General features: G+C 65.9%; 39 protein-coding genes and 2 tRNA genes (2 of these 41 running past the window's edge). 23 read left to right on the top strand and 18 right to left on the bottom strand.

The features are described from left to right. From ppnN to CSC65_RS08615, 7 genes are all read left to right on the top strand, one after another. Positions 1–853, top strand: partial view of a nucleotide 5'-monophosphate nucleosidase PpnN gene (ppnN, locus tag CSC65_RS08645; protein WP_162410157.1) — the 3' portion only. It extends 536 nt beyond the left edge of the window; the window shows 853 of its 1,389 coding nt (coding positions 537–1,389); its start codon lies off the left edge, out of view; its stop codon occupies positions 851–853. 211 nt (positions 854–1,064) lie between these two features. Then, on the top strand, positions 1,065–1,571 hold the full coding sequence (locus CSC65_RS08640) for a GspH/FimT family pseudopilin (RefSeq protein ID WP_162410156.1): 507 nt from the start codon (positions 1,065–1,067) through the stop codon (positions 1,569–1,571). Next, positions 1,568–2,065, top strand: coding sequence for a type IV pilus modification protein PilV (gene pilV, locus CSC65_RS08635; protein ID WP_238390327.1), 498 nt, complete (start codon positions 1,568–1,570; stop codon positions 2,063–2,065). The genes CSC65_RS08640 and pilV overlap by 4 nt, the downstream gene beginning before the upstream one ends. Beyond that, on the top strand, positions 2,062–3,117 hold the full coding sequence (locus CSC65_RS08630; protein ID WP_425501330.1) for a PilW family protein: 1,056 nt from the start codon (positions 2,062–2,064) through the stop codon (positions 3,115–3,117). The genes pilV and CSC65_RS08630 overlap by 4 nt, the downstream gene beginning before the upstream one ends. 5 nt (positions 3,118–3,122) lie before the next feature. Continuing rightward, on the top strand, positions 3,123–3,650 hold the full coding sequence (locus CSC65_RS08625) for a pilus assembly PilX family protein (protein ID WP_238390326.1): 528 nt from the start codon (positions 3,123–3,125) through the stop codon (positions 3,648–3,650). 10 nt (positions 3,651–3,660) lie between these two features. Continuing rightward, positions 3,661–7,353: a pilus assembly protein gene (locus CSC65_RS08620; RefSeq protein ID WP_162410155.1), complete on the top strand. Its 3,693-nt coding sequence runs from the start codon at positions 3,661–3,663 to the stop codon at positions 7,351–7,353. Positions 7,354–7,388: 35 nt separating this feature from the next. Next, entirely contained in the window at positions 7,389–7,805 is a 417-nt protein-coding gene (locus tag CSC65_RS08615; RefSeq protein WP_202922860.1) for a type IV pilin protein, read from the top strand. 116 nt (positions 7,806–7,921) lie between these two features. On the opposite strand, the gene CSC65_RS08610 is transcribed toward CSC65_RS08615, so the two are convergent. Both CSC65_RS08610 and CSC65_RS08605 read right to left on the bottom strand, forming a co-directional pair. After that, a tRNA-Asn gene (locus tag CSC65_RS08610) sits at positions 7,922–7,998 on the bottom strand. Positions 7,999–8,081: 83 nt separating this feature from the next. Next, a complete protein-coding gene (locus tag CSC65_RS08605) occupies positions 8,082–8,618 on the bottom strand; it encodes a GspH/FimT family pseudopilin (RefSeq protein ID WP_162410153.1) in 537 nt (178 codons plus the stop codon). Between the two features lie 303 nt (positions 8,619–8,921). On the opposite strand from CSC65_RS08605, the gene uvrB reads away from it, so the two are divergent. Further along, positions 8,922–10,946, top strand: coding sequence for an excinuclease ABC subunit UvrB (gene uvrB / locus CSC65_RS08600; protein WP_162410152.1), 2,025 nt, complete (start codon positions 8,922–8,924; stop codon positions 10,944–10,946). Positions 10,947–11,115: 169 nt separating this feature from the next. Then, a tRNA-Val gene (locus CSC65_RS08595) sits at positions 11,116–11,190 on the top strand. A 773-nt stretch (positions 11,191–11,963) separates the two neighbouring features. Here CSC65_RS08595 and CSC65_RS08590 read toward each other — a convergent pair. From CSC65_RS08590 to CSC65_RS08580, 3 genes are read right to left on the bottom strand one after another with little or no spacing between them, the layout of a single operon-like run. Continuing rightward, complete coding sequence (locus tag CSC65_RS08590; protein ID WP_162410151.1) at positions 11,964–14,306, bottom strand: phage/plasmid primase, P4 family; 2,343 nt, start codon at positions 14,304–14,306, stop codon at positions 11,964–11,966. A gap of 2 nt (positions 14,307–14,308) precedes the next feature. After that, positions 14,309–14,953 carry a hypothetical protein gene (locus CSC65_RS08585; RefSeq protein WP_162410150.1) on the bottom strand — a complete coding sequence of 215 codons (645 nt, stop codon included), beginning with the start codon at positions 14,951–14,953 and terminating at the stop codon, positions 14,309–14,311. Then, positions 14,950–15,153 (bottom strand): hypothetical protein, encoded by a 204-nt coding sequence (locus CSC65_RS08580; RefSeq protein ID WP_162410149.1) that lies wholly within the window; start codon positions 15,151–15,153, stop codon positions 14,950–14,952. The genes CSC65_RS08585 and CSC65_RS08580 overlap by 4 nt, the downstream gene beginning before the upstream one ends. Before the next feature lie 626 nt (positions 15,154–15,779). Between CSC65_RS08580 and CSC65_RS08575 the strand changes: the two genes are divergently transcribed. Together CSC65_RS08575 and CSC65_RS08570 are read left to right on the top strand one after the other, a co-directional pair. After that, positions 15,780–22,049, top strand: coding sequence for a hypothetical protein (locus tag CSC65_RS08575; protein WP_162410148.1), 6,270 nt, complete (start codon positions 15,780–15,782; stop codon positions 22,047–22,049). After that, positions 21,931–22,686: a hypothetical protein gene (locus CSC65_RS08570; protein WP_162410147.1), complete on the top strand. Its 756-nt coding sequence runs from the start codon at positions 21,931–21,933 to the stop codon at positions 22,684–22,686. Before CSC65_RS08575 ends, CSC65_RS08570 begins: the two co-directional genes overlap by 119 nt. Positions 22,687–22,806: 120 nt before the next feature. Here CSC65_RS08570 and CSC65_RS08565 read toward each other — a convergent pair whose 3' ends face one another. The 9 genes from CSC65_RS08565 to CSC65_RS08525 all read right to left on the bottom strand — a co-directional run bounded on the left by CSC65_RS08565 (position 22,807) and on the right by CSC65_RS08525 (position 33,414). Then, a complete protein-coding gene (locus CSC65_RS08565) occupies positions 22,807–23,895 on the bottom strand; it encodes an AAA family ATPase (protein WP_162410146.1) in 1,089 nt (362 codons plus the stop codon). Then, entirely contained in the window at positions 23,892–24,431 is a 540-nt protein-coding gene (pnuC, locus tag CSC65_RS08560; RefSeq protein ID WP_238390333.1) for a nicotinamide riboside transporter PnuC, read from the bottom strand. The genes CSC65_RS08565 and pnuC overlap by 4 nt, the downstream gene beginning before the upstream one ends. A 26-nt stretch (positions 24,432–24,457) precedes the next feature. After that, positions 24,458–25,807 (bottom strand): AMP-binding protein, encoded by a 1,350-nt coding sequence (locus CSC65_RS08555; protein ID WP_202922856.1) that lies wholly within the window; start codon positions 25,805–25,807, stop codon positions 24,458–24,460. Next, complete coding sequence (locus CSC65_RS08550) at positions 25,804–26,391, bottom strand: hypothetical protein (RefSeq protein WP_162410144.1); 588 nt, start codon at positions 26,389–26,391, stop codon at positions 25,804–25,806. Before CSC65_RS08550 ends, CSC65_RS08555 begins: the two co-directional genes overlap by 4 nt. Then, the gene (locus CSC65_RS08545; protein ID WP_162410143.1) at positions 26,388–27,353 is read right to left on the bottom strand and encodes a radical SAM protein; all 966 of its coding nucleotides are present in this window, start codon (positions 27,351–27,353) and stop codon (positions 26,388–26,390) included. Before CSC65_RS08545 ends, CSC65_RS08550 begins: the two co-directional genes overlap by 4 nt. Further along, positions 27,350–29,047 carry a hypothetical protein gene (locus CSC65_RS08540; protein ID WP_202922855.1) on the bottom strand — a complete coding sequence of 566 codons (1,698 nt, stop codon included), beginning with the start codon at positions 29,045–29,047 and terminating at the stop codon, positions 27,350–27,352. Before CSC65_RS08540 ends, CSC65_RS08545 begins: the two co-directional genes overlap by 4 nt. A 110-nt stretch (positions 29,048–29,157) precedes the next feature. Continuing rightward, on the bottom strand, positions 29,158–30,135 hold the full coding sequence (locus tag CSC65_RS08535) for a hypothetical protein (protein ID WP_162410141.1): 978 nt from the start codon (positions 30,133–30,135) through the stop codon (positions 29,158–29,160). Between the two features lie 16 nt (positions 30,136–30,151). Then, the gene (locus CSC65_RS08530) at positions 30,152–31,732 is read right to left on the bottom strand and encodes an AAA family ATPase (protein ID WP_162410140.1); all 1,581 of its coding nucleotides are present in this window, start codon (positions 31,730–31,732) and stop codon (positions 30,152–30,154) included. Positions 31,733–32,226: 494 nt separating this feature from the next. Continuing rightward, the gene (locus CSC65_RS08525) at positions 32,227–33,414 is read right to left on the bottom strand and encodes a tyrosine-type recombinase/integrase (protein WP_202922854.1); all 1,188 of its coding nucleotides are present in this window, start codon (positions 33,412–33,414) and stop codon (positions 32,227–32,229) included. Positions 33,415–33,951: 537 nt separating this feature from the next. Between CSC65_RS08525 and CSC65_RS08520 the strand changes: the two genes are divergently transcribed. Further along, positions 33,952–35,502, top strand: coding sequence for an alpha-N-arabinofuranosidase (locus tag CSC65_RS08520; RefSeq protein ID WP_162410139.1), 1,551 nt, complete (start codon positions 33,952–33,954; stop codon positions 35,500–35,502). 86 nt (positions 35,503–35,588) lie between these two features. On the opposite strand, the gene CSC65_RS08515 is transcribed toward CSC65_RS08520, so the two are convergent. Both CSC65_RS08515 and CSC65_RS08510 read right to left on the bottom strand, forming a co-directional pair. Beyond that, positions 35,589–38,033 carry a glycoside hydrolase family 127 protein gene (locus CSC65_RS08515; protein WP_162410138.1) on the bottom strand — a complete coding sequence of 815 codons (2,445 nt, stop codon included), beginning with the start codon at positions 38,031–38,033 and terminating at the stop codon, positions 35,589–35,591. 102 nt (positions 38,034–38,135) lie between these two features. Next, the gene (locus CSC65_RS08510) at positions 38,136–39,860 is read right to left on the bottom strand and encodes an IlvD/Edd family dehydratase (RefSeq protein WP_162410137.1); all 1,725 of its coding nucleotides are present in this window, start codon (positions 39,858–39,860) and stop codon (positions 38,136–38,138) included. Between the two features lie 379 nt (positions 39,861–40,239). On the opposite strand from CSC65_RS08510, the gene CSC65_RS08505 reads away from it, so the two are divergent. Together CSC65_RS08505 and CSC65_RS08500 are read left to right on the top strand one after the other, a co-directional pair. Further along, positions 40,240–41,298 (top strand): aldose epimerase family protein, encoded by a 1,059-nt coding sequence (locus CSC65_RS08505; protein ID WP_162410136.1) that lies wholly within the window; start codon positions 40,240–40,242, stop codon positions 41,296–41,298. 94 nt (positions 41,299–41,392) lie between these two features. Beyond that, complete coding sequence (locus CSC65_RS08500; protein ID WP_162410135.1) at positions 41,393–42,319, top strand: Gfo/Idh/MocA family protein; 927 nt, start codon at positions 41,393–41,395, stop codon at positions 42,317–42,319. 103 nt (positions 42,320–42,422) lie between these two features. Here the strand turns inward: CSC65_RS08500 and CSC65_RS08495 are convergent, their stop codons facing one another. Continuing rightward, on the bottom strand, positions 42,423–43,373 hold the full coding sequence (locus tag CSC65_RS08495; protein ID WP_162410134.1) for a LysR family transcriptional regulator: 951 nt from the start codon (positions 43,371–43,373) through the stop codon (positions 42,423–42,425). Positions 43,374–43,522: 149 nt separating this feature from the next. Here CSC65_RS08495 and araD1 point away from each other — a divergent pair, with 149 nt between their 5' ends. The 9 genes from araD1 (at position 43,523) to CSC65_RS08450 (ending at position 56,406) form a co-directional block, all read left to right on the top strand. Then, positions 43,523–44,530 (top strand): AraD1 family protein, encoded by a 1,008-nt coding sequence (araD1, locus tag CSC65_RS08490; RefSeq protein WP_162410133.1) that lies wholly within the window; start codon positions 43,523–43,525, stop codon positions 44,528–44,530. 49 nt (positions 44,531–44,579) lie between these two features. Beyond that, positions 44,580–46,019 carry an aldehyde dehydrogenase family protein gene (locus tag CSC65_RS08485; RefSeq protein ID WP_162410132.1) on the top strand — a complete coding sequence of 480 codons (1,440 nt, stop codon included), beginning with the start codon at positions 44,580–44,582 and terminating at the stop codon, positions 46,017–46,019. A 100-nt stretch (positions 46,020–46,119) separates the two neighbouring features. Next, a complete protein-coding gene (locus CSC65_RS08480) occupies positions 46,120–47,112 on the top strand; it encodes an ABC transporter substrate-binding protein (RefSeq protein WP_238390325.1) in 993 nt (330 codons plus the stop codon). Positions 47,113–47,182: 70 nt separating this feature from the next. After that, positions 47,183–48,712 carry a sugar ABC transporter ATP-binding protein gene (locus CSC65_RS08475; RefSeq protein WP_162410131.1) on the top strand — a complete coding sequence of 510 codons (1,530 nt, stop codon included), beginning with the start codon at positions 47,183–47,185 and terminating at the stop codon, positions 48,710–48,712. Further along, a complete protein-coding gene (locus CSC65_RS08470; protein WP_162410130.1) occupies positions 48,709–49,770 on the top strand; it encodes an ABC transporter permease in 1,062 nt (353 codons plus the stop codon). The genes CSC65_RS08475 and CSC65_RS08470 overlap by 4 nt, the downstream gene beginning before the upstream one ends. Positions 49,771–49,787: 17 nt before the next feature. Then, entirely contained in the window at positions 49,788–50,798 is a 1,011-nt protein-coding gene (gene yjfF / locus CSC65_RS08465; RefSeq protein ID WP_162410245.1) for a galactofuranose ABC transporter, permease protein YjfF, read from the top strand. Then, positions 50,795–52,918, top strand: coding sequence for a glycoside hydrolase family 43 protein (locus CSC65_RS08460; RefSeq protein WP_162410129.1), 2,124 nt, complete (start codon positions 50,795–50,797; stop codon positions 52,916–52,918). Before yjfF ends, CSC65_RS08460 begins: the two co-directional genes overlap by 4 nt. A 111-nt stretch (positions 52,919–53,029) precedes the next feature. Beyond that, positions 53,030–53,590 carry an ECF-type sigma factor gene (locus CSC65_RS08455; RefSeq protein WP_162410244.1) on the top strand — a complete coding sequence of 187 codons (561 nt, stop codon included), beginning with the start codon at positions 53,030–53,032 and terminating at the stop codon, positions 53,588–53,590. 23 nt (positions 53,591–53,613) lie between these two features. After that, the gene (locus CSC65_RS08450) at positions 53,614–56,406 is read left to right on the top strand and encodes a tetratricopeptide repeat protein (RefSeq protein ID WP_162410128.1); all 2,793 of its coding nucleotides are present in this window, start codon (positions 53,614–53,616) and stop codon (positions 56,404–56,406) included. Between the two features lie 75 nt (positions 56,407–56,481). On the opposite strand, the gene parE is transcribed toward CSC65_RS08450, so the two are convergent. Next, positions 56,482–57,671, bottom strand: the 3' portion of a protein-coding gene (gene parE / locus CSC65_RS08445) for a DNA topoisomerase IV subunit B (RefSeq protein ID WP_162410127.1). 700 nt of this gene lie beyond the right edge of the window; only the last 1,190 of its 1,890 coding nucleotides appear in the window; the start codon falls outside the window, past its right edge; its stop codon occupies positions 56,482–56,484.

Raw genomic sequence — 57,671 nt, 5'->3', positions numbered from 1 at the left:
CGGCTACGAGCTCGGCCTGCGCGGGCTCGACATCTGCACCGGCTGCGGCCCGGGCGCGATGAAGGGGCCGATGAAGGGCGCGACCATCGCCCATGCCAAGCAGCGGCGGGCCCGCACCCGCTACATCGGGATCACCGAGCCGGGCATCATCGCCGCCGAATCGCCGAACCCGATCGTCAACCACCTGGTGATCATGCCGGACATCGAGAAGCGCCTGGAGGCGTTCGTGCGCCTGGGCCACGGCATCCTGGTGTTTCCCGGCGGCGTCGGCACGGCGGAGGAAATCCTGTACCTGCTGGGCATCCTCTTGCGCGAGGAGAACGCGGACCTGCCGTTCCCGCTGATCCTCACCGGTCCCACCATCGCCGCGCCGTACTTCGAGCAGATCGACCGGTTCCTGCGCCTGACCCTCGGCGAAGCGGCGACCTCGCGGTACGAGATCGTGGTCGGCGATCCGGCCGCGGTATCGAAGAAGATGGCCGCGGGCATCCGCAAGGTGCGCGAGGCCCGCATCGCGCACAAGGACTCGTTCTACTTCAACTGGGGCATCGACATCCCGCTGGAGTTCCAGCGCCCGTTCGTGCCGACCCACGAGGCGATGGCCGCGCTGGACCTGCACCACGGCCGCCCGCCCTCCGCGCTGGCCGCCGACCTGCGCCGGGCGTTCTCCGGCATCGTGGCCGGCAACGTCAAGGAGGACGGCCTGCGCCGGATCGAGGAGCACGGGCCCTTCGAGATCCACGGCGCCCCGGACATGATGGCGGCGCTGGACGGCCTGCTGCGCGCGTTCGTCGAACAGCGGCGGATGAAGATCGCGGGGGAATACCGGCCCTGTTACCGGGTGGTGGCCTGAGCGAGGGCTGCCGGATCGGCGCCTGTGTTGGCGGCACTGGCCGCCTTGAGGGGGCGTGACGCGACCCCGATCACGGAACGCCCGGCGCCTTTTTTCCGATTCGCCGTCTGGGTTTCCCGCCTCTCCGGCCAGACCGACCGTTCGTCCCGGCGCCGCTTGCGTCCGTTTCCCGTCGGGCTAGTCTGCCCGGGTCACGTTGGGGAACGTCCGCATGCCGTCCAACCGCCAAACCGGCTTCACCTTGGTCGAACTGATGATCGCCGTCGCTGTGCTGGCGATCCTGCTGGGACTGGCCTTGCCCAGCTTCCAGGCCAGCATGCGCTCCAACCGGGTCGCGACGACCAGCAACGAGCTGCTCGGCTCTCTTTCACTGGCACGTACCGAGGCGATTCGCGGCCTGGGACCGGCGGGTGTGTGTGCCAGCGCTGACGGAGCCGCCTGCACGGCGACTACCGACTGGGCCAACGGCTGGATCGTCTGGCGCGAAGACCGGGCCGCGGGCGGCGTGACGACGCGTACGGTGGTCCGTTACATCCAGCCCAAGCAACGGATGGCGATCGTCGGCCCGAACGACGGCATGCAGTTCACGACCCAGGGACGCGCGCAGGGCGGCGCTGACCGTTTCGGCGTGGCGCCGGCAGACGCCGTCGCGCCTGCCCGCTGTCTCATGATCAACGCCACGGGTCAGGCGCGGATCAGCCAGGGAGCCTGCGTATGAACCGGATAGCAAGGCGTCAGCGGGTGATCGGTGCAGGCCGCATGGCCGGTTTCAGCCTGATCGAGGTCATGGTCGCGGTTCTGGTTCTCGGCATGGGGCTGCTCGGTTTCGCGCTGTTGCAGACCATGAGCGTACGCTTCACCCAGAGTGCCAGCCAGCGCACCCAGGCCACCAACCTCGCCTACGACATGCTGGACCAGGTCCGCGTCAACCGGCTCGCCGTGGGCCAGTACGTGGGCAACTACACCGCAACCGTCGCCGGTGCCGCATGCCAGCCGGACGGCACCGTCACCCCGGCGAAGTACCGCGGTGTGTGGGAATGCCGGCTGGGCAAGGCGCTGGGCGCCGGCGCGACGGCGAACGTGGCCCTCAACGCCGGCCAGGTCACGGTCTCCGTCACCTGGGGTGACGAGCGCTGGAACGATTCGGACGGTGACGGCACGGTGAGTGCGGCCGAAAGCAACCAGACTTTCGTGACGGTGACCCGCCTGTGAAAGCGAATTCAAAGAAGAAGATCAGTGGCCTGTCGCTGATCGAGCTCATGATCGCGTTGCTCATCGGCAGCATCCTGCTGATTGGGGTCGTGCAGATCTTCAGTGCCTCGCGCACCGCCTATCAGCTGTCCGAGGGCATGTCCCGGGTGCAGGAGAATGGGCGCTTCGCTCTCGACTATCTGCAGCGTGATCTCCGCATGGCAGGTCACTTCGGTTGCGTGAACGATCAGGCGCGCGGGCAGATCGCCGGTGCACTGACCTCGCATTTCACCGCTAACGGGCCGATGGACTTCGGGTTTTCGGTGCGTGGCTATGACAACGCCGATCCGGCAGGCATCACCCTGTCTCCGGCGCGGCGCGCCGGGACCGACGTGCTCGTGCTGCGCTTCATGAGCGGGAACGGCATCCCGATCACGGCGATCGATCCCGCGGGTTCGACGGTGGATGTGGATCCGGCCAAATGGACGGTCCTGACCGATGGTGGCGTGGCCGCTCCGACGGTCTTCGGTGTTGCCGATTGCGCCTTCGCCGACGTGTTCGCAGCTGACAGCGTCAATGCTGGGGCCGGCCAGGTGGCCGCCCCCAGTACTGTCGATCTGGCGCGTTACGGGGCCAATCCGGAAGGTGGGCCGACCATGCTGTACCGCGCCGAGTCGGTCGTCTATTACATCGGTGCCGGTGCGGGCGGGCAGCCATCGCTGTGGCGGGCACGGGTCAATACCGACGGTTCTACAACCAGCGAAGAGCTGGTGGAGGGGATCGAGGATATGCAGTTCCGCTACGGAATGGACCGTAGGCCCGCGACCAATCCCAGCGGCTATATCGCCACTCAAGGTGGCGCTGCGGACGTCGGCACGACCGAGGTCGAGTGGCGCAGGGTCGGCCAGATCCAGGTGGCGCTGCTCGCGGCCAGTCCGAATGCGGCGGCCTCGGCGCAGGCACAGACGGTGCCGACCCTGTTCGGTGTCAACGCCGCGCCAGCATCCGACGGACGCTATCGCACCGTCTACGAAACCAGCATCGCCCTACGCAATCGCCTTTACGGGAATTGACCGTCATGCATCGAATCCATTTCGCCCGACGTATGCGCCGGCCAGCGTTCCAGAGCCCTGTCGCACAACGCGGTGCGGCGCTCTATGTCGCGTTGATGATCCTGATCCTGCTCGCTCTGCTCGGCATCACCGGCATGCAGGTCGCCGGGTTGCAGGAGCGCATGGCCGCGAACTACTTGGGCGTCAACCAGGCCTTCCAGACCGCGGAGGCCGACCTTCGCCTGCGTGAGTGCTTCATCGAGGGCGTGGTCAACCGTGACGGTGCCTGCGCCGCTGGTGCGACCACGATCGAACAGCGCTGCGATGACGGCTTCGATGCGACCAATTGGGCAGCACAGATGTCGACCGACGTGCCGCAGGTCAACCGGGTCAACGTGCGCTCGATTGGCTCCTGCATTTCGGGCAACTCCCCACTCGATATGGGCGTGGGTCCGGTGAACGAAGACCCGAATCCGGTCTACCAGGTCACCGTCTACGCCACCAATAATGCGGCCACTGCCAATGCGGCGGTCGATACCATCTTCCGCCCCTGAGGAGCCGGTCATGGCGCCCCGTCGCACCCGACTGATCGCAATTTCCGCCACCGCAGCCGCCGCTATCGCGGGTGGTTATGGGTTGTACCTGGCTGCCCAGACCGCGCCGCCCGAGCTGGCGCAGGCGCCGATGAACATCACCAATGTGATCCCGCCAGCGTTCCTGATGGCCGTGGACAACTCGGGCTCGATGAGTACGGACGAGACGCTGTTCAGGACTGCCACCGGTCCTGGCTACCTGTCCAGCAACAGTTTCTTCGACAGTTCGGGCAATCTGCGGACCTCCGGCACCAGCGTGACCAAGCACATGGACGGTGGTTACAACGCCGACTTCTATGGCGCTCTCCGTTCACCGGAACACAACCGGGCGTTCTTCAATCCGACGACTACCTATCTGCCGTGGCGTACTTCGACCGGCTTGCTGGAAGCCAACGCGCCCACCAATGCGGCTGCAGAGGATCCGCGTGGTGCCGGCTTCGGCGCCGCGACGCCGTTTACGACGTACGATTTCACTACGTATCTGACCACCACCGAGACTTGGCCCACCGGCAAGGTGATCCCGGAAGGAACCTGGGTTCGGAACAACCGTACCTGCAATCGCGCGCCGGGTAGCACCACCACGACGGACGCCTGGGTGCAGTACGCATCCGAGAAGACGATGACGGCGGACTGCTCTACCGAGTTCCGCTACTACCCGGCACGGGTGTATCTGAGCACCACTGCCACACCGCCGCCCGGCTATGACATCACCAAGCGCGTGCTGGTCAGGGGCGCCGGCCCCGGCGGTGCGGACATGTACCGCTACGACTACGTCGCCGGCAATTTCACCACCGGTGGCGCCGAGGCGGTGCAGAACTTCGCCAACTGGTGGACCTACTACGGCAACCGCAACCGCGCGATGATCGCGGCGATGACCCATTCGGTGTCCGATTTCACCCGGATGCGGGTCGGTTATTTCCAGATCAACACGCCGCCGACCGCGCGGGGAGACGCCAACGATCCGAATATCCTGATGCGGGACATGGGCGTGCAGGCGGATCGAGATGCGCTCTACACGTCCATGCGTGGCTTGAACGCGTCAGGCAACACGCCGACCCGCCGGGCCACGGCACGCATGGTCAGGCAGTTCATGCGGACCGATGCCGGTGCCCCGATCAAGCTGCAGTGCCAGAAGAACGCCGGCATGCTATTCACCGATGGCTATACCAATGAAAGCCCTTCCGGTGCCGCTACGAGCTACTGGAATGTCGGCAACGTCGATGGCAGCTATCCCGCGCCCTACGGCGGCGGCACGTCGTCGTCCGACACCATCGCCGACTATGCGATGTACGGTTACACCACCAATCTTCGCTCCGACCTGCCCGCGGGGAAGGTGCCGGTGCCAAACGTCTGCAATACCACGCCCATCCCCGACGGCGTGGACTGCAACACCAATCCGCACATGAATTTCTATGGTGTCACCCTGGGCGCGCGTGGTGCGGTCTATGACGTAGATGCGGCAGCCACCGCCAATCCGTATGCCAATCCGCCGAACTGGGCGGCGACCGGAACCACCAATACCAGTCCGTCGAACGTCGACGATATCTGGCATGCCGCGCTCAACTCCCGCGGCGAGTTCATCAATGCGACCTCGCCCACGGAAATCACCGAGGCGATGCGTCGCATCCTGGCGGCGGTCAACGAAGGCACATCGCCGGCGGGGACGATCGGCGTAACCGGCTCCCGAATCGGTGGTGGCTCGCTGACCGTCGAACCTCGCTACGAGTCCACCAACAACGGCACGGACTGGTACGGCAAGCTGCAGGCACACACGGTGACCGCGAATGCTTTGACCGGTGAAACCACGTTCACCGACGCCTGGGAAGCGGGTGCGAGCCTCATGGCGCAGGGCGCAGGCGCGCGCGACATCCGTTATGGCACGACCGCTGCCAGCGTGGTGCCGACCGTACAGGCATTCAATGCCGGTACGCTGACCTTGGACAGCCTGTGCGCGGCCGCCGATCCGCTGAAGACGGTCGCCTGCTCGACAGCGGGCATCAGCGCGCTGGCAAGCGGCTCGATGAACATCGATCGAGCCGTGGCCTACCTGCGCGGCGATCGCACCGATGAAGGCGTGTTGCGTACGCGTACCTCGATTCTCGGGGACATCGTCAATTCCTCGCCGGTCATTTCGGCGCATACCGACGACTACGGCTACCGCAGCATGGGCGGCAGCTACGCCACGTCCTACGCGACCTACCTTACCGCCAAGCAGGCTGCAGCCCGTCCACTGGTCCTGGTTGGTGCCAACGATGGCATGTTCCACGTGTTCGACGGGCGCGCCACGGGGACGGGCGGCAACGAGCTCTTCGCCTACATTCCGGCCACCTCGCTGGGTCACATGGGCAACTTGCTGTTCCCGTACGTGGCGGCGGACAAGAACAACCAGAAGTTCGAACACCGCTATTTCGTCGACGGCCAGATTGCGGTCTCCGACGTCTACATGGGCGGTGCCTGGCATACCATTGCGGTCGTTGCATCGGGAGCGGGTGGACGCAGCGTCTTCGCACTGGACATCACCAATCCGGGTGCCATCAGCGTGCTCTGGGAAGTGAACGACCGGATCACCGGAAACGCCGCGATTTCCAATAACATCGGCTACGTACTGGGTCAGCCGGTCATCGTGCCGTTCAAGACCGCGACTGGCACCATCAGCTGGAAGGCGATCTTCGGCAACGGCTATAACAGCAGCAGCCAGCAGGCCAGCCTGTTTGTGGTCGATGTCGCCACCGGCGCCACCAGTACGATCGTTGCCAGCGAAGCGACTGCGCCCGCCTACAATGGCCTGGGCAACGTCTCTGTGGTGGACACGAAGCGTCGCAATCTCGACAACGATGCATGGATCCCCGGACGCGACGGTTTCGCCGACACGGCCTATGCGGCCGACCAGAATGGCGCCGTATGGAAGTTCGACCTGCTGGCCGATGCCGTTGCCCTCGGGGGTGAGCCGCTGTTCATCGCGCAGAATGGGGGCGCGCGCCAGTCGATCACCGGCGGCGTCACCGTCGCAACCGGGCCTGGTGGCGGCACGATGGTGTATTTCGGTACCGGCAGTTTCATCTTTACTGGTGACCCCCTGGATACGAGCATCCAGACCATGTACGGAGTGCTTGACCGAGGCGCGCCTGTTTCCGGCCGTGGCGTCCTGCAACAGCAGAGCGTCGGGAGCGATTCGGGTGCCTTCCGCGCAACCACGAACCATGCCTTGGGTGCTGGAATGTACGGCTGGTATATCGACCTGCCGGCGGGTGAGCGGATCATCGGTTACCCCAGGATCGAGAGCGGCATCGTTTTCTTCCCGACCTACGAGGCGGCGACCGCGACTTCCGGCGATTGTTCGGTTAGCGGTACCAACTGGCTCTATGGCCTAAACGCCCTGAGTGGCGGCGCGGCCATGACCAATGTCCGGATGGGGTCGCCCACGGGCCCACAGCCCGCTTCAACGACTGGCGCCGTGTCGCTCTCGACAGGTGGTTCCGCACCGGTCAAGGACGTCGCGATCATGACCGCGCCCCGGGTGAGCCCACTTGCGCCCGGAGCGGCGCAGGCGGATATCGATGCCACGCTGGACGCGCAGTGCTCGATGGTGGTGCGCGTTGCGGGTGCACCGGCGATGTACCTGCCCAGGCCTTGTGGTCGGCAGTCCTGGAGGCAGGTGCGATGAACAAGGCCACGTATTTGAAAAGGGGAACGGGACCGATGCAGAACCGCAGCTTCGCAGCCGCAGCTGGTTTCACCCTGATCGAGCTGATGGTGGTGGTCGCCGTGGTGGCGATCCTGGCCGCGATCGCTGTCCCGTCCTATCAGGAGCAGATCCGCAAATCGAGGCGCGCACAGGCCAAGGCCGACCTGGTGGAGTACATGCAGGGAGGGGAGCGCTTCTTCACCGTCAACAACACCTATGTCGGATATGCGCTTCCTAACGGGCAATCGCCACGCGAAGCGGGGGCCACGGCGCGTTATACGTTGGCCGCCAGCACGCAGACGGCCACGCAGCTCGTGCTCACTGCAACCGCGGTGGGTCCCCAGGCAAGCGATCGGTGCGGGGATCTGTCGGTCAGCAATACCGGCCTGAAAACCCGGAGCGGTGCAGCCGCCCTGGCCGACTGCTGGTAACCGCCCAGGCCACGAAACAAAAGAAGCCGCCCTTGAGGCGGCTTCTTTTGATGCGTCAACCGCATCTGGAGTGCATGAAGACGAAGGGCCGCGATCGCTCGCGGCCCTTCAATATCTGGCGCCCGAAGTTGGACTCGAACCAACGACCCCCTGATTAACAGTCAAGTGCTCTAACCGGCTGAGCTATTCGGGCGGGGGCGCACATTGTATGGGCAGGAGTCCGGTGTGGGCAAGGCGCTGATGAAAGCGGCGGCCCTTGGCCATGGGCGACAGGGCCTAGTGGCATGGGGTCGGGGAGCGGGGGCCCCGCGTCCGCACCCTCCCCACGTTGTTGACGATCACTTCGCCCTGCAGCCGGCCCGCCGTGCAGACGCGCAAGGTGACGTTGCTGCCGCCGCTGCGGCCGTCCGGCTGGTAACGCACGCGCAGGCGACCGGCGCTCGCCAGCACCTGGACCGAATCATGAACCGGCTGGCGGATGTCACGGAGGACGTCCTCCGGACGCCGCGGCTGGTCGCTGCGGCCGGGGTCGCGGTAGAGCAGCCAGCCGGCGCTCCAGTCAGGCTGGCCGAGGCAGCGCCCCTCACCCCCGGACGGGCAGACCGTGACCGGCACGCGTGCCGTGATCGCCGTGTTCCGTGCCTGCGCCAGCTGGGCGGCCAGCTGGTGCGTGGCCGACGCCGCGCGCTGCCGCTGCAGCGTCTCGCGGAAGCCGGGCAACGCCAGTCCCAGCAGGATGGCCAGGATCGACACTGTGATCGACAGTTCAACGAGGCTGAACCCGGAGAGGCGACCCGGCGCATCCTTGCGCATGGGCGAAGTCCTTTTCGCTCGGGAGGTTCAGGTTGGCGCAGGGGCTCTGGTGCCGGAATCGGCGGTTGCCTGGCCGTGATGTAGGAATTTGGCGTGATCGACGGACTCGCGGCTGCGCGATGACGGGCTGGCGGATCCAGCGACCCGTCTTCCCGAGGGCAGGCGCTCGCAGGCGAGGGGGCCTGGTGGGGAGACGGGCGACGTGGGTGCTCCGGGATGATGGCCCGCGTGCGGAGTACCACACGGCGTCGATGCGCCCCCTGTCTATACTGGCCTGTCCCCCAAGACGGCACCGATCCGCGCATGAGCGAGCGATTCGAGCTGGTATCCCCGTATGCCCCTGCGGGCGACCAGCCGCAGGCGATCGAGAAACTTGTCGCCGGCTTCGAGGCCGGCTTGGCCAAACAGGTGCTGCTGGGCGTGACCGGTTCGGGCAAGACCTACACCATGGCCAACGTGGTCCAGGCGGTGCAGAAGCCGACCCTGGTCATGGCGCCGAACAAGACGCTGGCGGCGCAGCTGTACGGCGAATTCAAGGCGTTCTTCCCAAACAACGCAGTCGAATATTTCGTCAGCTACTACGACTACTACCAGCCGGAAGCTTACATCCCGTCGACCGATACCTTCATCGACAAGGACAGCTCGATCAACGACCACATCGAGCAGATGCGCCTGGCCGCGACCAAGGCGCTGCTGTCGAGGCGCGACGCGCTGGTGGTGGGCACGGTGTCGGCGATCTACGGCCTCGGTGCGCCGGAGGACTACCTGTCGCTGCGCCTGATCCTGTCGCGCGGCGAGCGCCTGGACCAGCGTGAGCTGCTGCGCCACCTGACCCAGCTGCAGTACACGCGCAACGAATACGAACTGCAGCGCGGCACCTTCCGCGTGCGCGGCGAGGTGGTCGACGTGCACCCGGCCGAAAGCGACGCCGAGGCGGTGCGGATCGAACTGTTCGACGGGGAGATCGAGAACATCGCGCTGTTCGATCCGCTCACCGGCGAGGTCATGCGCAAGTTGCCGCGCTACACGATCTATCCGAAGACCCATTACGCGACCAGCCGCGAGCGGGTGCTGAGCGCCGTCGACACGATCAAGATCGAGCTCCGCGAGCGGCTCGAGCAGCTGTACGCGCAGAACAAGCTGGTCGAGGCCCAGCGCCTCGCCCAGCGCACCCAGTTCGACCTGGAGATGATGGCCGAGGTCGGCTACTGCTCGGGCATCGAGAACTACTCGCGGCACCTCACCGGCAAGGCGCCGGGCGAGCCGCCGCCGACCCTGTTCGACTACCTGCCGCCCGACGCCTTGCTGGTGGTGGACGAATCGCACGTGACCATTCCGCAGATCGGCGCGATGTACAAGGGCGACCGCTCGCGCAAGGAGACGCTGGTGGAGTTCGGATTCCGCCTGCCTTCGGCGCTGGACAACCGCCCGTTGAAGTTCGAGGAGTGGGAGGAGCGCGCGCCGCGCGCGGTCTATGTTTCGGCCACGCCGGGACCGTACGAACTGCGCGAGGCGGGCGACCAGATCGTCGAGCTGGTGGTGCGGCCGACCGGACTGGTCGATCCGCAGGTCGAGATCCGCCCGGTCGCCACGCAGGTCGACGACCTGATGGGCGAGATCAACAAGCGCGTGGCGATCGGCGATCGCGTGCTGGTCACCACGCTGACCAAGCGCATGGCCGAGAACCTCACCGATTACCTGTCCGAGCACGGGATCAAGGTGCGTTACCTGCACTCGGACATCGAGACGGTCGAGCGGGTGGAGATCATCCGCGACCTGCGCCTGGGCAAGTTCGACGTGCTGGTCGGCATCAACCTGCTGCGCGAGGGCCTGGACATGCCCGAGGTGTCGCTGGTGGCCATCCTCGACGCGGACAAGGAGGGATTCCTGCGTTCGGCCGGTTCGCTGATCCAGACCATCGGCCGCGCCGCGCGCAACCTGCGCGGTACCGCGATCCTGTACGCGGACCGGATGACCCGCTCGATGCAGGTGGCCATCGACGAGACCGACCGGCGCCGCGAGAAGCAGGTCGAGTACAACACCGAGCACGGCATCGTCCCGCGCGCGGTGGTGCGTCCGGTGATGGACGTCATGGAAGGTGCGCGCTCGGAGCCCGGCGAGGGCAAGGGCAAGACGGCACGCGGCAAGGCGCGGCAGGTCGCCGAGGCGGCCGCCGACTACGGGGTGATGGATCCGGCCCAGGCCGCGGTGAAGATCCGCGAACTGGAGCAGCGCATGTACCAGCACGCCCGCGACCTGGAGTTCGAGGACGCCGCCCGCCTGCGCGACCAGATCCGGCGGCTCAAGGAAGCCAGCCTGGCCGGCTGACCGCCTGCGAATACCGGGCCGGGTGGGCGCTGGCGGAGGGCCGGGTACATGCGCGGCGGCGAACGGACCTGCAGTGACGGCGCGACCGTGCCGCCAGGTTGTGGCTGGCCCCGGCCGCGGGGTAGAATGCGCGCCCTGCCGCGGGCAATCCGCGCAGGTTGGCAGCACCGGGCGGTTAGCTCAGCGGTAGAGCACTACCTTGACATGGTAGGGGTCACAGGTTCGAACCCTGTACCGCCCACCAATTAAATCAGCGGCTTGGCCGCTTTTTAATTGGGCAGCATGGAAAAAGTATGGAAAACAGGGGGTGGAATTACCCCCCGTACCCGGGAACTCACCCCCCGTACCCTCCGTCCATACACACCCTATTTGTTTTTAACCCCGCCTGGGTAGCAAAGCGCTGGCCTTAGCTATTGCTGCGTGCGGCCGTGCGCTCTGACAGCGTTCGGTGTGTCGCCTACCTCCACTGAGGTGGAGCTAGATCACCGGCGGCTGGCCCACCTAAGGGACCCCCGACTCTTCAGCGCCTTGATGAGCTCAGCATCGCTGAGTCGCCAAGGACGCATGACGGCGAGCGTCCCGTGTATCAACCTGGCGATATCACCCTCGGCCACGCCTGCAGCGCGCAGCCGGTGTACGTGTCCGCGAAAGTTCCACTGCTGCCATGGTGGACATGCCGCCCACGACCGCTCGTAGCGGCGCATCGCTTGGGACGCGGCTATCCGCTGCGGTGTCCAGAACTCGATGTCAGCAGGGTCGTCAGTTCGCATAATTCACTGCCAAGTAGTCGCAAAACGCGTTTTGAACTAGGCGCGGACATTTTTTGCCAAAAATTGGACGCTTTGGGCAGGTGGTGTTCAAAGCATTCGCACCGGAATCCCTTGATATATAAGGCTTCTGGCGCTTTGGACAGATTGGACACGTTAAGTAGGGTCTGACCTAGCATCGAACCCCTATAGGAGGTAGTGCGATCTCGGCTCGCATCTGTCCGATACGTCCACGGAGATTGCATGGTCATCAACCTGTTTCGCAGCCCTCGGGATTCAGCACGACGTTGAATCCCCGCGTGCCCCGGTACTTCACACATTCGTAGCCCCGTTCCTGCATTGCGGCGGCGAATGATTTGGGCGTAAGCGGATGCCGGGTCTGGCCAGAAAAGCCCAAGTAGTCATGTCGCAGCTCTTCGCCCGACGTAAAGCCCCCCGGCTCGATACGCGAAGCAACCCACTCACCAAATACGTCCTGCTGTGCGCGGTAGCTGTCGCGCGCTTCGCGCATGGCACCTGGTTGTTCCAGGCCCTTTACATGCCAAGCAACGCCGCCAAGCACAATCCATGCAAGGATCCCTGGCGCCTCCGCGATGAGGGCATCGTCGAGCGTCCTGTCAATGCTCCGAGGTTTATGCTTGAACTCTAGGACCGCTACGCGCCGATAGAAGGCGTCGCCCACGTCTCGGGTGTTTGGCCGGTGGTTGCCCCGCACGACGATCTTCCATGTCGGGATTACGCTGAACGCGTGGGCACCGCCCACCTCGCGCATCTGGATTGGCTCGCGGGACACCAGCTGCTTAAAAACCGAGTCGTCCCAGGCCTCGCCCTTTTTGACTTCGTTGACGGCGGCGAGGCGTTTACCCGCGAGCGGGGTCAGGCCCCCGGTGTGCTCGTTTGCCGATCGACGCCGACCGGTGTCCGATAGCAGCTGGGAAGCCGCGGCGGTGGCGTAGCTGGTCGAAGATGCCTCGCCGCCGAACGCGTGCATGATCGCCTTGATCACCGTCGATTTGCCCGTGCCGCCCGGACCGATCGCGAGCACCATAAGCTCCTCGCGGTTGTCGCCAGTGGCGCAGTAGCCGAACCACCGCTGGCACCAGTCGACAGTTTCGGGATCAGCCAATGCCTCGGCAAGGAAGGCGCGCCACCGAGGGCAGGTTGCAGCCGGGTCGTACGCGTGGCCCGTGCACAAGGTGATCCGGTCATCTGGGTCCGCGGACTTGAGTGCGCCGGTACGGAGGTCCACCGTCCCGTTCGTGCACGCGAGCAGCATCGGATCCTTGTCCAGCAGTGCCTCGTCAACGCGAAGCATGATGCAAACGGCCCGTAGGACCCGGTCCTGCACGTTTTGCTGAAGCAACAAACGGGCAGCTTTTGCGCGACGCTCCTTGGCCGTGTCCGTCGGGTCCGCATGGAAGGTGCGGGCGGCCTCGTCAGCTTGCTCGCGCGCGTGACGCTTCAGCTCTGCAGCCACTTTCCCTCCATCTGGCTGCCAGAACGCACCTGTCCACCAGAAAAATTTGCCGCGAGCGAACATTGCCCGGCCGGCCAACGCGCCCTCGAATCGGCATGCGAATCCGTCATCTGTGCCGAAGGCAGGGCAGTCTTGATCTGCCTGGCCAGCGAGGTGGTAGAGCGTGGCTGGGGTGATCCCGCCCTCTGGACACAGACTCATCCAGTCCGTGGCCCACCGGTCAGGATCGAACCTGGACGAACGTTCAGACCATGCCCTCGCGATCGGGCCCATTACATCTTCAGGCCAGCCATATGACTTCAGCGAGGCTAGGACCCGAATCCAGGTGGCCCTGTCATTGACCGCGGAGGGGGGCAAACGGTTGAGCGCAGAAGCCACCTCCGCCTGCGCTTCCGGCGTATGCGGGCGCGCTGGAAAGACAAGCTCACGCGTCCCGGCCACCTCCACCTGACGCTTGAGCATGTCGTCAACGTCGAGTGGTGTGGCTGCATCGCGCAAGCCGATCATCCGGCAGCCTTCTTGGGGGCTGAAGGCGATGTGCGCCGAGTCCTGCATCGACGGGTCGATGATTACCTCCGCATCCGCGTGGGAGCCGACGTTCACGCCTAGCGCTTGCGACAGGTCCCGTGCCAGTACACGGGCTAGATCCTTTGCCTCCGCCGCTATCACTGGACGGCTCAGTAGGAGAATCATCCGCGCACGTGGTCGTTCGTTCGTACTGCTGGCGGTGAACCAGCCAAAGCAAGGCGCGAGCTCTCGCAGGGCGCTTACTAGCGATAGCAGGAGCGCGATGGGCTTCGCATCAGAATCAAGCGGGTACACGCCATCCACGTCGAGGATCAGAAGCGGCCAAGGTTGTGCGTTTGCCGCGGAACGGCGTCCGCTGCCGGCCATGGGTTGGGCGATCCATGGCAATGGCGCGGTCTCCTTCCAGCGCCTCATGCCGGCGACATCCAGACCACGAGGCGTGAACGGACCGCGATGCTGCTCCAGCGCCTCTGCCAACGCAGAAATCGTTGGTGCGATGCGTTGTTCGGGACGCGCATCCTTGGCGCCTACGCCGAAGCTGTACGGGATTGAGGGATAAGTTGTTGCTGAGACAATCGGAGTGGGCACTATCAATCTCCGCTCGTCAGGGCCAATGTCCGCAGTGCCCCGCTTCGAAGCCGCTCGAGAGTCGTTGTAGCTGCGGCACGCTCGGCCTCGCTGAGCTCCTCATCGTCGATATCAGAAATGAGGCTTATGGCAAGACCGCAAGGTAGGCATGTGTCCGGGAGGTAGAGTGGGATCTCAGAACGCAAGATTTCTCGAAACTGCATGGAGACCTCTCGGAACCGCTCGACATCTTCAATCGCCTTAGCGGCAATAAGGTGCGCCCACGTAACTAGGGCGGGCGTCCGATCGAGAAGAAAGCCTATAGGGTTGCGTACCATGCGGTCGATGAATTGACGCAGGCCTTCTTCCAGAATGGAGCCTGGGCCCACCCATACCCTCGCCGTGATCGATCCATCGGCCATGTATCGAAGATCCACCTGCTCGAGTGCCGCACAACGGCACTCTAGGCCGCGCACAATCCATGGCAGTGAGCTGAGTGCGGCTCCTTTGCGAGCGTATTTCAGATTGAAGTCGTAGCCACAGGCTCCATGATCCGGCGCTGGTCCGGAATCCTGGATCATGTGGAAGCGGAACTCTGTCTTGAGGAGCTGGTGATTCCTCGAGTCTTCGGCACCACGCAGGTGCTCGAAATAACGATCCTGCGTCATGCCAGTGCCTCCCGCGGATTTTTGCGCTCGGACAGACGCTCGCCAAGGGAATCGAGCGAATCGATGAAAACGTAGCGGCGACGACCAATGGTGAAAGTCTCGAGCAGGCCATTCTTGGCAAGCTGGAATGCCACGCTACGGCTTATCCCGCGTGCGCGGCAGGCGTCCACGAAGGACGCAAATGGGCGTGAGATGTGCATTGCGGAGTCCTGGGAAAAGGGCAAGGTGCTCGCGAAGCGCGAGCGAGGTTCCGGTTTGCCGGACCAGCCTTGTTTCCCCTAGGCGCACGTCGGCTCAGATGCGAGGCGACTGCTGGGGTCGGTACGAGCACAGCCCTGTAGCGACTCCTAGAGGGTCTCATAGGCTCCTCTAGGTGCGCAACCTGCCTACGAACCGTGCCTAAGCCAGAGCCAGCACCCTCGCCTTCGAGGGGCTCGAACAGGTAATTCAGGCCGGAGTACCCTCGTCAGCCGGCTTACTTCAAGCGCTGAGGTCCGCTCCAACGAGTGATCGTTGCGTGGCCAAGCTACGCGGGGTCGACGGATTAGTGGTCAGGGGCCGTTGTTGGGATTGCCCAAGTCCGCCTCAGCTCCGAGCGGACACTGCCTGTCTGTGCCCATGAGAATGCGATTTCGTCCGCCGCGCCTTTAGTCGAGGCGCTTGACCGGTACGCCTATGCAAATGGGGAGATTTCCCAGCGAATGGGTAAACTAAGCTGGGGCAGCTTGAGGCGTGTAAGGCCTCCAGATCTCTTGGGTTGGCTCGCCATGGTGCTGTGGATTCTGGGAGGCGTTACTGTGATCGAGAAATCAGGACATGCGAGTTAATGCCACTGCAGACTGATACTTTTGACGTTGGCCCCAGCCGTGACGGCGATCAGTTTCATTACTCGCGCGCCTCCCGCCTTTGCTTGGAGCTTCTAGAAGCATCCTCCGACCTCAAGGTCGTGTCGGTTGAAGGTATTTCCAGGGAGGACTCCGTCGGCGAGGGCATAGAGTCAATCGACCTCGCGCTCTATTACGGTAGTATCAGCGTGCCCACGGCGCGTTTCGTGCGCTATCGCCAGCTTAAACATTCGACGCTCCACGCAGACAAGGAATGGACTGCTAGCGGCCTGAAGAAAACGCTAAAGGACTTTGCCGAGCGATTCATGGCATTGGTTGACCACTTTGGCATCCAAGATGTCTGCGCGCGCTTTGCTTTCGAGTTCGAAACCAATCGCCCACTCTCGCCTAAAGTGGCGCAAACGCTGGCGGACCTGAGCGGTGGAACGCAGGGGCCAGACGCGCGCTACATCAGTCGTGTAACGGGACTGGCGCCTGCTGACCTCCAGGCGTTCGCCTCCCGGTTCCGGCTGATCACGCGCGTCGAGGGATTTCTCGAGCAGCGCGCGCTGCTTAACCGTGACCTTCGGGCTTATCTCCCGGGTCACGACAAGGATGCGGCGATCGCGCTGCGCGATCTCGTAGCTCGCAAGGCCACGACTGAGTTCAAGTCCAATCACGAGATCCGGCGTGAGGACGTCTTGGACGCCATGGGCGTCCGCTTGGGCGACCTGTTCCCCGCGCCGAGTGTCCTGGAGTCGCCTGCGGTCGTCGTGACGCGCGCCCAGATGCCAGATCTGATCAAGGCAATCACTGAATCGTCGGCACCGGTCATCGTGTCTGCCGATGGCGGCTATGGCAAGTCCATCGTAGCCACCCAGATCGGTCCTGCACTACCGGGCAGCACAACCTTCGTCTATGACTGCTTCGGAAATGGCGGGTACCGAAGCGCGACCGGCCTGCGGCATCGCGCTAAGGACGGCATGGTCCAACTGGCCAACGAAATGGCCGCCCAAGGCCTGTGCCATCCGCTGATCCCGACAGATAAGGCAGACGACGCTGCATATGTGCATGCCTTCATGGGGCGGATGGCCCAAGCCAGCGCCGCCTTGCGCAGTCAGGCCGGCGGTGCGTACCTGGTTCTCGTGTTGGATGCGGCTGACAACGCTGAGGTGGCTGCTGAAGAGTTCCACCATCCGCCGAGCTTCCCGCGCCTTCTGCTCTCTGAAACTCTACCCGACAACGTCCGATTGGTGCTCACCGCGCGTCCTCACCGGGTTGCGAAGCTCCAGCCACCGCCGGGCGTGGTCAGCTTTGAGCTCGATGGGTTCAGCGAGAAGGAGACCGGCGATTTGCTCATGACCCGTTTTCCGGACGTGGGGAAGGCAGACATCCGGGAGTTTCACCGCCTGACATCGAGCAACCCGCGCGTCCAGCGCGCGGCACTCGATCTGGACCTGACCGCGCCGCTGACGACCGTCCTGCGCGGGCTCGGTCCATCGCCTCGCACGGTCGACGACACCATCGGGGCCCTCTTGGAGCAGGCCGTACGCCAGGTACGGCATGTCGCTGCGAAGGTGGAGCAGTCCCAGATCGATCGCATCTGCGCGGCACTCGCCACGCTGCGTCCGTTCGTGCCGATTAGGATCATCGCTTTGACAGCGGGCGTTGACGAGGGATTGGTCCGAAGCTTCGTGCATGACATCGGCAGACCGCTGCTGCTTCGAGACGACTCCGTCCAGTTCAGGGATGAACCCACGGAGACGTGGTTTCAGACGCACTTCAGACCCGAACAAGAGGAACTAGAGGCATTCGTCCGGCGCCTAAAGCCGCTAGCTCGCGGAAGTCGCTACGCTGCGGCCGCACTTCCGGCGCTGATGTTGAGCACGGACCACTTCGATGAACTTGTCCAATTGGCACTGAGCGATGACGCACTGCCTGAAGACGATGAGATCGCTCGGCGTGACGTCGAATTGCAGCGACTGGAGTTTGCGACCCGGGCGGCTCTGAAGGCGCGCCGGTACGTCGATGCCGCCAAGCTCGCATTGAAGGCCGGCGGGCGGGTGGCAGCCGATGCCCGCCAACAGACGCTCCTGAGCGGTAACGTGGATCTCGCATCGCGGTTCCTGGATGCAGATCAACTGCTTGAGCAGGTATCCAGGCGTCAGATCGTCGGAGGCAACTGGACCGGCTCTGAGCATGCCTATGAGGCGTCGCTGCTCTCTGGCCGAAAGGCCTTGGCGGGCGAAGCGCGTGCTCAGTTGCGTTTTGCCTACGACTGGCTCGGCCACTGGCTGCGAAATCGACAGCAGAGAGAAAGCCACGCGTCGGTTGAGGACAAGGATATCCTCGAGCTGGAATGGACAGAGTTGAATGTCCACGGGCCGACACAATGCGCTAGTCAGTTACGGAGTTGGCGGCCGCGCCAGCTCTCCTATCGCATTGGGCGACCTCTTGCGAAGCGTCTAGTCGACGCCGCGCGGTGGGAAGACGCCGATGCGTTGGCGCTGGCAGCTGGCAACGATATCGGGCTAGTCCTCGCGGTCGCCAACGAACTCAGCGTGGTCGAGCGGTACGTGCCGAAAAGCGCTGCCGCGCGCACCATACGCCTGCTCCTGCATCCACGGATCAAACTCGGCACGCCGGGTGACTGGCGAGGCGAGGCCACGCGAATGTGCGCCGTCGCGTCGATGGTCGAGACTGCATGTCACTACCGCCTTGCATCCAAGCGGGCACTGGCCGGTCTCTTGCGTCGCTATCTGCCTAAAGACGTGCCGCGCACCCTCGAATCGGAACACTTCAACGAGGATCGGTCTGCATACCTGCGTGCGTACGCTTTGCTGGCAGCGCTTCTGGGCAAATCTCTGACGCTCGAATTCATCTACGGTAAAAAACGAAGGTCCCGCAAGAAGACTAGCGAGAATCGGTTCAGCGGTCGCGGATTTGAGAATCTTCAGGTGTTGTTGCCGTGGCACGAATTGAGCGTAAAAGTACGTTCCGGCGCGGTGTCAAAAGCAGGCTTCGATACCGCATTGGCGGCGGCTCTAGAGCATTGGGGGCGTCACCGGCGTGACGGATATCAGGACCGGTCTGCAACGGCTGACGTGGTCGCCAGGCTATGGTCCGAATGCATCGTGTTGCTGGGTAGTGACGAGGCACTCTGGACACAGTTGGCGCAGTGGCAGGACGGTCTGCGGATTCCTCTCTTCATCCCGACCCTGGCAGACCTCACGCGGCGAGTGGGATTGACCGGCGGCCCCCCGTACATCGCACTTTCCTTTGCGCACAGGGCTCGCCGTCGGATCGGAGAGGAGTCCGAGCTCGCCGAATCAATGGTCGATAGTTATGTCCTCCTCGCTCGAGCCATGTTGGGCAGCAGCGACGATGAGGCTCAGCAGTACTTCAATGAAGCCGTTCGTGTCGCGAGCAAGATCGGACAGGAGAACCTTGAGCGTTGGCATGCCCTGTTGCACCTGAGCGACGCTTGCGCAGCGGACCGGTTCGATGATCCGCAGCTCGCGTATCGATTCGCGCGTGCAGCTGAGCTCACAAGATCGTACGTCGATCGTGACAAGCACTTCGACTGGGAGCACACCGTCGAGGCAATCGCCATGCTGTCGCCAGGCACGTCAGCCGCGATCATAAGTCGCTGGCGCGACCGTCGATTCGGCGAGCAAGAGCGCCTATTTCCTCAGCTGGTTGAAGTCCTTTGCAAGCGGGGCGACTTGGATGCGCGCGACGCGGCACCCCTAATCTGCTTCGAAGGTTATTGGGATTGGCCGGGCCTGATTGCCGCCGCTCTCGATGCTACTGGGAGCGGCGCCGATAAAGAGAAGCTGCTCGAGCAGTTTTACAGCTACCTACGCTTCTCCGCGGCTTCCGGAAAGCGTCTAAAGGCAGTAGCCAATGCGGTCCAGCTGCGGGGCCTGGATGCGCAGCCGTTTCTCGAATTGGAAGCACGCGTCCGACGGTCTGAATCGGACCACCACTCGAACGAGGCGTCATTAACGGATGTCCGAGAGGACGGCCCGGAGTGGGAATCGGTGTTTGCAGGAATTGATCTCGGCGGCGCGTCGGGCCTTCTTGAGAGCCAAGCGCGAATGCCGGATGGTCGCACCGGGCGGTGGAGCAAGCAGTGGATCGGCGAAGCCATCGCGCGAGTTCCCGCGGGCAGAGAGCGCGCTTTCGTCGAGGCCCTCGAGATGGTCGACGACTGGAGCCCCTACGAAGTCCGTAGGCTTCTTGATCAGATTCCGGCGACGTGGGCAGATCGACTCGCGGCGCGGCAATCCTTGGCGTTGTTCGTTCGACGTATGGCCCGCGACCATGCGACGTCACTTGGAATCGACCGCCACTACCAGTCCTTGTCCTACGATCTTGTCTTTGAGAAGACCGGCGTCACGCGCGAAGAGCTACTACGGGTTGCGCTGGGGGCGATCGCCGATACGAGCCTGCCGACTACGTCTCACGGCTTGTTCCAGCTCGTCGCAGTCCTTGGTCAGTTCCTGACTCCCGTCGAAGCGCGATCGGTTCTGGGCTATGGCCTAGAGCATCTGGAGGAGGCGCTCGGCCGCGAGCAAGGTGATGGGCCGTGGAGCCCACACTTGGAGCCCCGCGGGGGCTGTCGGACGAGCATCGCAGGCTATATTTGGGCGGCCCTTGGAGCCGTCGAATCGGGGCGCCGGTGGCAGGCAGTCCATGCAGTCCGGGCGCTGTGCCGCCTGGGTCGCGAAGCGCTCTTGGAAGACATTCTCGCGCTCGCGACCGGCGGCGATGCGTCAGCGTTTACTGATGCAAGCTTCCACTTCTATCGGATGCACGCGATCCAGGGCTTGCTGACCGCTCTCGACCGCGCTTCGCGTGATGGCGCGGTCGTAGTCGCGCGCCACGCTACCTGGCTGGAGACGTTGGCATCGCGGCAGACCCGTCATGTGATCTACCGCGGTATCGCGGCTCGCGCCCTGTTGGCCCTGGCTGATGCGGGCCACGTGATGATAGATCCGGTAACCCAAGGTGCGCTAGGCCGGATCAACACGTCCAAGCTTCCGACGCAGTTTTCCGCCCACCACACCCGGCCACACCGCAGTCCACCTGGGTCGGAGGATACATGCGAGTTCGCCTTCGGCTACGACTTCGTGCGCAGCTGGATCGAGCCGCTCGCATCGTGCTTTGCTATACGGTCCCAAGAGATCGAAGCCGTCGCGTGTCGGATTATTCGAGAAGATTGGGGGCTGCAGGAGAACGGACATTACGATCGGGATGCGCGTGCGCTACGTGGTCAATTCAAGGAATACACGAGGCGCCGTGGCAGCGAACTGGGCGGACAGGACGACCTCTCGTTCTACTTGTCTTACCATGCCCTGATGGAGACCGCGGGGCAGCTGCTGGAAACCCATCCGCTCCATGAGGACCCCGAGAGTTCATGGGGATCGTTCGCCCATTGGCTCGAGTACACGGCCTCGCTCAATGCCACAGGCGACTGGCTGGCAGATCGCAGGCAGTTGCCGCCAATGGATGCCGTCCAGTTCCCAAAGAGAAAGAAGGACGCGTGGCCCGTCCCTCCTACGAAGAATTACATGCGTTCGCGTCTAATGGGCCGCACCGGGGGAGTAGTGGTCGCAGGCCGATGGACGCAATACGAGGGGCGCAATTGCGAAACCATCCGCGTGGTCAGCGCACTGGCGTCGCAATCTCACGCCGGCGCACTGTCTCGGTCACTGGCTGCGACCCGAAACCCGTATGACTACGCACTGCCAGAGTTCCAGGACACCCATGAGATACAACACGGAGGTTTCGTGTTGGAAGGGTGGGTGACGGAGTCAGGCGCCGAGTCCGGCTCTGATTCGGATGATCCGTGGGCCGGCGGACTGAGCCGGCGCTTTTCGGATCTCGCCGGACCGGTGGCGGCTGAACTGGGGGTTGTTCGGGACGAATCCTCTGATGCGTGGCACAAGAGTGACGGAACCTGCGTAGCCTGGGTCGAGCGGTGGAGTGAAGGCGCCGACGAGGGCGCGCGCACCCCGGGTGGAGAACGCCTTGTGGTCGACAGGAAGTTCCTGCAGAGGGCGCTGGATCGACGGGAGCGAACGTTGATCCTTGAAGTCACCTGCCATCGCCACGTTGTGCCATTCAGCTATGAAAGCAGGAGTGGAGATGAAGAAGAAGAGCACTCGACGGAGATCATCACGCTCGAAAGAGAAAGAGCGCCCCGCATTGTCGGCCGCAACGCTCGCCCTCGGCGGAAAGCTCGTCGCCGAACTAAAACTCGTTGATTCGACCGACACGCTCGCGCGATGGATGGCCCACTATGTCGCGGAGCTGATGGTTCGCGCTCAACATGCCCCTCTGCCTGAGCGCGAAGACGCACAGCGGGCGTGCGCACTTGCAATTTTGGACCTATGGGCAGTGGCGCGGGCTTTCCCCGCGAAGAAAGCGGCATTCGAATCTATCGACCAAGTGATCGAGGCCATGGCTTCTCTGCATCCGGAGGGGGGGCCGCGTTACCGAAACAGCTTGTGGCATGGACTCGACGCACGTGCCAGTTGCGGCGACAGTGAAGTCCAGAGTCTTCTTACGACTGCCTCGGAAATCGATGCCGCGGCTCGCAATCTCATCCACTATATCCTTGCTCACGCCTCTCGTATTGCGGGGCAAGACTGTGCGGACTGGTTAGAACTGGCCCAACACTTGGACGACGACGACCCCGTTACCCAACTCCGGATTAGAATCGTACGGACGGGGCGAGACGAGGCGGAGCTAAAACATCATCGTATCGAGCAGGTGCAGAAGCGCATCTCGCAGCTCGATCAGCTTGCCTCCGCGACTCAGGCATTGAAGACGAGCCTTGTGGAATCGTTAGCAGCTGCTAGCGAAATGCTCGACCAGAGGTTTTCGGAGCCGAAGGCTTAGCTCGTGCTCGCACAGGGTGCGCGATGTTCGCTGGAGCCTGTCCAGCTAGCCGTAACGCTGACAATCACAACGTCCGTTATTAGCTGAGAGCGGATATTGAGAGCTGTCGATTAGGAAAACTTAGCAGGGGTACGGCCGGCTCAGCCAATCTCTATATGGTTCAGAATCCAGTTCTTCTACTGCAGCTATTGCTGTGATTATGCGGGTATCCCAAGCTCCCGACAGGCGTAAGTATCGAGTTCCGCGAGCGGCGAGTTCTTCCAGGTATTGTTTGTGCTGCTCATGGCGGAAAGCATCATTTCGTCGTGTGCCATCCTGTACAAACGGCACGTCCGGGTCGCAAAGGATCCAGCGGTCGTACCCGCGCTGCGCCAAGTAATCCAGTGCGGGATCTGAACGGCCGAACATGGCGCGTGCGTATAACAGAGTCGTCAGCGGAGTTGTGTCGCACATCAAAAATCTTGAAGCCGTAAGGGAAAGAGAATCCTCACGTGCTACCTGTGTGCGGGCGATATGTAGCAGGTCGGACTCAGCGAGGATGCCACCCTGCGCTTCCCACAGCTCACGTCCGTACTCAGGGGCGTGTACGGTACCGAACGCCTGCGCCAGCGCTACAGCCAGCGTGGATTTTCCGGTTGACTCACCGCCAACGATGGCAACGCGGCGGACAAAATCCTTGTAAACCAGTGGCGATAGCCACTGCCGGTGGGCGTGCAGATCGCCCCGTATCGCCGTACCCGAGATGGGCAGCTGGCGTCGCCCCATGTCCACGGATACGTGACTTACCTCTGGCTCACCGATGGCCAGCTGGCAACGAGACAGTGCTTGAGCGAACCCTGGGCCGTAGGCTTCGCTAGTGAATATCACGTCCACGGGTCGGCCTATGACCTCTCGCAGCAGCCATGCTACGAACTGCCGGTGTACGTCATCGCCATTATCATTTTGCGGAAGGGTTTGCACCGCGACGCCCCGTTGGCGGCAATGTGCGGCTAAACGATCGTCATCGAGCACCCAGTGGGTCGCGCGGGGGTAGAGCGCGGACAGCCATTCTTCCCTGCGAGGGGCATCCATTCCGGGAAAGCCAGGTTTGGTGTAGCTGAGCACCGTCAACTCTTCGCAGCTCTCCTGCGCGTAGTTGAGCAGGAGCTGATGACCTATGTGCAGCGGGCAAAACTTGCCCACAACCAAGCCATGGGCGAATGCGCTCACGCCGGCATGGCCTGTTCATCTCCGAGACGGTGCCAGTATCGCCAGGCTACGCACGCGTTGATCCAGTATGCCGAGTACAGGACGGCGGTGACCATCAGTCCGCGGGATGCATAAAGCGGTACGGCGATGGTATTGACCAGAAGCCAGACCGGCCAGGTCTCCACCCGCCGTCGCATAAGCAGTAGCTGTGCGAGCACGGAGAGACTTAGGACTGCTGAGTCGGCGAACGGTGCATAGGCATCGGTGAATCGGTGAAGGAGGGCGCCATATACCAAAGCGGCTGCCACCGCGATCGCCCCCATCCAGATCAGGCTGCGTCCCGAGGTGGCACGCACCACGAGCGGCGCCTTTCGGATGCCCCCCATCCATTGCCACCATCCCACCATGCTCGCCACAACGAAAAAGAACTGAAGTAGTACGTCAGCGTAAAGTTGCGAGTTGAAGAACAGCCAGGAAAACAGCGCACAGCCGACGATTCCGGTCCACCAGGTGTGGACGCTATTGCGTGCCGCGAGTAGGATCGACACGGTTGCCATAAGGCTACTTCCGGCCTCCAGCCAGGTCACGGTGTATCGCCTCCTGGCATGTCGGATGTGTACTGCCGCACCTTATCTTCGGTGTCGAGAGCGACCACGGTTATGGGCCGCCCACCCAGCGCAGCCTGCAGCCTAGTTTCCGCCTCATTTGCTTGAGCGATTTCCGATTGGGGCAACGCGAGTGTTACATCGCCATGGGTTGCCTGGTGAATCTGATAGCGCGAAAGGGGCAGCACTGCCAGGGCATGGGTCAGATCGATGTTGTTGATCCATTGACCGGCGGCAGTGAGGAAGCGCACGGGGCGCCTTCCCTGCAGTCCGACGATCATCGGACAGTCACCGTGCATCGCCAGGGCGCCATGGTCGCCGGTGCGATAGCGCAGCAGTGGCAGGCAGAAGTTGAAGCCGCCGGTCAGCGTGATCTCCCCGGTCAGTCCAGGGGGAAGGGTCTTACCATTCGGATCCAGAATCTCGATGTACATGCCGGGTTGCAGCAGAACATGGCCGCCGGCTGCATCGTCGTAGACTGCGAGCGGTCCGGCCTCGTTCATCGAGTAAAGGTCGAGTACAGCGCAATCAAAGCGCTCGGCGAGCGATCGCCGAAGCCCCTGCGAAAGGGCCATCGAGACCGAGAGTAAGGCGCGTGGCCGATGCGCAACTGGCAGTTCGAGGAGCGCTGCGAATGAGATCGGGTCGCCTGCAATCACCTCCGGCTGCATCTGGTCGATGTAGCGTGCCCGGTCGCTGGGATCACGCCAGTCGTCCGGATGCAGGTTGATCTTGGCCAGGCCGGACTCCCCCATGGTCGGTGTCACAGAGACATAGGTAAAGCAACGGCGCTGCATGCCCAGCAGCATCACGCCCATTTGGCCGCCGCGGTTGGACAACTCGATACCAAAGCGATTCAGCGCACGCTTGTGGTGGGCCAAGTAACGCGCCGCGACGACCGGATGGGACGGGAGCACCAGCGGGTGGCCGGTGGTACCCGTGGTGCGAAAATTGATCAGCCGATCCAGTGACACGGTATCGGGGACAAAGCGTGCGATGTCCGCGGCGAGCGCGCCGCGGTCCACCGGTGCGATGTCAGTGAAGCTCTCCGGCATGGCCTGAGCGCGGTAGTACGGGACCTGCGCGAAGGTTTTGGCGACCGAAGCCATGAGCCATTCTGGCTGGCGGCTGGGCGCCCATTCGAAGCGGGCATCGGCCAGGTCGCGCTCGTAGCGGCTCAACTCATCGACCTCGGGGCCGAGCAGGCGATTCCCGCTGGTGTTGCGGAATATCGGCGCCGCTGGATGCTCCCGCATTCGTCGGAGCATGGCGGCCCCGGCGTCAGTCAACGTCGGATATCGCTCAGCGTCGGACGGCTCTGCGGTCACTCTCGTGTCCACTTGTCGGCCGACTCCTCCGCTGCCTTTTTCGCCAGTGCCTCACGAATAGCTCGTGCACGGGCCTCCGCCGTGCGACTCGCCTCCAGCAGGCGCCTCCGTTCCACGCCACTCACACGCGCCAGCCTGTCAGCCGCCTGAGCCTGCGTTTCGCCGTCTGGCAGCAGGCCCAACCGTGCGACTACTATGCGCGCCAGTTCTTCGCGTCGTTCCGGGTCGAACACGAAACGGTCTGCGGGCGCACTCGCCGCCAAGGCGGGAGCAGCTTCCACGAACAGCGCGGTCCAAGTGTCTGCCTCGGTCTTGAAGCTGTCCCAGCTCTCGTCAGCCATCATCCAAGCGATGACCGCGGCAAGGGTCATTTGGTTGGAATCGACACCGGACAGGTTGCCGGAGAGTGTGGCCAGAAGCGAAGGGGCCGGGCGCAGACCACGCGCGACGAACACGTCGTTGACCACGGCGGCCACATGCAGTTGGCCGGCACCACCGCGCCAAGGGGGATCCAGGAAATCCGGCGGTGTGTCCAGCAGGCGCCGCAGGAGCGTATCGAGGGAGGGACCCGTTGGCATGTTCATGTCCCGAACTTGGCGAAAACCTGTGTGGAAGGGCAATCGTTACAGACCGCGGCAGGCGCGCTCCGGCGACGCGCGGCCAAGCGGTCGCGTAGCTCGGCTATATCGGAAATCGTCCGCACGGAATCGGAGGACAGGGAATGCGAGTCGAGCGTGAAGCTACAGGCGGCAATGCGGGCGAACTCATCGATGAAGATCGTGGGTCGCCGTGCTTCGCACTCGGTCACCGCGACCGGACGACCTGCTGCAGTGGCTTCCAACCGCGCCACATAGGAAGTATCGGCGTGCAGTCGCACTCCGCGATCGGCCAGAGCGGCCACCAGCGGCGGCAGGAGTTCGCGCAACCTCGAGATGTCAGGCAGCCCCAACGCCTGGGCCCGGTGGAAATCTGGTCGATCACGCCCGCCCAGCTGGTTGAACGTGATCTCTTGAATGCCCCAATCCGCGAGGCGCATGCACAACTCTGCGAACTCCGGCAGGGTGTCACGCATCAACACCACGTTGGCACGCAGAAGTGGGCCGCTTCCGGGGCGGCGCAGGTTAGCCAAGCGCTGGATGCCCTCCGCAAGTCGAGCCATTCCACCGGGCCAACCCCGCAGTCGCTCATGCGTCGTTTCCAAGGCATCGACGCTGAACGTGATCTCGTCAAAGGATTCGCTCAGTGCTTGTGCGCTGCTTGGCTGCCAACTACGCGTGCCATTGGTGGTGATACTTGTCCGCAGGCCGAACTGCCGTTTGAGCCGACCTGAAAGATCGAGGACGCCTGGCCACAGCATGGGTTCGCCGCCAAGCCAAGACAACAGCACCGGCTGTCCCACGGATTCGCGGTACGCACCAAACAGCGCGGCCAACCGCTCGACTTCCGCAGGGAGCGACTGCACCCTTGGCTGCGGCACGCGCCGGTCGTAGGCGCAGAAGCCGCAGGCCAAATTACAAAGCTTGGTGAGCCGCCAAAGCACGATCATGAGTCCGTGCCCCTGCGAATCGGGACATAGTGCTGCCGACTGAATTCCCGCGCGAAAGCCAGCAGCTCTGCCATGTCGCGCACCACATGGATGTGCCAGCCGGCATCGCGCGCCCGCAGCAGGTCGCCCGTCCAGCCGCTGGCGCCGGTGTTGGCTAGGCTGGCAGGCAGAGGGCTGAATAAGTTCAGCGCCATGGTGCCTCCGCCTCGGGCGGCACGCAGAGCCTGCGCTGCCACCGTCCAGCCACTCTTACCGTTCTCATCCTGCTCGAACATAGTGGTGATGCCGTCGTCGGAAATGTGCAGAATGTGCACCGCGCGTGCGTGCGCAGGGCGATTTTCGTAGGTGTCGCGGAGGCGATGTATGGGGAAGGCTGTGGCGCCACCGAAGTAGCCGGTCAGCACCTTGAGGATATCTTCCTCCGAGCGAACGAACCCTGAGGTTTGCAGGTATTGGTGTTTTCCGCTCCAGAGCGTGGCTTGGACATGTGCTCCTACCCGCAACGCCGACAAAGCGATCACCGCGCCAGCTAGGGTCAGGAACGACGTGCGCTGTTGGGGATTGGGCATCGACCCGGAGCTGTCGACGTACAGATCCAGGTCTACCGGTTCGGCTTGCGGCTCTAGTTCGGGCGCTAGGCCATGGATGCGTTGCACGGTCGTGACGCCAGGTACCACCGATGGCGACTGCATCAGTGATTGCAGCCAGTCGACCGCGTCCAATGGATCGCCAGGCTCCCAAGGCTCCAGTCCTTCTGGCAAGAGCTCCAATGACTGCGGCTGTGGACGCGTGGGGTAACGGATAAGGTGGGGGAGGGCGCGCTCGCGGTAGTAGCGAACGGCGATCTGATGGTCGTCCAGATCAAGGCCAGCGGCGCGGAGAATTTCACCGTATTCGAACGGCTCGCGCGCTTGCCCACCGCTTGGTGAGTGCGCGTCGGTATGCGCCTCCTGACGGGTGTCGGCCGGTGCGCTTTCCTCGGCAATGGAGAGCTCGCCTGTGATCCGGGGGTCAGATGCGGGATGCGGCACGGGTGCCATCTCATCGTCTTCCAGGCGATCCAGCCCGGCCGGATGAGTTCCCTGGCCCGCGTCTCGCGTATCCATCAAAGCGTTGACGCGAAGGTCTTTGACGGTCTCCAGCAGCCGCGGGAGAAGGAGCATGGCGAAGCGACCGGCCCCTTCGAGCCATTCGCTGGCATACACCCGAATCACGCGCGCGCCTAGCCAGGCATCGCCGCGCAGTTCCGTATCGTCGGTTGGACCACCCAGCGAGCCCGGCGGTTCTTGCCAGAGTTGCTCATAGATCCCCATATATAGCTGCCAAACGGATGAAGCGTCGCCTTGATCGGAAGGCTCCTGCTGCGCTGCAAGGCGGCGATAGATGTCGCCCATGCGCAGGCCGCACTGCCTTTGCAGGCGATCATTGATCAGCAGGTCGGTATACAGGTTGGCCACCATTGGCGCATGAGCTTCAAGCGTCGGCAATGCGCGGCGGATGCGAGCGAGTAGCCGAGCATGGTCAGTAGCCGTGGCTGGCGCCAAGACGTGGTGACCGATCTCATGGGCGAGGATTTCTAGGGAATAGGCCTGCAGACCCAGTCGTGCGACCTCCGGAAGATCGATGACGACGCGCTGGTCGGCCAGGCGAATCATGGCAAAGCTGCCGGTCAGGCCCTCGGCCGCTGCCTCCACGCGGGTCTCGCACAGGCGCGGATCCTGAAGGCGTGTAAAGCGACTCCATGCCGCTAGTGCCTGTGGCCATGCCGCACGCCAGGCTGCTAGTGATTCGGACTCAGATGCGCTCATCTTGGCGTGGGCATTACGCGAACGTGGTGCGACCACGGAGAGAAGATGGCGATCCCCGCAGGCCCGACGACAGCCTGCATGCGATCGCCGGTTACAGCCCACTGCACCTGCATGCGCCCGAGAAAGATGCCCTCTCGAGTGATCGTGAGGTCCCGCGGCCTGATAGCGGTGCCAGCTGCAAACTCTTCCGCGCTGGCTGGCAGGACAACGGCGCCGTAGGCGTCGGCAAGCACTAGGTAATATCGCCCGCCGCTCTCAGCAACAAAGCCGTCCGCGACTGCGCGCACCTGTGGTGGTACTGCGAACGGACCCCCCAATCCGGTGAAACCGCCAACGGAACGCCCCTGCGCGTCGACATCGGCGGTACTCGGGTTCCACCAGCGCTCGGATGCCATACGCTCTCGGAGCGTCGACCACTCCGTTCCTACGCCGCCGACGGCTGCGATCGCAAGGCTGGCGGGCAACGAGTCCGCACGAGTTAGTGCGGGACCACGCATGTGAGTCATGCCCGCACGCCACGCGCAAACTGCGCCGAGATCGCGCAAGGTCTGGACGGAGTCGCATTGGCGGGCCAATCCGACCATCAGGCTGATCCATTCGGCCACACGGATGTCCGGAAGGCTGCCCAGGCGCACAGCGGCGTTCGTAATTGCGCCGAGGGTTTCCAGTGGTTCGCGTGCCAGCAGTGGGGCAACTGATGGCGCAAGCGAGCGCCAAGCATTTTCTACCCAAGGGAGTCGAGCCTTGGGTCCGGCATATCCCTGCGCAACAAGGTCCAGCCCGAGCTCGAAGGCGACCTCGCACACCCGCGTGGTGGCCGAGACATCGACGCCCTCGACTGCCTGGCAGACCTCATCCAGCGTGCCGCCGACAAAGCCTGCAAATGCTGGAAGATCCAGGCTAGGCCAGCGGTGGCGGGCCTCAGCCACGCGCTGGTTGAGCACGGTGCGACGCGCGGCCAGTGCGCCGGCCAAGGGCGCGGACACCATGTCAGCGCGCCCGCAGCCAGTGGAGATAATTGGTATAGCGCTGATGTAGGTACTTGAGTTTAAGCAGGTCATCGTACAAATGACCGTAGAGCTTCCGGCCTTTGACCCTTTCTTCAATCAATCGCTCGATGCGGGTCAGGCGTGCGCGGGTCTCGCGTTCGGAGACACCGTCGAGCCCATTTGCGAACTGTGCGGACAGTTCGCCCACCGGGTCATTCCGGTCCAGATCCAGGCGGTCGTACTCAGCGTTGGAGGCGTCCAACAGCCAGCGTAGCCAGCTGATCCGGTCCGTGCGATAGGGGCCGTTCTCCGGCAATGCAAAGAAGGGGGCGTCGAGATCAGGCTGCAACTTGTCATTGAGGACAAACGGCAACACTTGACGCAGGTCCTCCAGCGACACCGCAAGATTTCCGCGGAAGTACGCTATAGCCTTGGCATAGATCAGCAGCGTCATCAGGTTGCGGACCGACAGGCCGTTGCGGGTCTGGCAGCCGAGATCTTTCAGTCGGTCGCGGCCGCCATCGGCTGACGTCACCTGAGCCCAGTCCGCCCCGGCGAGGCGCGCCGTGTCTTTGGTCAGGTACTCAAACTGCGCCCCGGCCGTCTCCATAAGCTCGAATTGGCTGCAGAAGAACTCGATCCGCCGCAGCACGTCGTGGGGAACTTCAATCGCACGGATCTCGTGCAACATCTGATCCCCTTCAGTCTCGGAGAAGATGATGTCGCGAGGCACGACCTCTTCCGGGCGGATGTTCTGCTCGATGCGCAGAAGCATGTCATCCAGAAAGCGCGGATTGAACGCGAGGGCTTGCACCACCACATCGATGCGGTCGCGCAGCGCCTCGATGACCTGGTAGGTACCACCGCCGCGATCGTCGTTGGCGGTGAGGTACCAAGCTGAGTCGGGACACTCGTAGACGTGGTTGAGGACCTCGGCGTAGTTATCGCCCATCACTGTCAGCAATGCGCTCTGCGTGCGTGTGGGGATACGGTTGTACTCATCAATGATCTTGACCCGCATGCCGAGCCATTTGCGCCATGCGATTCGTATCTCGCTCATGTCCTGAGCTGCAACGAGATCGGCAGGCAAGGGATTGCCTAGTAGGTCGGCGATGGTCATCTGTGGATGGCCATGCTGCATCGCACGGCGCACTTCGCGAACAGGGTAGCCGGCCAGCACTCCCATCAAGATGGCGCTGGCAGTTTTTCCGCGACCGGGGCCACCGACGAATAGGCATTTGCGCCGAGTGGCAAACGTCAGCAGAGGTAATAAGGCATAGCTGGAATAACTCTGCGCAGATGGCAGCGCGAGTTGACGGCGGGTATCGCCAACGGCAAACGAAGCCGCCGGGCCGTCGTTGTACTCGACGTCGTAGTGCGGACTGATGATCGCATTGTTGACAATCCAGAAATACGCCTGACGCAGCTTCTCGTCCAAGCGTAATTTGGGGGCATTCGCGTCATCCTGCAGACCTACGGGACCTTCATACAGTTCCGCGACATCGAAGGCGCGGGGTGAGGGTTCGGCTCTGGGATTGGTGGGCGCCTGAGAGACGCGCTGGAACAGATTGAACGGCGACACACGATCCCCTCGTCGATAGTCTTAGCTCATTCTATAGGCTGTATGTACCAGCAGGCGAACGTCTCGCACTTGCGAGCGGGCTAGTCTCGGCGGTGCCATTTGAGTTTACGCATGTCGCTGGAGCTGCCTAGCCGGCCCAGGTCGGACACCATGCTGACGCTTGGCTAACGGATCGGGGCACGCCGCATTCGGGTAGACAGCTTACGGTGGTTAAGCTAATGGGCAGGCACGATGGGCTCCATCGCGTCGGCATGAGGGTGATTTAGGTTGCTTGCGCACTTGGTGGCGTGCCTACGCTGGTCGTACTTGGGCTTATTTAAAGGCGTTGACGGCATCGGCGCCCCGTGGCTACTGGACCTCGTCAGCATGGGCTTTTCATTGCTCATGGAAATCGCGGTAGCCCTGATGCTGATTAGGGCCGCCATCGACTCCCTCCGGCTTGGCCGGTCGGTTTAGCTCAGGCGTTGAAGCCCGCTTTCGGTCGATGGCAGACATCAGAGCGCCAGACCCGCCAAAGCCGCGGCGGCGCGCTCACCACGCAGATGGCCGTAATGTTTCTCAATCATACGCACGCTAGTGCCGCTGATTTGAGCGACGGTCAACAGATCCAGTCCGCCTGTGACCAGATCCGTAATGGTGGAGTGGCGCAGGGTATAGGCGGTCACAGACTCCGGAAGGGCTGCTGTGCGTGCGGCGTCTTTGACAGGTCCCTTCCATGCATCCTTGTCCCAAGGCCTGCCGTCAGCTCGGGCAAAAAGTGGCGCTCGCGGAAGTTTGCCGCTGGCCTGGTCCTTGAGCAGGGTCGCCGTGTCTTGGGGGAGCAGAATGCGGCGATCTGCGTTGGCTTTATCACTCTTGATGACGAGTGTGCCCGTGCGGGCGTCGAAGTCGCCAGCCGTCAATCCTGCCAATGCGCCTGGGCGCAGGGGCAGGAGGCAAAGTCCGCGGCAAAACGCTGCGGCATCTGCCGGTTGGGCGGCCAGCAGGGCGCGTCGTTGCATTTTGTCCAAGTACAGATCGCGGCGCCCATTAGCGTTTGCGACTGGCTGCAGCGCCTTGCGCCATGCCAAAGCCGTGTCGACTTCGCCGCGGGAAAGCGCTGCATTCAGCGCTGCCCGAAATGCCACCATGTCGCGGTTGACCGTTGCGGCGGCGCGCTTCCGTGTAACCGGTTGATGCAGCTTGTTCCTCGTTACAAGGGCTGGCATCGATTCCAATCGCGCACGCCACTCCCGTACATGATGTTCGCGGAGCCGGCGCAGCCTTATCTGCGCGATCGGATCGCCGTAAACGTAGCGCGGGAAGCGTTTGGCTGCATCGGCATTGCTGGCTGCATAACGCTCGCAGGCCTGGCGCACGGTGACATCGTCCTCCGAGCCACCGCGAGACAGGTGGCGGAACCACTCTTCGGCTTCCCGCTTGGCCGCGTCGAACCGCTTGTTCGGGGGAAGGGTGCCGAAGTCGCCCAACGAACGGTTCGGCTTGCGTGCTGTGTCCGGGTCGTAGAACCGGGCAAGCCATGTGCCCAGCCCGCTCCCTGCCGAGGGACGGAAGCCCAGGTACTGCCCGGCGGACAGTGGCTGCCAATAGGGCTCGCTACTCGCGCGCGCTTTCAGCTTCTCGCGCCGCTCGACTGTCCTCAGGTCGATCAGTGGGGTCTTGCGGCTAGATAGGTGGGCCACGTCGCTCTCCGCTGGCGAACCAAGTTGCCAGTATGGAAAGAGTATGGAAATCCCCGGGAGTTCACAAGAGTCCTTGACCTTGGTAAAACAGACAGTTAGGACTTCTACGAACGCTGGCGGATGCCAATTCCCTACCTTGACATGGTAGGGGTCACAGGTTCGAACCCTGTACCGCCCACCACTGCGGTCCCTTCGGGCCCGGTGGATTCCTCGGGAACCCTTCGATTTCGTTCCAGTCCCGTCGCGTGCGGTGCATCGGCGCGCCTGCGCGGACGATGCCGGGCACCGGTCGATACCGTTTCGGATATCGAAAACCGGGAAAAAGTCATTGGATCGTTCTGGCTTCTTCGCGCATCGTCGCGGCATCCACCCGGGGAGAGGACGGGCGGAGGGGCAGGTCGGCGATCCGCGTGTCGCCGGTACATTGCGTCCCGGCATGTCTGTTGCGAACGGACCAGGTGATCTTCCGCCACTTCTCCCCGAAGCCCTCGTGGGCGCCATCGTGCGCCTGCCCGCAAGCGTCTGAAGGAGAACTGCATGCACCTGCGATCAACCCTGCTGGCCCTGGCCATCGCGAGCGCGTCCGCGCTGCCTGCCTTCGCCCAGGACGTCGTCGTCAAGGTGGATGCCGGCAAGCCGGGTCCCACGATCGACCGCCACATCTTCGGCCAGTTCGCCGAGCACCTGGGTCACGGCATCTACGAGGGCATCTGGGTCGGCAAGGATTCGAAGATTCCCAACACCCGCGGCGTCCGCAACGACGTCGTTGCCGCGCTGCGCGACCTGAAGGTGCCGAACATCCGTTGGCCGGGCGGCTGCTTCGCCGACGAGTACCACTGGCGCAACGGCATCGGGCCGAAGGACCAGCGTCGCGCGATGGTCAACACCAACTGGGGCGGGGTGATGGAGCCGAACGAGTTCGGCACCCACGAGTTCTTCGACTTCATCGAACAGGTCGGCGCCGATGCCTATGTGTCGGTCAACGTCGGCTCGGGCACCGTGCAGGAGGCGGCGGACTGGCTCGAATACATGACCGCGGTGCATCCGACCGCGCTGGCGAAGGAGCGTATCGCCAACGGCCGCAAGGAGGCGTTCCAGGTGCCCTTCGTCGGCCTGGGCAACGAGAACTGGGGGTGCGGCGGCGCCATGTCGGGCGACTACTACGTCGACCTGATGAAGGTCTTCGCCCGCTACACGCGCAACTACGACCCGTCGCAGAAGATGAAGCAGATCGCGGTCGGCCCGGACGGGGCCAAGACCGAGTACACCGAGGCGGTGATGAAGGCCTGGTCCGAGCGGGTCTGGAGCTGGAACCTCGACGGGCTGTCGCTGCACAACTACACCATCAACGGCTGGCCGCCGAGCATCAAGGCCACCGGTTTCGGCGAGGCCGAATACGCGAAGTTCCTGCATGAAACGCTGGGCATGGACCAGATGATCCGCACCCACGCGGCGATCATGGACCGCTACGACCCGGAGAAGAAGGTCGCGCTGGTGGTGGACGAGTGGGGTTCCTGGCTGGCGCCCACCGAGGGCAGCACCCCCGGCTTCCTGGTCCAGCAGAACTCGATGCGCGATGCGATCCTGGCCGCGCTCAACATCAACATCTTCGCCCGCCACGCCGAGCGCGTGCGCATGGCCAACATCGCGCAGATGGTCAACGTGCTGCAGGCGATGATCTTCACCGACAAGGAGAAGATGCTGCTGACGCCGACTTACCACGTGTTCCACATGTACGTCCCGTTCCAGGACGCGACCTTCGTGCCGGTGGCCTTCGACAAGGGCAGCTACAAGGTCGGCGACATCGTCCTGCCGCGGGTGGATGCGATCGCCGCCAGGGACGCGCAGGGAACGCTCTGGATAGCGGTGACCAACATCGATCCGACCCGCCCGGTGGAAGTGGCCCTGGACGTTGCCGGCTTCGATCCGGCTTCGGCCAGCGGCCAGTTGCTCACCGCGCCGCGGATGGATTCGGTCAACACGTTCGAGGCGAAGCGGACCGTGGCACCGGTGCCGGTGAAGCTGGACGGTGGGAAGCTGCGCCTGCCGCCGCATTCGGTGGCGGTGGTGGGGCTGAAGGCGAACTGATCCGGCGCCGGCACGGCCCCGTGGCGGGGCTGCGCCATGCCGGCTGACCTGCCGATGGCCGCCGCCGATCAGCGGCGGCCGGAGATTCAGGGCGATGCTGCGTCCGTACGCAGCAGGCGCAGGTCGAACAGGCGCGGGGTGCGGCGGGTGTTGTGGGCGATGAAACGCACCTCGAGGCCGCCGTCGCGCGCCGCACCGGCCAGCGCCGGTGGCAGGGCGATCTCGCGCTCGATGAAATCGTCCACATCCGAGCCATCGAACTGCAGCGTCGCCAGCTCGACGCCATTGGCCTGCACGACCATGGCGACATGCCAGTCGCCGCCGAACAGGGTCAAGCGCAGCGCCAGCGGCGTGTCGTCGCCGATGACCGGCGGAGCCGCCAGGCGGTAGCCGAATGCATCGCCGGCATCACGCCAGCGCCGGCCCAGGTGCAGGCCCGTCGCCGAATCCCGGCCCTGGTAGCCATGCTCCACTTCCGGCTGTTGTTCGCCCGGCTGCACCCGGTCCACGGTGCGTATTTCGAGCGCCTGGCGCGCGCGTTCCTCGACCTCGACCGCGGCCAGGAGGGCCGGATACCCCGCGACTGTCGTGGTCCGCCAGTACGCCATGTAGCGCGCGTCGTGCACGCGGTACAGCGGCTCCATGCGCAGCGCGCCGAATCCGGCGGGCTGGACCAGTCCAGCGGCGCTGAACACCAGTGGATCGTCCAGCGGGACGATGCCGGAGGCCAATGCGTCGCGATCGCCGACCAGCATCGGCGCCCGGTCCAGCGGCTGGTACGGACCCGGCGCGATGTGGCTGCCACGGCCGGCATCGGCGACCAGGCCTTCGAGGTCTTCCTCGCCGGTGCGCGCGGCCAGCATCAGCGGGCCATGCATCACCGCGACCCAGTCCGATCCGTCGGGCAGGGCCTCGATCCGCGTGTGCATCGGCAGCGCGATCTCGACCCGGTCGCCGTCCTTCCAGCGACGCTCGATGCGCGCGTACGAGGACGGCGTGGATTGCAGGGGCCAGGCGCGGCCGTTGACCATCACCTGCAGCGGCCCCTGCAGCCAGTGCGGATGGCGCAGCTCCAGCGCGAACTTCTGCGGCCGCTCCAGCGACAGCCGGAGTTCGCTGCGCGGCTCTTCCGGGAAACGCGTCAGCTGGCTCAATACCAGTCCGCGCCCGGGCCGGCGCAGCTGCGAATCCAGGTACAGGTTGACCCGCACCGTCCCTTCGTCGTGCGCGTAGACGAACGCGGCGTGGCGCCCATGGTTTTCCATGCCGCTGCCCACGCAGCACCAGAAGCACTCCTGCGGCTGCGAATACACCCTGTAGTGGCGTGGGCGGACCGGTGTGAAGTAGACCAGTCCGCCATGCTGCGGATGCTGGGTGGAGAGGATGTGGTTGAACAGCGTGCGCTCGTAGAAGTCCGCATGCCGCGGATCCGGGCGCAGCCGGTCCAGCAGCAGGGTCAGGCGCAGCATGTTGTAGCTGTTGCAGGTTTCCGGTCCTTCGCGCGATTGCACCATCGGCGAAAAGTCGCCAGCCGGATTGAAGTGCTCGCGCACGCTGTTGCCGCCGAAAGCGATGCTGCGGTGCAGGGCGACCCGTTCCCAGAAGAATCGCGCCGCGTCGATCCACGCTTCGTCGCCGTCGAGCTCGCCGATGCGGGCAAAACCGATCACTTTGGGAATCTGGGTGTTGGCATGCAGGCCGTCCAGCGTGTCCTCGCCGCGCAGGAGCGGATCGAGCAGGGCGCGGTGCGAGAAGCGCCGCGCCAGTGCCAGGTAGCGACGATCGCCGGTGATGGCGCATACGTCGGCCAGCACTTCGTTCATGCCGCCGTGTTCGGTGTCGAGCACGCGCTGCAGTTGCACGTCGTCGAGGTGGGCGACGAGCCGCTCCGCCCAGTCGGCGAAGCCGACCAGCACCGCGCGCGCCTGCGCCTGGCCAGTCAGTAGCCAGGCATCGCGCAGGCCGGCGAAGGTCTTGTGCAGGTTGTAGAACGGCACCCACGCCCCTTCCAGCGAGAACGACTCCGCCTGGAAGTTGCCGGATGCGACCCGTTGCCACAGCACGCGACCGCCCGGTACGCCACCGACGTAGCCGTCGCCGTTGGCGCGCTGGCACGCGGCCATCGCCTGGACCATGTAGTCGAGCCGGCGGCGCATATCCGCATCGCCCTGCGCGGCCTGCTGCGCCAGTGCCGACAGGTAGTGGCCGGCGGTGTGGCCGTCCAGGCCCATCGATTCCCAGTTCGGATACTTCGGCGCGGGCGAGGGCAGGCCGGCTTCGATCCGGCACGGCGCCAGCAGCCGGTCCATGTCCAGCGTGGCGAGATATCGCAGGTTGAGTGCATTCGATCGGGCGAAGAGGCCCTCACCCAGGCGCACGTCACCGGGTGCGGGGAGGTGCAGCGACCGCGCCGCGGGCGCGGTGGCGCCGCGTGCCAGCGGCGGTACCAGCGGCAGGAGCGCCGCCGGCACAAGCGCGCCCAGCAGCCTGCGCCGGTCGGCGTCCACGCCCTGGAATTGCCGCGTAGCCATGCTCAGCGCAGCGGGCCGGGCCTGGGCCCGTCGGAGAGAAAGTCCCCGCCCCGCACGGGAGTTCCGGTCCGGGCCGGAAACGGGGCGGGGCAATCCCGGAATTCAGTGCGAGTCGCGGCCGACCGCATCGCCGCTGCCGCCGACCAGGAAGTCCAGGTCCGCGCCCAGGTGGGCCTGCTGCACGTGGTCCACGTACAGCTTGGACCAGCCGCGCGCCGGTGCCGGCGGCGCGGTCCATTCCGCGCGGCGACGCGCCAGCTCGGCCTCGTCGACGTCCAGGTGCAGGCGCCGGCCCGGCACGTCCAGTTCGATGAAATCGCCCTCGCGCACCAGCGCCAGCGGCCCGCCGGTGGCGGCCTCGGGCGAGACGTGCAGGACCACGGTGCCGTAGGCGGTGCCGCTCATGCGCGCGTCGGAGATGCGGACCAGGTCGGTGACGCCGCGCCGCAGCAGCTTGGGCGGCAAAGGCATGTTGCCGACCTCGGCCATGCCGGGATATCCGCGCGGGCCGCAGTTCTTCAGCACCATCACGCAGGTCTCGTCGATGTCCAGCGCCTCGTCGTCGATGCGTGCCTTGAACTCCTCGATGCTCTCGAACACCACCGCGCGGCCCCGGTGGCGCAGCAGCTGCGGCGAGGCGGCCGACGGCTTGATCACCGCGCCGTCGGGGGCCAGGTTGCCGCGCAGTACGGCGATGCCCGCCTCGGCGCGCACGGGCTGCGCAAGCGGACGGATCACCTCGCGGTTCCAGCACGGCGCCTGTGCGATGTTCTCGCCCAGCGTGCGGCCGTTGGCGGTGATGGCGTCCAGGTCCAGTTGCGCGGCGATCTCGCGCAGCACCGCGGGCAGCCCGCCGGCGTAGCAGAAATCCTCCATCAGGTATTCGCCGGACGGCTTGAGGTTGACCAGGCAGGGCAGGCGCGAACCCAGCGCGTCCCAGTCGTCCAGTGAGAGTTCGACGCCCAGCCGGCCGGCGATCGCCAGCAGGTGGATTACCGCGTTGGTCGATCCGCCGATCGCGGCATTGGCGCGGATCGCGTTGGCGAACGCCGCCCGGGTCAGGATCCTGGACATGCGCAGGTCCTCGCGCACCATCTCCACGATGCGCCGGCCCGACAGGTGCGCCAGGCGGAAGCGGCGCGCGTCCACCGCCGGGATCGCCGCGTTCTCCGGCAGCGACATGCCCAGCGCCTCGACCATGCTGGCCATCGTCGAGGCGGTGCCCATGGTCATGCAGCTGCCCGTGGAGCGCTGCATGCACGACTCGGCTTCGGTGAACTCGTCCTGCGAAAGGGTGCCGGCGCGGACCATCTCCGACATCTCGATCACGCCGGTGCCCGAGCCCAGCGGCTTGCCGCGCCAGTTGCCCGACAGCGACGGCCCGGCGGACACACCGATCGTGGGCAGGTCGACGCTGGCCGCGCCCATCAGCAGCGACGGCGTGGTCTTGTCGCAACCCATCAGCAGCACCACGCCGTCGATGGGGTTGGCGCGGATCGACTCCTCCGCCTCCATGCTGGCCAGGTTGCGGAACAGCATCGCGGTCGGCCGAATTTGCGTTTCGCCAAGCGACATCACCGGGAATTCGAGCGGAAAGCCACCGGCCTCGTAGACGCCGCGCTTGACGTGCTCGGCCAGCTCGCGCAGTGAGCTGTTGCACGGGGTGAGCTCCGACCAGGTATTGCAGATGCCGATCACCGGCCGACCGTCGAACAGGTCGTGCGGCAGTCCCAGCCCCTTGAGCCAGCTGCGGTAATAGAAGCCCTGCTTGCCCTCCCGGCCGAACCACTGGCGGCTGCGAAAGGGCGGTTTGCTGGAGTCGCTCATGCGATCGGGGATTCCTGCCCGGCGGGTGGATTCGGCCGCAACGCCACCTATTCCAGGCAGCCCGGTGCGGTCCGTTGCGCGACGATGCTACCCGTCGGGGGAATGCCCGAAAAATAACAAATGCGCCCGGATCGATACGCGTATTGCAATCGAGCGTGGGCCGCAGAGGGCGCCCTGTTTTCCCTTGTCTGGGCGCCGGCGGGGATGCGCGAGACACCCCTTCCCGGGAACGCGATGCGATCCATGCGGTCGCAGGCCTGTGCGCAGCTATTCCATTCGGGGCGCCTGCCATGCCCCTGATGACATTGGTGGGTCCGGGGCGCCGCGACTATCCTGCGCGCGGCCGGGTCGCGGCCGGAAGCGGGCAGGGGAACCGGGGATGACGCGAACGAGGCCATTCGGCCGGCTGGATGACGGCACCCCCGTGCATGCCTGGACGCTGGGGGATGCGGAGGGGCTGTCGGCGGAGATCCTCGACCTGGGCGGCATCCTGGCGCGGCTGGAGTTCCCCGGTGCCCACGGTCGTACCGGGCTGGTGCTCGGCTTGGGCGACGCGCAGGCCTATCACGACGATCCGGCCTACCTCGGCATCCTGGTCGGGCGCTTCGGCAACCGCATCGCCGGCGCGGCCTGCACGCTGGATGGGGAACGACTCCGGCTCACCGCCAACCAGGGCCGCAACCACCTGCATGGCGGCGCATCCGGTTTCGGTCGGCGGCTGTGGACGGTGGAGGCCCCCGATGCGTCCACCCTGGTGATGCGCTACCGCTCGCCGCACGGGGAAGAGGGTTATCCCGGCAACCTCGACGTGCGCGCGACGTATCGGCTGCAGGGCGCGCGCCTGCGCCTGGACTTCGAGGCGACCAGCGACCGGCCGACGCCGTTCAACCCGACCCACCACCCCTATTTCAACCTCGCCGGCGATCCGGCGGTGCCTGCGTCGGCGCAGTGGCTGCAGGTCCCGGCCAGCGGTTACCTGCCGGTGGACGAAGCCCTGATCCCGCTGGGCGAAGTCGCTGGCGTGTCCGGTTCACCGTTCGATTTCCGCGCCGCGCGCACGCTCGATGCGGCCTTCGATGGGCGCGATCCGCAACTGGGCACGGCAGGCGGCTACGACCACTGCCTCGTGCTCGATGCGCACAGCGACTACGCGGCGATGCTGTACTCGCCGCACAGCGGCATCGCGCTGCGCATCGACAGCGATGCGCCGGCGCTGCAGCTGTATGGCGGCCACGGGCTGGACCGGCAGCACCCGGGCCTCGGGCGCGGACTGTGCCTGGAGCCGCAAGGGTTTCCGGATGCGCCGAACCGGCCTGCGTTTCCCGACGCGATCCTGCGCCCCGGCACGACCTTCCGGCGGCGCATCGAGTACCGCTTCGCCATGCCCGGCCGGGCGCGCCCCTGGGAAGAAGTGGCGGCGGCGCTGGAGCGCGCCTGAAGCCAGCAGCGTCCAATCGCTATCGACCAGGCCTTACCGTAACCGCACTTCGACCGATGCCCGCATCGATCGGCCTTCCCCGGAGACCGCACCCGTGCCACCCATCAACCTCGCCATCGTCGGCATCGGCAAGATCGTTCGCGACCAGCACCTGCCGGCCGTGGCCGGCAACGACGACTACCGGCTGGTCGCCGCGGCGAGTCGCCACGGGCGGGTCGAGGGCATAGAAAATTTCAGCTCGATCGACGCAATGCTCTCGGCGCTACCGTCGATCCAGGCCGTCTCGCTGTGCATGCCGCCGCAGTATCGTTACGAAGCGGCGGTGAAGGCGCTCACGGCCGGCAAGCACGTGTTCCTGGAAAAACCGCCGGGCGCGACGCTTTCGGAAGTCGAAGGCCTCGCCGCGCTGGCCGCGGGCAAGGGGCTTTCGCTCTTCGCCAGCTGGCACTCGCGCTACGCGCCGGCCGTGGAAGCCGCGCGGGAATTCCTCGCCGGCACCCGGATCCGCTCGATGCGCGTGGCCTGGAAGGAAGACGTGCGCCAGTGGCATCCGGGCCAGGAATGGATCTGGCAGCCCGGCGGCCTGGGCGTGTTCGACCCCGGCATCAACGCGCTTTCCATCGTCACCCGGATCCTGCCGAACCCGGTATTCGTCACCGCGGCGATGCTGGAATTCCCGGAAAACCGCGATGCGCCGATCGCCGCATCGATCACCTTCAGCGATGCGGAAGGGCTGGACCTGGCGGCGGAATTCGACTGGCGCCAGACCGGCAGGCAGAGCTGGGACATCGTCGCGCTGACGGACGCCGGCGAGATGCTGCTGTCCGAGGGCGGCGCCCGGCTGTCGATCGACGGGCGCGTGGTGCACGAGCAGCCGGAGCAGGAGTATCCGATGCTGTACCGGCGTTTCGTCGCGATCATCCGGGCCGGCGAGTCCGACGTCGACCTCGCGCCGCTGCGCCATGTCGCCGATGCGTTCATGCTGGGTCGGCGCAGACAGGTCGACGCGTTCCACGACTGATCGCCGCAGCGACCGCCGATCCTCGAGCGAAGGCTATGCCGCTATATCCACGACGTTACGGCTTGCGCGCAGCCGGACGCGCCCGGCGCCACAGGGCGCCGGGTCAGGCCGGCGCGCCGTAGATTTCCGTGGCGGTCTCCTGCAGCGCACGCAGCACCGTGCGTGCGCCGGGCGACAGCAGCCAGTCGGTGCGGGTGATGATCCCGAACGAGTCCATCCTGCAGGACAGGTCCACCGGCACGATCCGGACCATGTCGTGTTCGGCGTAGTGGCGGGCGACGTCCACCGGCACGACGGCCAGGTAGTCGCTCTCCTGCAGCATCTTGGTCATGAACATCAGCGCGGTGGTCGCCAGCACCTGCCGCGGCGGTTGCAGGCCGGCGCTGCGGAACATCAGTTCGAAACGGTGGCGCAGCACGCTGCCCTCCGGCGGCACGATCCAGCTGGCGCGCGCCAGTTCGGCCAGGTCGGGGGCATCCAGCGCCAGGATCGGATGGCCGGGCCGGGCGATCGCGCAGATATCCTCCTCGGCCAGCGCCTGGTAGTGCAGGTAGCGCTTGTCATGGCGTTCGAACAGCCGCGCGACCAGGAAATCGAGCCGGTTCTGCTCCAGCCGTTCCAGCAGGACGTCGCTGCTCTCCACCAGCAGCGACACGCGCAGGTCCGGGTGCTGCCGGGCGATCCGCGCCAGCGCGGTCGGAAGCAGGCTCATCGCCGGCCCGGCGATCGCGCCGACCGCGATGTTGCCGGCCAGGCCGCCCTTGAGCGCCTCGATCTCCGCGCCGGCCTCGCCGAGGCTGGCCAGGGCGATACGCGCGTGCCGGATCATGGTCTCGCCATACCAGGTCGGGCTCATGCCCCGGGGCAGGCGCTCGAACAGCGGCACCCCGATCATTTCCTCCAGGTCCTTGAGCAGCTTGGAGGCGGCCGGTTGCGACATCGCCAGCGTTTCGGCGGCGCGATGGATGTTGCCTTCCTCGTCGATCGCGATCAGCAGCATGAGCTGCCGGGTCTTGAGCCGTGCACGGACGAACCAGGGGATGTTCTGCGGCACGGCGACTCCACGGATACAAATGTTCGTATATGTTATGCAGGAAATCGGATTGGATGCATATTCCTTCAGTGGGCAGAATGGGTGCAGGCACGTTCCGTCCCTCCCGGGACGGTCTGCCTTCCCATCCACGAGTCGGGCGGAAGGTAAAGATGCGACTGATCCAGCTGCGGGACGAGGCCGGGAACACGCGGGTGGGCGCCGTCGACGCCGACGCGAGCCGCGTGACCTTGCTGGAGGATGTCGATTCGACCTATGCGCTCGCCCACGCGGCCCTGGCCGCGGGCCGGAGCCTGGGAGCACAGGCTGCGGCGACCCTCGGTACGACGACCCTCGACTACGCGGCGTTGCTGCAGGCCGGGCGGGTACTCGGTCCGCTGCATCATCCCGACCCCGCGCACTGCCGGGTCACCGGTACCGGCCTCACCCACCTGGGCAGCGCGGCCGCGCGCGATGCGATGCACCAGAACCTCAAGCAGCAGGCCGACGCGGGCACGCTCACCGATTCCATGCGCATGTTCCGGTGGGGCGTGGAAGGGGGCGCGCCGGAGGCGGGCACGGCCGGCGCGCAGCCCGAGTGGTTCTACAAGGGCGATGGTTCGATCCTGGTCGCGCCGGGCGCGCCGTTGCCGTCCCCGGACTTCGCCCTGGACGGTGGCGAGGAACCCGAACTGGTCGGCCTGTACGTGATCGGCCCGGACGGCACCCCGCACCGGCTCGGTTTTGCGATCGGCAACGAGTTCTCCGACCACGTCACCGAGCGCCAGAACTACCTGTACCTGGCCCATTCCAAGCTGCGCGCCTGCGCGGTCGGCCCGGAACTGCGCACCGGCGCGCTGCCGCGCGACCTGCGCGGGACCAGCCGCATCCGCCGTGGCGGCGTGGTGCTGTGGGAGAAGCCCTTCCTCACCGGCGAGGCCAACATGTGCCATTCGCTGGAGAACCTCGAGTACCACCACTTCAAGTACGCCGCGCATCGCCGTCCTGGCGACGTGCACCTGCACTTCTTCGGCACCGCCACGCTCAGCTTCGCCGATGGCGTCCGCGCCGAGGCGGGCGACGTGTTCGAGGTCGACCTGCCGGAGCTGGGTGCGCCGCTGGTCAACCCGTTGCAAACCATCGCCGCGGGTTTTGCCCCGGGTGGCGTGCGCGCGCTGTAAGGTTCCGCTGGCACCAGCCCGCGCGCCAGGACAGGAAAGGAGAAAAACCGTGAGCGAACAGCGTTTCAGCAGCTACATCGCCGGCCAGTGGGTCGAGGGCGATGGTGGCCACGCCGACGAGAACCCCTCCGACCTGGCCACGCCGGTCGGCCACTACGGCGTGCTCGATGCCGCGCGCACCGCGCAGGCGGTCGATGCCGCCAGCGCCGCTTCGCCGAAATGGGCGCTGTCCAATCCGCAGCAGCGCGCCGACATCCTCGACGCCGTCGGCAGCGAGATCCTCGCCCGCAAGGAGGAACTGGGCCGGTTGCTCGCACGCGAGGAAGGCAAGACCCTGGCCGAGAGCATCGGCGAGGCGGCGCGTGCCGGACAGATCTTCAAGTTCTTCGCCGGCGAGGCGTTGCGCATCCCCGGCGAGAAGCTGGCCTCGACGCGCCCGGGCGTGGACGTGGAGATCACCCGCGAGCCGGTCGGCACCGTCGGCATCATCGCGCCGTGGAATTTTCCGCTGGCGATCCCGGCCTGGAAGATCGCGCCGGCGCTGGCCTACGGCAATACCGTGGTGTTCAAGCCGGCGGAGATCGTGCCCGGCTGCGCCTGGGCGATCGCCGAGATCCTGTCCCGCGCCGGATTGCCCGAAGGCGTGTTCAACATGGTGCTCGGCGGCGGCCGCATCGTCGGCCAGGCGATGGTCGAGCACCCGAAGCTCGACGCGCTGACCTTCACCGGTTCGGCGCCGACCGGCCATGCGCTGCTCAGGCAGGCGGCCGCGCGCGCGCTGAAGGTGCAGATGGAAATGGGCGGCAAGAATCCGCTGGTGGTGCTGGCCGATGCCGACCTGGACAAGGCGGTGGAGTGCGCGGTCAACGGCGCGTACTTCTCCACCGGCCAGCGCTGCACCGCGTCGAGCCGGCTGATCGTCGAGAACGGCATTTACGACGCCTTCGTGGCCAAGGTGCAGGCGCGGCTGGCGAAGGTGAAGGTCGGCGATCCGCTCGAGGCTGGCGTGGACATCGGTCCGGTCGCCAGCCAGGCGCAGCTGGACACCGACCTGGCCTACATCCGCGCCGGGCACGAGGACGGCGGCGAACTGCTCGCCGGTGGCGAGCGCGTGGAATGGAAAACGAAGGGCCACTTCCTGGCGCCGACCCTGTTCGCGGCCAAGCCGTCGGACCGCGTCGCCCGCGAGGAGATCTTCGGACCGGTCGCCGCGCTGCTGCGCGCCGACGACTACGAGCACGCGCTGGCGCTGGCCAACGACACCGAATTCGGCCTGTGCGCCGGCATCTGCACCACCTCGCTCAAGTACGCCACGCACTTCAAGCGGCACGCGCAGGCGGGCATGGTGATGGTCAACCTGCCGACCGCGGGCGTGGATCCGCACGTGCCGTTCGGCGGGCGCAAGGCATCCAGCTATGGGCCGCGGGAGCAGGGGCGCTACGCGGTGGAGTTCTACACGACGGTCAAGACCGCCTATACCGCGGCTTGAGCCGCAACTTCCGCGGCCGCGCACTGGAGGGTGCGTGGCACGTCGCCGACGGCAAGGCCGGGGCGACGGCGGAGGCACCACATGCATCGAGGGAGGAGCGATGGACAAGGGTTTGAAGCTGGCAGCGGCGATGCTGTGCGCGGTGGTGCTCGGCGCCTGCGGCAAGGGTGGCGGTGACGCTGCGGCGAAGGCGGACGCGATCAGGGTCGGCTTCAGCCAGGTCGGCGCCGAGAGCGAATGGCGCACCGCCAATACCCGTTCGGTGAAGGAGGCGCTGGTCGCGCCGGAATTCAACCTCAAGTTCTCCGACGCGCAGCAGAAGCAGGAGAACCAGATCAAGGCATTGCGCTCGTTCATCGCCCAGGACGTGGACGTGATCGCGTTCTCGCCGGTGGTCGAGTCCGGGTGGGAGACGGTGCTGCGCGAGGCCAAGGCCGCCAATATCCCGGTCGTGCTGACCGATCGAGCGGTGGACGTGTCCGACGACTCGCTCTACACCACGCTGATCGGCTCGGACTTCGTCGAGGAAGGCCGTCGCGCCGCGCGCTGGCTGCTCGAGGACTCCGCGTCTCGTAAAAGCTCGGGCGCGGCCGGCCCGGTCCGCATCGTCGACCTGCAGGGCACGGTCGGTTCGGCCCCGGCGATCGACCGCATGGCGGGCTTCAAGGAAGTGATTGGCCAGGATCCGCGCTTCGCCATCGTCCGTTCGCAGAGCGGCGACTTCACCCGGGCCAAGGGCAAGGAAGTGATGGAAGCCTTCCTCAAGGCCGAAGGCCGCGACGGCATCGACGTGCTGTTCGCGCACAACGACGACATGGCGATCGGCGCGATCCAGGCCATCGAGGAGGCTGGTCTCAAGCCGGGCGAGGATATCCGCATCGTCTCCATCGACGGCGTGCGTGGCGCGTTCGAGGCGATGAAGGCCGGCAAGCTCAACGCCACGGTCGAGTGCAATCCGCTGCTCGGTCCGCAACTGGCCCAGATCATCCGCGACGTGCATGCGGGCAAGCCGGTGGCCAGGCGCGTCGAGGTCGAAGAGGGTGTGTTCACCCGCGACCAGGCCGCGGCCGAACTGCCCAACCGCAAGTACTGATCGCGTCCGTGGCGCCGGCGATGCGAACGTTGCCATCCGCTTCGTCCGTCGTCCCGGCGTGGGTGCCGGGTTGAGCGCGGTCGTGCTGCAGGCGCGGGGCCTGGCCAAGCGCTACGGCGCGACCGTGGCGCTGGACGGTGCCGGTCTTGTCCTGCGCGCCGGCGAGATCCACGCGCTGATGGGACAGAACGGCGCCGGCAAGTCGACCCTGATCAAGCTGCTCACCGGCGTGGAGCAGGTCGACGCCGGGACGATCGAACTGGACGGGCGTACGATCGCCCCGGCTTCGCCGCTGGCGGCGCAGCGCGAGGGCATCAGCACGGTCTACCAGGAAGTGAACCTGTGCCCGAACCTGTCGGTGGCCGAGAACCTGTATGCCGGCCGTTATCCGCGCAGGTTCGGGCTGGTCGACTGGAAGCAGGTGCGGGCAGGCGCGCGTGCACTGCTCGCCGAACTGCACCTGGACATCGACGTCGACCTGCCGCTGGCGGCCTACCCGGTAGCGGTGCAGCAGATGGTGGCGATCGCGCGCGCGCTGGGCGTGTCGGCGCGGGTGCTGGTCCTGGACGAACCGACCTCGAGCCTGGACGAGGACGAGGTCCGCGAGCTGTTCGCGGTGATGCGCCGGCTGCGCGAGCGCGGCATGGCGATCCTGTTCGTCACCCATTTCCTCGACCAGGTGTATGCGGTGTCCGATCGCATCACCGTGCTGCGCAACGGCGCGCTGGCCGGCGAGTACCTGCCGGCGCAGTTGCCCCAGGCCGCGCTGGTTTCGGCGATGGTGGGGCGCGAGGTCGAGCTGGCCGGCGGACGCGACGCAAGCCACGAAGTGCCGGTGGATGCACCGGTGGTGGTCGAGGCGCGCGGCCTGGGTCGGCGCGGCAGCCTGCAGCCGGTCGACCTGCAGTTGCGCGCCGGCGAGGTGCTGGGCCTGGGTGGCCTGCTCGGTTCCGGGCGCACCGAACTGGCGCGACTGCTGTTCGGGCTGGATCGTGCCGACTGCGGCGAACTGCGCATGGAACACGGGCCGGTGGAGTTGCGGCATCCGGCCGAGGCGGTCGCGCACGGGCTGGCGCTATGCCCCGAAGAGCGCAAGACCGAGGGAATCGTGGCAGGCCTGTCGGTCCGCGAAAACATCGTCCTGGCGCTGCAGGCCCGGATGGGCTGGTGGCGCGCGCTGCCGCGCGCAAGGCAGGAAGAGCTGGCGCGGCAGTCCGTCGCGCTGCTCGGGATCAAGGTCGCCGACATCGAGACCCCGGTCGGTGCGCTGTCCGGCGGCAACCAGCAGAAGGTGGTGCTCGCGCGCTGGCTGGCCACGCAGCCCAGGCTCCTCGTCCTGGACGAACCCACGCGCGGCATCGACGTCGCGGCCAAGCAGGAAATCATGGCCGAAGTGCTGCGCCTCGCCCGCCAGGGGATGGCGGTGCTCTTCATCTCCGCCGAGATCGAGGAACTGACCCGCCTCAGCGACCGCATCGCGGTCATGCGCGAGCGGCGCAAGGCCGGTGAACTCCCGGGAGGCAGCGACGGAGGCCAGGTGCTGGCCCTGCTTGCCGCGCACGAGCCCGCGGTTCGTGCAGCCGGCGCGGCGGGCGCATGAGCGGCGCGGAGGCACGCACGAGCTCCAGGCAGGTGCTGCACCGCGGCCTGGCCCACCCCCTGTTCTGGCCTTTGCTGGCGCTGGCTCTGCTGCTGCTCGGCAATGGGCTGTTCAATCCGGGTTTCCTTTCGCTGCAATGGCGCGATGGCCACCTGTACGGCAACCTGGTCGACATCGCCAACCGCGCCGCGCCGCTGGTGCTGGTGTCGCTGGGCATGACCCTGGTGATCGCCGTGCGTGGCCTGGACATCTCCGTGGGCGCGGTGCTTGCCATCGCCGCCACCGTGGCGGCATGGACGATCGCACGGATGCAGGCCGCGGGCAGCGAGGGGCTGGCGCCGCTGTTCGCGGCGATCACCGCCGCCCTGGGCGTGGCGCTGCTGTGCGGGTTCTGGAACGGCCTGCTCGTGGTCAAGCTCGGCCTGCAGCCGATCATCGCCACGCTGGTACTCATGGTGGCCGGACGCGGCATCGCCCAGCTGGTCAGCGACGGCCAGATCCTGACCATCTACTACGAGCCCTTCGCCTTCCTCGGCAACGGATTCCTGTTCGGGCTGCCGTTTTCGCTGTTCGTGGTCGCCGCGGTGTTCGTTGGACTGAAACTGCTGCTTGACCGCAGTGCGCTGGGCCTGTTCGTGCGCGCGATCGGCCACAACCCGGTCGCCGCCCACGTGGCCGGCGTGCGCGCGAAAGCCATCACCTGGTCGCTGTACGTGTTCTGCGGCTTCACCGCGGGCCTGGCCGGATTGCTGGTCAGTTCAAACGTGGCCAGCGCCGACGCCAACAACGCAGGCCAGTTGCTGGAGCTGGATGCGATCCTGGCGGTGGCGCTGGGCGGTACCGCGCTGGCGGGCGGCCGCTTCAGCCTGGCGGGCAGCCTGGTCGGCGCGCTGATCATCCAGGCGCTGACCACCACCATCTATGCCATCGGCGTGCCGCCGCAGGTCAATCTGGTGGTCAAGGCGCTGCTGGTGACGGCGGTCCTGCTGCTGCAGTCGCCCGAGTTCCGCGGGCGCCTGCGTGCACGGCTGTCGCGCCGGGCGGGAGGTGCGACGTGAGTACGCCGGTTGCCGCGATGCGCGCGCCGGGTTTCCTGTCGCGGCTGTGGCGCGATCCGCGCCAGCTCTCGCTGGCGATCACGATCGGCCTGTTCGTGGCCATGTCGGTGGCCGGCGGCGTGATGTACGACGGTTTCCTGCGCCCGCAGGTGTTCCTCAACCTCCTGATCGACAATGCGTTCCTGCTGATCGTCGCGGTGGGCATGACCTTCGTGATCGTCAGCGGCGGCATCGACCTGTCGGTCGGCGCGGTGGTGGCTTTCAGCACGGTCCTGCTGGCCTGGCTGGTGCAGGTCCACGGCTGGCATCCACTGGCGGCGATCCCGCTGGTACTGGCGCTGGGCGCGGCCTTCGGCGCGCTGATGGGCACGCTGATCGAGCGCTACCGCCTGCAGCCGTTCGTGGTCACCCTGGCGGGCATGTTCCTCGCACGCGGCGCGGCGACCCTGCTCAGCGTGGAGTCGATCGGCATCGACCACGCCTTCCATGTCGCGGTGGCCAACCTGCGAATCCCGCTCGGTGGCGGCGCCTCGCTGTCGGCCGGGGCGGTGATCGCGCTGCTGGTGGTGGCCGGCGGCGCGGTGCTGGCAGGGATGACCCGGTTCGGTCGCGGCGTCTACGCGATCGGTGGCAGCGAAGCCTCGGCCTTGCTGATGGGCCTGCCGGTGGCGGCCACGCGGGTCGGCGTCTACGCACTGAGCGGGTTCTGCTCGGCGCTGGCCGGTGTGGTCTACACGTTCTACATGCTCAGCGGCTACAGCCTGCACGCCACGGGGCTGGAGCTGGATGCGATCGCCGCGGTGGTCATCGGTGGCACGCTGCTGGCCGGCGGCAGCGGCTACGTGCTCGGTACCCTGTTCGGCGTGCTGGTGCTCGGCCTGATCCAGACCCTGATCGTGTTCGACGGCACGCTGAGCTCGTGGTGGACGAAGATCGCCATCGGCGGCCTGCTGCTGGCGTTCTGCCTGCTGCAGCAGCTGCTGGTGCGCAGCTCGCGCCGCAGGGCCCCGCAGGAACCACCTGCATGATCGGACGCGGGGGGAAACTCCGTCTCCGCTTCCTCGCGACGTCCTGCCTGCTGGTCGCGTCCGCGATCCTCGGTACGGCGCCCGCGGCACCGGCGACGACCTGGATCGCCGACAATGGCAACGGCAGCTTCACCAACCCGATCTTCCACGACGAGTTCTCCGATCCGGACCTGATCCGGGTCGGCGACGATTTCTACATGGTCGGCACGACCATGCATGCGGTGCCCGGGTTGCCGGTGCTGCACTCGCGCGACCTGGTCAACTGGACCTTCCTCACCTACGCGATGCCCGGCTTCGGTGCCGGCGACGAGTTCCGCCTGGCGGGCGGCCGCGAGGTCTACGGGCAGGGCATCTGGGCGCCGTGCATCCGCTACCACGACGGCACGTTCTACATCTTCTCCAACATCAACGGCCACGGCCTGCAGGTGTTCACCGCGCGCGATCCGACCGGCCCATGGGAGCAGCGTTCGCTGGGGCGAAGCCTGCATGACCTCTCAGTTTTGTTCGACGACGACGGGCGCGTCTACGCGGTGTACGACTACCAGCAGGTGCGGATGGTCGAACTGAAGCCGGACATGAGTGGCTTCGTCGAAGGCAGCGACCGGGTGGTGATCCCCGCCGGCCAGGCGATGGGCGAGGGCCACCACTTCTACAAGATCGATGGCCGCTACTACATCATCAGCGCCAACTACGCACCGGTCGGGCGGATGCAGGCCGCGCGTGCCGACCGGATCGAAGGTCCCTACGAGACGGTCGTGATCAGCGCCGGCGAGACCATGGGCACGCAGCGCGGCTGGTGGCTGGACAACGTCGGCCAGCGCGCCCCGGTGCCCACCGGCGCTACTGCATTCCGGATGCACAAGCCCGACGCCAATGCGCTGGGTGCCGTGCCGTTGCACCAGGGCGGGATCGTGCAGCTGGCCAATGGCCAGTGGTGGGGCTTCTCGATGATGGACGTCAAGTCGATCGGGCGCACCACGTTCCTCTCGCCGGTCACCTGGCACGATGGCTGGCCGTACTTCGGCCTGCCGGGCAACCTGGGGCGCTCGCCGCGCACCTGGACCAAGCCCGATGTCGGCATCGCCACGGAGCCCGTGGCCACCTGGGAGCGCAGCGACGATTTTTCCGGAGCGGCACTCAAGCCGCTGTGGCAGTGGAACCACGAGCCGGTGGCCGGGCGCTGGTCTCTGTCCGAACGTCCCGGCGCGCTGCGGCTGCATGCCTTGCCTGCCGACGATTTCCTCTGGGCGCGCAACACGCTCACCCAGCGTGCGATCGGCCCGGAGTCGTCGGCCACGGTGCTGCTGGATGCCTCCGGCCTGCGCGCGGGCGATGTCGCCGGCCTGGGGCTGCTGAATATTCCCGCCGCCTGGATCGGCGTGGTCCGCAACGATCAAGGCGCGGTCCTGCGCGCGTACTCGCAGGATGGCGACAGGCGCATCGACCTGCCGTTGTCCTCGACCCGCGTGCATCTGCGCGCCAGCGGCGACTACGAGGCCGACCTGGCGCAACTGTCCTACAGCCTCGACGGCATCCACTTCACGCCGGTGGGCGAAGCAGTGCGCCTGCCGTACGGGCTGAAGACCTTCCAGGGCGTGCGTTATGCGTTGTTCGCCTACAGCAAAGACGGCGTAGCGGGCGGATACGCGGATTTCGACGATTTCGTGGTGGACGAACCGCAGGCCGACCGCTCGCGCAACATTCCCTTCGGCCAGGTGATCCGGCTGGCCAACCTGGCCGATGGCAGCCTGGCCTGGACCAGTCCCTTGGGCATGCTGCACTCCGCCGGTGCCGGCTCCACGGACGCGGCGGGTACGCGTTTCCGCGTGCATGATCGCGGCCAGGGCAGGGTCGCGCTGGAGGTCGTTGATGGCGGCGGCTTCCTCACCGTGGTCGGCGCCGGGCTCGCCGCCGACGTGCGCGTGACCGCGCGCGAGTCCGAGGGAAGCCTGTTCGCGTGGCAGGACATGCTGCGCGGCGAGGCGATGCTGATGTCGCTGCTGACCCACCGCTACGTCGGCCTGTCACCCGGCTCGGGCGAAGCGTATTCCGCGGACCGCCCGGGTACGCGACCGGACCGGCGCGACGGGACGGTACTGTCGTGGAGGCCGGCGCGCTGACCCGTTCAGCGAAGCGGCGTGAGCGAGGACCACGGGCATCCGATCGGCATTGCCTATAATCGAGGCCGTGTCGCCGGCTGCGTGGTGCCGGCTCGCCATGGGGAAACCGGTTTGTCCGAAGACATCACACGACTGCTGCTGTCCTGGCGCGGAGGCGACCTGCAGGCGCGCGAACAGCTGTTCGACGCGGTCTACGAGGCCTTGCGCGAGATGGCCATGGCCCGGCTGGGTGCGGCCCGCGGCGACGTCACGCTGCGCCCGACCTCGCTGGTCCACGAAGCCCTGCTGCGCATGCTCGGCCGCGATGTCGGCTACGCCGACCGCGCGCACTTCTTCGCCCTGGTCGCCTTGAAGATGCGCGCGGTGCTGGTCGACCACGCGCGTTCCAACGTCGCTGCCAAGCGCGGAGGCGGCGCGATCAACGTAACCCTGTCGCACGTGGACCAGGGGGGGGCGCACAACGAAGATGTAGGCGACTACGATGTGCTGGCGCTGCACCAGGCGCTGGAGCAGCTGGCAAGCCACGACGAACGCGCCGGGCGCGCCGTGGAGCTGGCGTACTTCGGGGGCATGTCGCACGAGGAGATCGCCACGGTGCTGGAGATCTCGGTGCCGACGGTGGATCGCGACCTGCGTTTCGCCAGGGCCTGGCTGAACCGCCAGCTCGCCTGAGCGGCGCCACAGGGGGGAGGGGCATGAGCGGAAACGAGCACTGGCACCAGCTGCGCGGCCTGTTCGACGCAGTCTGCGACCTGCCGCCGGAAGCCTGGCGCAGCGAACTCGAACGCCTGACCGCCGACCCGGCCCTGCTGCGTGAAACGCTGGAGCTGTTGCGCTCGCAGACCGTGTCGCTGGAACGCGCCCGCGCGCCGGTGGACGGACTGCTGGCGAGGCTGGCCGGACCGGAGATGCAGCCGGGTGACACGCTCGGTCCCTGGCGCCTGACCGGGCGGCTCGCGTCGGGCGGGATGGGCGTGGTCTTCGTCGCCGAGCGCGCCGATGACCTCTACCTGCAGAAAGTGGCGGTGAAGCTGCTGCGTGGCCTGCCCGACCCGCGCACGGCCGAGCGCCTGGCCGAGGAGCGCCGGATCCTGGCCGGCCTGCAGCATCCCAACATCGCGCGCCTGTACGACGGCGGCACCACGGCGGCCGGCCTGCCGTACCTGGTCATGGAATTCGTCGACGGGCAGCCGCTGGACGCGTACTGCAGCGAACAGGCGCTGGACCTGCGCCAGCGGCTGGCCCTGTTCGTGCGCATGTGCCGCGCGGTGCAGGCCGCGCACGCGCACCTGGTCGTGCATTGCGACCTCAAGCCCGGCAACGTGCTGGTGCGCGCCGATGGCGAACCGGTGCTGCTGGATTTCGGCATCGCCCGGCTGCTCGACGGCGCGGGGCAGGGCGAGCGCACCGCCTATTGCACGCCTGCCTACGCCGCGCCGGAAACGCTGGCGGGCGAGCCGGTCGGCGTGGCCAGCGATGTTTTCAGCCTGGGCGTGATCCTGGTCGAACTGCTCGCCGGTCGACGCGTCGAGCGCGATGCCGGCGATCGCGACCGGTCCGTGGTCGTCCCAAGCGAGTGGGCCGGCGCCGATTGCGCCTGGCGCCGGCGCCTGCGCGGCGACCTGGACGCGATTGCCGGCCGCGCCTGCGCGCTGGAACCTGCGCGGCGCTATGCATCGGTCGACGCCCTGGCCAACGATGTGCAGCGCTACCTGGACCATCGTGCCGTCGCCGCGCGACAGGGCTCGCGCACGTACCGGTTCGGTCGCGCCCTTCGCCGCCACTGGCGTGGCGCGAGCGTCGCCACGCTCGTGCTGGGGCTCAGTGCGGGCTTCGTCTGGCAATTGGGCCAGGAGCGCGATCGTGCGCGCCAGGAAGCCCGGGTCGCCGAACAGGTCGGGCAGTTCCTGCTCTCCGCCTTCGAGGCCGCCGATCCGCGCCAGCGCGGCAAGGGCGAGACCGAAGCTTCGGCGCGCGAAGTCCTCGATGCGGGCCTGGCCCGGGTCGACGTGGAACTGGCAGACTCGCCGGCGATCCGTGCCCGCGTGCAGCAGGTGATCGGCCGCGCCTACAACAACATCGGCCAGCCGCAACGTGCCGAGGTGCTGCTGCGCGCGGCGGTCGAGGGGCTGCTTGCGCCTGGCGTAGACGAGCCGCTGCTGGCGGCCGAAGCGATGGCCGACCTGGCCACGCTGCTGGCCAACGACCGCCGTGGTCCGGACGCCGAAACGGTCGCCCGTCGCGCGCTGGACGTCCTCGACAAGCACGGCGCGGGCGAAGGCCCGGAAACGGCACATGCCTGGAACGGGCTCGGCCTGGCGCTGATGGAGCAGGAGCGTTTCGACGACGCGGAGGCTGCGTTCCTGCATTCACTGGAGCTGCGCAAGACCTTGCCCGAGGCACAGCGCAAGGTTGCGGTCATCACCCACAACCTCGGGCTGCTCTATCGCAGGCGCGGCGACCTGGATCGCTCGGAGAAAGCCCTGGACGAAGCGCTGGCGATGAAGCGCGAGCTGCACGGCGACCGCTCCTACGAGGTGCTGGGGACGCGCCACGTGCTGTCGATGACGTTGGCCGAACAGGGCCGGTTGCGCGAAGCGGAGGCGCTGCAGCGCGAGAACCTTGCGCTGTCGCTGGACCTGTTCGGCGAAATGAGCGACCACACCAGCACCGCATACAACGAACTGGCCAGCCTCAACCAGGACCTGGGCGAATACCCCGCGGCCGCGGACTATTACACGCGCGCGCTGGAGGTGGAGGCTGAGGTGGCAGGCGAACAGAGCGTGGGCTACATGGTCACGCTCAACAACCTGGCCACCCTGGAGGAATCGCGTGGCGATGCCGAGCGTGCGCTGCAGCTGTTCCGGCGCTCGTTCGATTACCGCCGCGGCAGCCTGGGTCCCGACAATCCGAACACCCTGCGCGCCGAGGTGAACCTCGGGCGGGCGCTCATGCGGGTCGGGCGCCTGGACGAGGCCGAGCCCCTGATCGCGCGCGTGCAGTCGGTGTGGACGGCGCGCCTGGCCCCGGATGCGGCCGACGTGCTGCGCACGCGCATGGGCTGGGCGGAGTGGGAAATGCGCAAGGGCCGCTTCGATGATGCCCGCCAGACGCTGGACGCGCTGCAGCCGCTGATCGTAGGCAAACCGCCGATGTTCGAGTTCCGCCACCAGACGCTGGTGGCCGAGCTGCTGCAGCGGCAGGGGCATGCGGCCGAAGCGGCGGCGGCCTGGGCGCGCGCCGTGGCCTTGGCCGAAGCCCAGTTCGGAAGCGACACCATCTCCACCGCGCGCTGGCGGCTGTCGTGGGCCGAGGCGCTGCTGCAGTCCGGCGAGGCCGGGCAGGCGAGTGTCCAGGCAGGAAGGGCCGCGCCGGTGCTGCGTGCGCAGCTGGTGCCCGGCTCCGAACTGCCCCGCAGGCTCGAAGCGCTTCAGGCGGCGCTGGGAAGCGAAGCGGGCGCGCCGGTCGGCGCTGCCGCGGCGGACTAGCCGGCAGGCGGGGCGCCCGGGTCAGGGCCAGGCCTGCGGCGGTGGCGCGCAGGGCCTGCGAAGTCCGGCGCGTCCTCAGACTTCCAGTGAAGCCAGGTCGCCCTTGGTCTCCAGCCACGCCTTGCGATCCGACGCCCGCTTCTTCGCCAGCAGCATGTCCATCAGCGCGCGGGTCTGTTCGCCGTCGTCCACGGTCAGCTGCACCAGCCGGCGCGTGTCTGGATGGATCGTCGACTCGCGCAACTGCTGCGGGTTCATCTCGCCCAGACCCTTGAAGCGGGTTACGTTGACCTGTCCGCGCGTCTTCTCGCGCGCGATCTTCTCCAGCAGCAGGCGCTTTTCTTCCTCGTCCAGCGCGTAGTGCACCTGCTTGCCCACGTCGACGCGGAACAGCGGCGGCATCGCCACGAACACGTGGCCGGCCGCGACCAGCGCCGGGAAGTGGCGCAGGAACAGCGCCGCCAGCAGGGTGGCGATGTGCAGGCCGTCCGAATCCGCGTCGGCCAGGATCACCACCTTGCCGTAGCGCAGGCCGCCGATATCGTCCTTGCCCGGATCGCAGCCGATCGCCACGGCCAGGTTGTGCACTTCCTCGGAGGCGAGCACGGTGGTGCTGGCCACTTCCCAGGTGTTGAGGATCTTGCCGCGCAGCGGCAGGATCGCCTGGAAGTCCTTGTCGCGCGCCTGGCGCGCGCTGCCGCCGGCCGAATCGCCTTCGACCAGGAACAGTTCGGTGCGCGACAGGTCCTGGCTGATGCAGTCGGCCAGCTTGCCCGGCAAAGCCGGGCCCTGGGTGACCTTCTTGCGCACGACCTGCTTTTCGGTCTTCAGGCGCGCACTGGCGCGATCGATCGCGATCTGGGCGATCTTCTCGCCGAGCTCGACATGCTGGTTGAGCCACAGGCTGAAGGCGTCGTGCGCGGCGCCTTCGATGAAGCCGGCGGCCTGGCGCGAGGACAGGCGTTCCTTGGTCTGGCCGCTGAACTGCGGGTCGGTCATCTTCAGCGACAGCACGAACGACACGCGGTCCCACACGTCCTCCGGCGCCAGCTTGACGCCGCGCGGCAGCAGGTTGCGGAAGTCGCAGAATTCGCGCAGCGCATCGGTCAGGCCCGAGCGCAGGCCGTTGACGTGGGTGCCGTGCTGCGCGGTCGGGATCAGGTTGACGTAGCTCTCCTGGACCAGCTCGCCGTCCGGGATCCAGGCCACCGCCCAGTCCACGATCTCGGTGTCCTTCTTCAGCGCACCGGTGAACAGGTCGGCCG

The organism is Pseudoxanthomonas daejeonensis (genome assembly GCF_010093205.1).
Classification (GTDB): domain Bacteria; phylum Pseudomonadota; class Gammaproteobacteria; order Xanthomonadales; family Xanthomonadaceae; genus Pseudoxanthomonas; species Pseudoxanthomonas daejeonensis.
Note: the sequence above shows the minus strand (reverse complement) of the source record. Positions and strands in the feature narration are given on the sequence as shown.

What these genes read in the sequence shown, in the direction of transcription:
- CSC65_RS08640 (WP_162410156.1), top strand. Translation starts at nt 1,065, where the DNA reads ATGCCGTCCAACCGCCAAACCGGCTTCACCTTGGTCGAACTGATGATC.
- pilV (WP_238390327.1), top strand. Translation starts at nt 1,568, where the DNA reads ATGAACCGGATAGCAAGGCGTCAGCGGGTGATCGGTGCAGGCCGCATG.
- CSC65_RS08625 (WP_238390326.1), top strand. Translation starts at nt 3,123, where the DNA reads ATGCATCGAATCCATTTCGCCCGACGTATGCGCCGGCCAGCGTTCCAG.
- CSC65_RS08620 (WP_162410155.1), top strand. Translation starts at nt 3,661, where the DNA reads ATGGCGCCCCGTCGCACCCGACTGATCGCAATTTCCGCCACCGCAGCC.
- CSC65_RS08615 (WP_202922860.1), top strand. Translation starts at nt 7,389, where the DNA reads ATGCAGAACCGCAGCTTCGCAGCCGCAGCTGGTTTCACCCTGATCGAG.
- CSC65_RS08605 (WP_162410153.1), bottom strand. Translation starts at nt 8,618, where the DNA reads ATGCGCAAGGATGCGCCGGGTCGCCTCTCCGGGTTCAGCCTCGTTGAA.
- uvrB (WP_162410152.1), top strand. Translation starts at nt 8,922, where the DNA reads ATGAGCGAGCGATTCGAGCTGGTATCCCCGTATGCCCCTGCGGGCGAC.
- CSC65_RS08585 (WP_162410150.1), bottom strand. Translation starts at nt 14,953, where the DNA reads ATGACGCAGGATCGTTATTTCGAGCACCTGCGTGGTGCCGAAGACTCG.
- CSC65_RS08580 (WP_162410149.1), bottom strand. Translation starts at nt 15,153, where the DNA reads ATGCACATCTCACGCCCATTTGCGTCCTTCGTGGACGCCTGCCGCGCA.
- CSC65_RS08575 (WP_162410148.1), top strand. Translation starts at nt 15,780, where the DNA reads ATGCCACTGCAGACTGATACTTTTGACGTTGGCCCCAGCCGTGACGGC.
- CSC65_RS08570 (WP_162410147.1), top strand. Translation starts at nt 21,931, where the DNA reads ATGAAGAAGAAGAGCACTCGACGGAGATCATCACGCTCGAAAGAGAAA.
- pnuC (WP_238390333.1), bottom strand. Translation starts at nt 24,431, where the DNA reads ATGGCAACCGTGTCGATCCTACTCGCGGCACGCAATAGCGTCCACACC.
- CSC65_RS08550 (WP_162410144.1), bottom strand. Translation starts at nt 26,391, where the DNA reads ATGAACATGCCAACGGGTCCCTCCCTCGATACGCTCCTGCGGCGCCTG.
- CSC65_RS08545 (WP_162410143.1), bottom strand. Translation starts at nt 27,353, where the DNA reads ATGATCGTGCTTTGGCGGCTCACCAAGCTTTGTAATTTGGCCTGCGGC.
- CSC65_RS08520 (WP_162410139.1), top strand. Translation starts at nt 33,952, where the DNA reads ATGCACCTGCGATCAACCCTGCTGGCCCTGGCCATCGCGAGCGCGTCC.
- CSC65_RS08515 (WP_162410138.1), bottom strand. Translation starts at nt 38,033, where the DNA reads ATGGCTACGCGGCAATTCCAGGGCGTGGACGCCGACCGGCGCAGGCTG.
- CSC65_RS08510 (WP_162410137.1), bottom strand. Translation starts at nt 39,860, where the DNA reads ATGAGCGACTCCAGCAAACCGCCCTTTCGCAGCCGCCAGTGGTTCGGC.
- CSC65_RS08505 (WP_162410136.1), top strand. Translation starts at nt 40,240, where the DNA reads ATGACGCGAACGAGGCCATTCGGCCGGCTGGATGACGGCACCCCCGTG.
- araD1 (WP_162410133.1), top strand. Translation starts at nt 43,523, where the DNA reads ATGCGACTGATCCAGCTGCGGGACGAGGCCGGGAACACGCGGGTGGGC.
- CSC65_RS08480 (WP_238390325.1), top strand. Translation starts at nt 46,120, where the DNA reads ATGGACAAGGGTTTGAAGCTGGCAGCGGCGATGCTGTGCGCGGTGGTG.
- CSC65_RS08470 (WP_162410130.1), top strand. Translation starts at nt 48,709, where the DNA reads ATGAGCGGCGCGGAGGCACGCACGAGCTCCAGGCAGGTGCTGCACCGC.
- yjfF (WP_162410245.1), top strand. Translation starts at nt 49,788, where the DNA reads ATGCGCGCGCCGGGTTTCCTGTCGCGGCTGTGGCGCGATCCGCGCCAG.
- CSC65_RS08460 (WP_162410129.1), top strand. Translation starts at nt 50,795, where the DNA reads ATGATCGGACGCGGGGGGAAACTCCGTCTCCGCTTCCTCGCGACGTCC.
- CSC65_RS08450 (WP_162410128.1), top strand. Translation starts at nt 53,614, where the DNA reads ATGAGCGGAAACGAGCACTGGCACCAGCTGCGCGGCCTGTTCGACGCA.